This window comes from Halorussus caseinilyticus (assembly GCF_029338395.1).
Classification (GTDB): domain Archaea; phylum Halobacteriota; class Halobacteria; order Halobacteriales; family Haladaptataceae; genus Halorussus; species Halorussus caseinilyticus.
In genome coordinates this window covers 333622-390616 of the sequence record NZ_CP119809.1, presented here as the reverse complement: position 1 = coordinate 390616, position 56995 = coordinate 333622, and the positions used below count along the sequence as shown (strand labels likewise).

Sequence of the window (56995 nt, the reverse complement as noted above, 5' to 3'; positions counted from 1 at the left end):
CGAAGGCCCGCAAGCGATGGAAGGGCGAGGGCCAGAAGAAAGTCGTCGTGAAGGGCAACGGCGAGAGCCAACTGTTCGAACTCGCGGAGAAGGCCCGCACGGAGGGCATCCCCCACGCCATCGTCCGGGACGCGGGCCACACCCAACTCGACCCCGGCACCGTGACGGCGCTGGCGGTCGGTCCGGCCGACGACGACCTCGTGGACAAGGTGACGGGCGACCTCTCGCTGTACTGACTCGGCCGACGGTCCGGATGACCGTCGGAGACGGTCGCCGACTCGCTCCAGTACTTATCCGATGATTTGGGCATATCGTCGTCCCAGAGCAACCGAACGAACGAGTACGCGAGAGCGAACGCAACGGAAACGGCAACTGCCAACGGTATCGGGTTCATGTGATAGCAGTCTTAGTTCATCCTGAAACAACTATCGGTCGGGGAGAACGCCGGACTAGCAGTTCGGTAGCTTCGACTCCGACTCGACTCGCAACATCTCGATACCCTCCCGTCGCAGGAAGTCAGATACAAGCGCGCCGACGACCAAGCACCGACGAATGCGCGAGGCGTATCCAGTCGAGCGGGCGGTCGGCATCGAACACTTCGTCAGCGACAGCGACGGCACCGGTGGCCGACTCCGGGCCTCGCCCGAAGACTTCCGGGTCCGGGAGGTAGAGCGGTTCGACGCCGAACCAGCCGACGCCGACACCGGAGCCTACCCCCACCTCGTGGTCCGGGCGACCCTCCGGGAGTGGGACACCAACGACTTCGCCAAGCGACTGTCCGACGCGCTGGGAATCAGCCGCGAGCGAGTCTCGTGGGCCGGGACCAAGGACAAGTACGCGGTCACGACCCAGTTGTTCACCCTCCGGAAGATAGACGAGTCGGACCTCGCGGACGTGTCCATCTACGACGCCGACATCGAGGTGGTGGGTCGGGCCGGGCGCGGACTGGAGTTCGGCGATTTGGCTGGCAACGAGTTCGAGATTGGGGTCAGCGACCCCGAGCGACCCGAGAACGCCGGAGAGATTCGTGACGAACTCCGAGTGTGGGCCGGTGGGTCGGTCGGCGTGCCCAACTTCTTCGGCCAGCAACGGTTCGGGAGTCGGCGACCCGTCACCCACGAAGTCGGCCTCAGCGTCGTCCGCGGCGAGTGGGAGGAGGCGGTCCGGGCCTACGTCGCCAACCCCTACGAGACCGAACCCGAGGGGAGCCAGCAGGCCCGCCGCGAGGTGGCCGACGCCTTCGAAGCGCGCGACTGGCAGGCCGCGCTGGACGCCACGCCGCGGCGACTCGGGTTCGAGCGCGCGATGCTCAACTCGCTGGTCGAGTCGGGCGGCGACGGTCCCGAGGACTTCCGGACCGCGCTGGAAGCGGTCCCCTCGAACCTCCAGCGGTTGTTCGTCAACGCCGCCCAGTCGTACGCCTTCAACCGCATCCTGAGCGAGCGACTGGCGCGCGGCCTGCCGTTCGACCGACCGGTGGCGGGCGACGTGGCGTGTTTCGCCGACGCGGTGGACGGCGTGACCCTGCCGGACCCCGACCGCGAACAGCGCGTGACCGAGCGCCGGGTGGAGACCGTCGCGCGCCACTGCGAGCGCGGCCGGGCGTTCGTGACCGCGCCGCTCGTGGGGACCGAGACGGAGCTAGGAGAGGGCGAACCGGGCAAAATCGAGCGCGAGGTGCTGGAGGAGTTGGACCTCGAACCCGCGGACTTCGACTTGCCGGGCGAGTTCCACTCGACGGGCACCCGGCGGGCGATTCTGGTGCGGACGGACCTCGACATCGAACAGGACCCGCTGACGTTCGACTTCGCGCTCCCGAAGGGGTCGTACGCGACGGTCCTTCTCCGGGAGTTCCTGAAGACCGACCCCGCCGACGAGTGAGTCGGTGTCGGGGTGTCCGGGTTCGGCTATCGGTCGGGGCGTCGTCAGGTTGAAGCGGGCGAGCGACGGAATCGAGTCGAGGCAGGTGTGCGACGGAATCGAGTCGAGGCAGGTGTGCGACGGAATCGAGTCGAGGCAGGTGTGCGACGGAATCGAGTCGAGGCAGGTGTGCGACGGAATCGAGTCGAGGCAGGCGAGTGAACTATCGCCGATGGAACTGACCCGTGACACCGAGCGCGACCGTGTGGAAAGGATACCGGGCGCGACTGTGCGAATGATTCGTCTCCGGCGCGCGCGAGCAACGCGCGCGAGGGACGACCGAGCGAAGCGAGGGAGTCGGTTGGGGAGGGTGTGGCCCGCGGTAGCGGTTGCGGTTCTCATTGGTTCAAGCCTGAAGCTAGACGTTTCGAGTCGTCTTCTTCCGGTCGCAGTGGTGGTGCTGTGCGGTCGCGGTGTCGAACGACGAGCCGTCCGGAGGACACTTCTACAATTTTCTAGGAAACAAAAATATTTGCAAAGCAATCATCTACATTGCTAAACGGGTCTGTTTTCCCGCCGCGAACGGGCCTCAAACCATATCCCGGAAGCCGTCGTATCCCGTCGAGATGAGTTACGCCAACAGAAGCGAGAGCCTCCAGCGTCAAATTGACGACGCCATCGCCGACGGGTGGCGAATTGAGTCCGAGACGCCCGAGCGGGTCGTCCTCGTCAAGCGAAACGTCGGAAGCCTCGGCGTCCACCTGATTCTGGCGCTCCTGACCGGATGGTGGTCGTTCGGTCTCGTCAACCTCGTCTACGGCGGGTACAAGTACCTCAACGACTCCCAGCGGCGGGTCGTCCGCGAGGGCACCGCCTGTCCGGAGTGCGGCGCGTCGGTCGCCGCGGACGCGAGTTACTGCCAGCACTGCGGCACCGACCTCGGCGCGGCGGGGACCGAGACCACGACGACGAGCGAGTCGGCGGCCACGACCGACGCCGAGACCGAACGGTGAGCCGAACTCCGTCGTCGGTCGAAAGCGCGGGACCTAAATTCACACCCGAGTTACCTCCGGCCATGGACTGTCGGCAGTGTGCGTCCCCGCTCGAACGACCGGGCGACTACTGTCTGGTCTGTCGGACGCCCAACGCCGACGCCGTGGTGCTGGAACTCGACCGCGACCGGGCGACCCTGACGATGCTCGACGACGAGGAGGTCGTCGGCGAGACTCACGTCACCACGACGCCCGAGGACGGCGGCGAGGAGGGCGTGGTCGAACTCCGAAACTTCGCGGGGCGGGTCGCCGACGAGGTGCGGCGCAAGCGCCCCGAGGAGGTGTACGCCGCGGGCGACCGGGACGTGCTTCGGGCGACCCGCGACCAACTCCACTACTCGTTCTATCGAATCGGCGACGGAGGAGACGACGGTCCCGTCGAGGCCGTCCTCGCGCGCCGGGGCGACCGGGCGCTGGAGGTCGTAGAGACCGCGCCCGCCGAGAAACTCGGCGGAAGCCACTCGACGCTCATCGGCGACCGGGCGGGCAGGACGGCCATTCAGACCGTCGCGGGCCACCCGCACGTCAAGAAAATCATCCCCGGCCCTATCGACGCTGGTGGGTCGGGCAGTCGGACCGGCGTGCGGGCGAAGGCGACCCGCGCCGACGAGAACGGCAACGTCCGACTGCTCCTCCGGGACGGGTCCAGCGTGCAGGAGAATCGGGTGGTCACGACCGCGATGGACCGCGAACGCGGCGAGCGAGTCCGTGCGGACCTCAACGACGCGCTGGCCGAGGCCGGACTCCAGTAGCGGTACGACGGACGTACTCGCCGAAATCGGGCGACGACCGGTCGGACTCGAAGCCCCAAGCTTCTTGGGGATGGTAATTATATCTAATTACACGATGATTAGCCACTACGACGCGGTTCTCGCGCTCATCCCGCTACTCTCCGGGGGAGGGTATCTGGTCGGTCAACTCACCGGCTTGCCGGGCGCAATCGCGGGTATGATGGCCTCGCTCGCGGTCATCGGCCACGAGTTGTTCAACCCGCCGGTCGACGAGTCCTGAACGCAGTCGTTTCGACGGGGTTGTGGTCGTTGCGTCCGCTCGACGGGGGTACGACAGCCAACTTTCACGATTGGTCCGACGAACCACTCGCCGACGGGTCAACGGGCCGAGAGTAATCGAACTAAATCGGGGGTGTGGCGGATGGTTCCAGTTTCGAGCGTGCGAACGTTGGTCGCACGCGGTAGTCATCATTCTATTTATTGGTCGGCGAAACGGAACGATTCGACGGAAAACGGTCCTGAACCGACTCGCTCACTTTTCGTCTCGGGCGGCTTGCATCCGACGATACGCATGAGTTCCGAGAGGCCCGACCCGCGGAGAAAGCAAACAGTACTTGCCCTCGTGATGTGTCTGGTCGTCAGTACCGCACCTGCGCTTGCGGTCAGTGACGCCGGAGGCGGCGCTGTCGCCGCCTCCGGCGTGTCCGACGCGCGAGCGACGGCGACCCACGCGATGGACTCCATCGACGCCGAGTCCCTGCCGAGCGTCGAGAGCCTTCCCGACGTGACGGGCGAGGCGAACGTCACCGACGCACCGGCCGTCACCTTCGGTCCGGCGGCCCAACAGTTACCCGACGAGAAGCGAGAGGCGATTCGGCGCGGTCTTCGAGAGGCCGCCGCACTCGCCCGACAGCAGGGGGCAGAGACGACGCCTCGGCAGGTCGGGGCCGCGCGGAGCGGTGCGGTGTCGGGCGTCACGCAGAATCAGGACGCGTCGGTTGACCAGATACAGGCGGCGGTAAAGGGGTCCGCGCTGGGTGCGCTGATACAGAGTCAGGCCGCCGACGTGAACCAGCAACAAGTCGCGGCGGGCGTCTCCGGTGCCACCAAAGGGGCGCTCAACCAGCGCCAAGACGCCACCGTCGAGCAGTTGCAGGCCGCCGGATACGGCGCGAGTCACGGCGCAGTCGCCCAAGGGCAGAAGGCCGACGTGACCCAGATACAGAAGGCCGCCGAGGGCGCGGCGGCGGGTGCGGTCGGTGGGGCCAAGAAGAAGCGAATCGACCGCCCCGAGAAGATACGCGAGGCCGCCCAAGGCGGCGCGTACGGGTCGCTCGACGTTGGAAAACACGCTATCGGCGACAAGAAAAAGTACGCCGCGCTCGGGGCCGCCAAGGGAGCCATCGAGCAGAGTCAGGTGGCGAACGTCAAGCAGGTACAGGTGGCGGCGCTCGGGGGGAGCGTCGGCGCGATAGCCCAGAGCCAGAAAGCCAACGTCAAGCAGGTGCAGGCCGCCGGGTACGGGGCCGCCAAGGGCGCGGTGTCCCAGAGCCAGACGGCCAACGTGGACCAGCAACAGGTCGCCGCCCAAGCCGCCGCGAAAGGGTCGCTCTCCCAATCGCAGGTGGCGAACGTCAAGCAGATTCAGTACGCCGCGGAAGGCGCGTGCAAGGGCGCACTCACCTACTGTCCGGCCTGTGCGGGGACGACGATACAGATTAGCACTGTCAACATCGTCCAGATTCAGATTGCCGTCCAGTTGACCGCGGCCGTGACCGCGAAGGAAGCCGCGCGCAAGCGGACGACCAATCCCCACGAAATCCTCCAGCAGGGTCGCATCGGCGCGAAGAAGCGGGTCGCGGTCCTCGACCCGGACAACGACGCCTACCGGGACCGCGACGGCGACGGCGACGGACTCCTCGACGACCAAGAGGAACAACTCGGGACCGACCCGAACGACGCAGACACCGACGACGACGGCTTGACCGACGGCGACGAGGTGTTCGTCTACGATACCGACCCGCAGAACGCCGATACCGACGACGACGGACTCCGGGACGGCCCGGAAGTCGATACGTGGGAGACTGACCCGACTGACCCCGACACCGACGGCGACGGTCTCGCCGACGGCGAAGAAGTCGAACAGGGGAGCGACCCCCTCGACGCCAACGACCCAGAGGAGACCGATACCGACGGCGACGGCCTGACCGACGACCGCGAGCAGGAACTGGGAACGGACCCGCAAAACCCCGATACCGACGGCGACGGGTTGCAAGACGGCCCGGAAGCCGACGAGTTCGGCACGGACCCGACTGACCCCGACACCGACGACGACGGCCTGAGCGACTCCGAGGAGATAGACCAGTACAACACGGACCCGACTGACTCCGACACCGACGACGACGGCATCCCCGACGGCGAGGAGGTCCAACAGGGGAGCGACCCCCTCGACGCCAGCGACCCCGAGTCGGCCGACACCGACGGTGACGGTCTCGCCGACACCGAAGAGGAGCAACTCGGCACCGACCCCGAGAGCCCCGACACCGACGGCGACGAAGTGAACGACTTCGAAGAAGTGGACACCTACGGGACCGACCCGACCGCGGACGACACCGACGGCGACGGCATCCCCGACGGCGAAGAAATCGCACAGGCGACCGACCCCCTCGACGCCAACGACCCCGAGCAGACCGACACCGACGACGACGGACTCACCGACTCCCGAGAGGCGGACCTCGGAACCGACCCGAACGACCCCGACTCCGACGACGACGGCTACTTCGACGGCGAAGAGGTCGCACAGGGGAGCGACCCCTTGGACCCGGACGACCCCGGTCTCACGGCGGTGCAACCGGTGACGACGACCGAAGCGACGACTATCGCTGAAGCCACGACGACCGCGCCGGAACTGACGACGGTCACGACGACCGAGGGAACCGGCACGGCGACGACCACCGCGCCAGAAGTAACGGCGACGACCACCGCGCCAGAAGTAACGACCATCGAAGCGACGACCACGACGACCGAGGAGACGACTACGACGACCGAAGCGACGACTACAACGACCGAAGCGACGACTACGACGACCGCACGAGCAACTACGACGACCGAAGCGACGACTACGACGACCGAAGCGGCGACCACGACCGCAGAACCGACGACCACGACCGGCACGGCGGCCGACACCGATGGCGACGGCCTGACTGACGCACGCGAACAGCAACTGGGCACCGACCCGACCGACCCCGACACCGACGGCGACGGTCTCGCCGACGGGTTCGAGGTCGTAGAAATCACGGAGTTCGGGTTGACACCGACCGACCCGCTGAACCCAGACACCGACGGCGACGGCCTGTCGGACGGCGAGGAACTGCTCGAAGAACCGCTGAGCGACCCGTCGGACCCGGATAGCGACGACGACGGCGTACCGGACGACGAGGAAGTCGCGGGCGGAAGTGACCCCCTCGACCCACAGAGTACGCCGGGTGCGGACGAAGTGGAGACGGCGACCGAAGACGGCGAAACCGCCACGGCCGACAGCGACCGACTCGACGCCGACGGGGAGGCCGACACCGACGGCGACGGCCTGTCGGACGCCCGCGAGCGAGAACTCGGGACCGACCCGCAGAACGCCGATACCGACGGCGACGGTCTCACGGACTTCACCGAACTCGTCGAGTTGCCCGAACTGGGTCTCGACCCGACCGACCCGCTGAACCCCGACACCGACGGCGACGGTCGGTCCGATGGCGAGGAACTGCTCGAAGAGCCACTGAGCGACCCGACGAACCCGGATTCGGACGGTGACGGGTTCATCGACGGCGACGAGACCGCCGCGGGAACTGACCCCTTGGACCCCGAGAGTACGCCCGTCAGCGACGGTGTTGGGACCACGACCGAACGCCCGACGACGACCACCGACGCCACGACGGACTCGGACGGCGACGGACTCGTGGACGCCCGCGAGCGAGAACTCGGGACCGACCCGACCGTCGCCGACACCGACGGCGACGGACTCCGGGACGGCGACGAGGTGGACGCGCTCGGGACCGACCCACTGAACCCCGACACAGACGACGACGGCGTGACCGACGGACAGGAAGCGACGGAGTTCGGCACGGACCCGACCGAAGCAGACACCGACGGTGACGGTCTCACCGACGGCGAAGAGTTGCTGAGCGTCGGCACGGACCCGACCAGCGCCGACACCGACGGCGACGGTCTGGGTGACGGCGAGGAAGTCGCCGAGGTCGGAACCGACCCGTTCACCCTCGACACCGACGGCGACGGTCTAAGTGACGGCGAAGAAGTCCTCGACGTGGGGACCGACCCGACCGTCGCCGACACCGACGGCGACGGCATCCCCGACGGACAGGAACTTCAGTTGGGGACTGACCCGCTGAACCCGGACACGGACGGCGACGGTCTCGCCGACGGCGAAGACCCCGCTCCGACCGACCCGAGCGTCCCCGGTGGAACCGACGACGGACCGGACGGAGGTGAGACGACGACCGTGAACGGTTGACCCGCGAACGACGCTAACTCAAAGGCTTTATCAGCGACCCGGAGTAAATTCGCAGTACTATGGCCGAAGACACCCAAAGTCGAACCGGCAGTGCCGGTCGGTTCGGGGCACGGTACGGGCGAGTCGCCCGCAAGCGCGTCGCCGACATCGAGCGAGACATGAACGCAGACCACGCATGTCCCGAGTGCGGAACCGACGACGTGGACCGGCAGGGAACCGGAATTTGGCAGTGCGACAGTTGCGGCTACAAGTACGCTGGCGGCACCTACCGCCCCGAGACGCCCGCCGGTCGCACGGTCAAACGCTCCATCCGGGCCGCCCTCGGCGAAGACGAAGAATGAGCTACAAGTGTTCGCGGTGTAAGCGCGACGTGGAACTCGACGAGTACGGTGGCGTCCGGTGCCCCTACTGCGGGCACCGCGTCCTCCTGAAGGAGCGAAGCCGCGACGTGAAGGAAGTAGACGTACACTAACGACTCCCTCGTTTTCTCATGGGCGACTCTCACGACACAGTTCTCCAGTTCAGATATGAGTCGCCCGCGCGTGCCCGCGTGGTCGCCCGCGCAGTCGCCCAAGAGGTCGGCGAAATCGACGGCGACCGGTCGTCGGCCACCGTCGAACGCGACGGCGAATCGGTCGTCGTCCGCGTCGTCGCCGAGGACCTCGTTGCGCTCCGAGCGGGGTGCAACACGTGGGGGTCGCTGGTGGAAGTCGCGGAGCGAACGTCCGGGCTAGTCTGACCGATTCGGAGCGCTCGCTCCGCATCGTTCCACCGCCGTCGGCGCGACGGAAAACTGAAAGCGGGGGTTTTTCTGTCCGGGCCGCATCCCCGTAGGTATGCAGGGTAATCTGCCACCGGAAGCACAAGAGAAACTCGAAGAGCTACAGGACCTTCAGGAGACCGCCCAACAGGTCGCCATGCAGAAAAATCAGGCCGAGACCCAGCTCAACGAGGCCCAGACCGCCCTCGACGAACTCGAGGACATCGACGAGGACACCACGATGTACCGCGAAGTCGGCGAACTGCTCGTCAAGACCGGCTTCGACGAGGCCCAAGACGACCTCGACGAGAAGGTCGATAGCCTCGAAATCCGCGTCGAGACCCTCGAAAAGCAGGAAGAGCGCGTACAGGAGCAGTTCGAGAGCCTCCAGTCGGAACTTCAGAACATGCTCGGCGGCGGTGGCGGTCCCGGCGGTCCGCAGGGTCCGGGCATGGGCGGCGGTCCCGGCGGCGCATAGATGCCGAGCGACGACGAAGTCGTCCAGACGGCCGCGGAGGCCGCCGAAGGCCTGATACTGTCTCGCCTGTCGAACTCGGCGGTCAAGGACCTCGACGTGACCGTCTCGTTCGAGGACGGTATCCTCGAAGTGGACGTGTACCTCAACGCGCCCGAGGCCGACGACGAAGACCAAATCGCCGACGACGCCGCGCTCGCGGCGCGGTCGGCCGTAGACGAACTCTTCGCCGAAGTCGAGGACTGACTTCGTTCTCGCCGTTCGGTCTCCCATTTCTCGAAGCCTCGCCGGTACTACAGCATCAATATTATTGCTCTAACGTGGATTTGTGGTTGTCTAACAATTGTAGAGATTGCTTCGGCCGACGTTCCGCTCCGGTCGGCCCGACCGGCACAGTCGTCGGGGAAGTCGTCGTGACGCATGTCCAGCTTCGTACTGCAACTGCCACAACTACAACGACGAACGCCTCGAAAGCCCCCGCCCGCGGTCACGCGAGCGGTGCGCGGCGCGGAGCGCCGCGACTGCGAACGGTGCAACCGTGAGCAAAGCGAGTGTGACCTCGGAAGATGCGGTTTGTCTTCCGGCGGTCGTGGTTCGAGCGCGACGCGCTCGTCATCTCGAAAACCTCCGATTTTCGGTGACTCCGCGGGATATTCTCGCTCGCTCCGCTCGCTCGAATAGTGACCCGCGGAGACGACCACGGTAAACGCGAGCGGGCGGCCCCTTTATCCGCCCCTGTCGATTGGTCGGCCGGGCGCATCCTCGTGGTCCGTCCCACCGAGTGCATCCTCGTGGTTCGGTCTGCCGAGCGTTCGCTATCGGCCCGCCGTCTATCGAACTCAGCGGACACCACAAGACCTATCAGAGACCCCGAACTGCGATGAAACACCGCGGGTAGGGGTACCTTGCGGCGTTCTTTCGACGTTCCTCGACAGTCGAATCGCCGTTCGGCGAAAGCGAGAAATTAATGCGTTCCGCGACGGAGAACGTACCGATGAGCGTCTTGACTGGGTTCACCGTTCCGGGGGAGGACTTCTTACTGGGGTGGACGCTCGAAAGCACCCCCGAGATGCGCATCGAAATCGAACGGGTCGCCGTCGAGGACGAGAACGTGACGCCGTACTTCTGGGCCGCGGGCGGCGACTTCGAGCGGTTCGAGAACGCACTCTCGGACGACCCGACGGTCGAAGAGACCGTCACCATCGAAGACCACGACGACCAGCGACTGTATCAGGTCGCGTGGAAGCGCAACACCGAGGGCATCGTCTACGCCGTCTCCGAGGCCGACGCGACGATTCTTCAGGCCACCGGCGAGGGGACCGACTGGTCGGTCGAGTTGCTCTTCCCCGACGACGAGACCGTCTCGGAGTTTCAGGACTACGCCGCGGCCCACGACCTGTCGTTCGACCTCCGGTGGTTCCACCAGTCGGCCCACCCCGAGGCGTTCGGCAAGTTCGAGGTCACCGACGAACAGCGAGAAGCGCTCGTGACCGCCTACCGGGAGGGCTACTTCGAGGTGCCCGGCGAGGTGTCGCTCGGGGAGTTGGCCGACGAACTCGGTATCTCGAAGAACGCGGCGTCGGCCCGTCTCCACCGTGGCTACGCCAACCTCGTGGAGAACACCCTGATTCACGACGAGTGAGCGTCAGCGAGGACCGACGTTCTGATGGCCCCGGAAGACGTTCTCGGGGTCGTAGGTCTCTTTCACGTCGGCGAGTCGGCCGTAGCTCTCGCCGTAGGCGACTTCGGCGGCGTCCTCGCCCATGCCGGGGAAGTTGACGTACTGTCCTCGCACGGCGTCGAGTTCCCGCACGTCCTCGACGCACTCGCGCGCCCACCGGACGTTGGTCTCGGTCTCGCGCGGGTCGTCCCAGTTGGCCTCGTAGTTGAGGAGGTAGGCGGCGTCTCGGTTCGGAAACGCCGTCTCGTCCTCGCCGACTTCGGCTATCGCGCCGCCCAACTGCCAGAAGTCGATGGTCGTGAGTTTCGAGGGGCAGGTCTCGGCGTGGCCGAGAACGCGGTCCAGCACGTCGTCGGTGAGTTCGTCGAGGTAGACTGACTTCCAGTAGTAGTACCGGCCGTGAGGGTAGTCGGCGTCGAGCATCGTCTGGAGTTCCGCGTAGGCCATCCGCCCGCTGAAATCCGCCAGCGGGTCGGCCAACTCCCGGACGGGCCGAAGCGCGTCCTCGCCCTCCTCGGGGTCCCCGGCGTAGCACCCGAGAACCACGACCGTAGGGTCGCCCCACGACGACTCCGGAAAGTCCGCCTCGTCGGGCACCCACGCGTAGAACGGGAGCGCGCTGACCTCCCGCGGCGCGTCGGCGGCGTACTCCCGGAACGCGGCGAACACCTCGCGGGCCTCGTCGCCGCGGTACCAGACGAACGCAGTCTCGACTTCCGGACCCACCGGGTGGCAGTCGAACTCGAAGGAGGTGACGACGCCGAAGTTGCCGCCGCCGCCCCGGAGCGCCCAGAACAGGTCGGCGTTTCGCTCGGCGCTGGCGACCACGAGGTCCCCGTCGGCGGTCACCACGTCGGCCGACCGGAGACTGTCACAGGACGCGCCGTACGCCCGCCGCAAGTGGCCGAGACCGCCGCCCAACGTGAGTCCGGCGACTCCGGTGTCCGAGACCACGCCGCCGGGGACCGCGAGACCGAACTGCTGGGTCTCCCGGTCCACGTCGGCCCACTGTGCGCCGCCGCCGACCCTGACACGGCGTTCGTCTGGGTCCACCCGAACGTCGTCCATCGCCGAGAGGTCCACGACCAGACCCCCGTCTACGACCGCGTTTCCGGCCACGCCGTGGCCGCCGCCCCGGACCGTGACGGGAACGCCTCGCTCGCGGGCGAACGCGACGGCCGCGCGCACGTCCGCGGCCCCGGTGCAGTAGGCGACCAGCGCCGGTCGCGCGTTTATCATGCCGTTCCAGACTCGCCGGGCCTGTTCGTACTCGTCGTCGCCGGGCGCGACCAGTTCGCCCGCGAAGTCGGCCGCGAGCGCCGAGACTCCCTCTTCGGAAAGTGCGTGTACTGTCATCTCCCCCACCGAAGAGGAGTACGACTCAGGGGCGGATAAACTCGTATCGAGGGTGGGCTGACACCCCGAAACGCGGCGGCGACGAGGCGACGAGTCGCCGACGTATCGGCGACCCGACCGGTCGTCTGGCGGGAATCTCCGGCCTCCGAGCATTTACGCGCCGGTCCCGTAGACGCGGACATGGACGGCCGAAAGAGGGCCGACGACGCCGCGACGGACGCCGACGACCCGGAACTGCGCCGACTGATTTTGAACCCGACGAGCGGCGGCGGCACGCACGTCGAACGTACCCGGCGACTCGCCGACGAGTACGGATTCCCGGTCGTGGAGACCGAGCGCGCGGGCCACGGTGCCGACCTCGCGGAGCAGGCCGCCGACGACGGCGTGGACCTGCTCGCGGTCTGCGGCGGCGACGGGACCCTCCACGAGGCGGTGGTGGGACTGGTCCGGGCCGACGCCCTCGACGCGGTGACGCTGAGCGTCGTCCCCGCGGGCACCGAGAACGTCTTCGCCGAGGACCTCGGTGTCCGGTCGCTCGAAACCGGGTTCGCGGTGGCCGACCGGGGGGAGTCCCGGCGACTCGACCTCGGGGTGGCGGGCGACGAACCGTTCGTCCTCTCGGCCATCGCCGGTCTGCCCGCCGACGCGAGCGCCGCGGCGACCCACGAGCGAAAGAACAGTCTCGGCCCGGTGGCGTTCGTCGTCGCAGGCGTCGAAGAGGCGCTCTCGTTCGACGGTCTCCGGGTCGAAATCGACGCGGTAAGCGACGACGGGGCCGACTACGAGTGGTCAGGCGAGGCGGCGGCGATTCTGGTCGGGAACGTCCGGCAGTTCGCCGCGGAGGGCGGGCAGGCCGACGCCGAGGACGGCCTGCTGGAAGTCACCGTCGTCGAGCGACTCCCGGCCCGAGACGCTCTCGTGGAGTACGTCGAACAGCGCGCCTTCCAGTGGGAGACCGAACACGTCACGGAACTCCACGCCCGGCGACTCGACTTCGAGAGTCCGGTCGGGCAACCGGTCGCCTTCAGCCTCGACGGCGAGATTCGGGAGTTCGAGCGCGTGACCCTCGCCGCCCGGCCGGGCGCGCTCCGAGTCAGAGTCGGCGACGACTACGACCCGGACCCCTGAATCGGGCGAGGGCGTCGGGGGGCGAGAGCGTCCGGACGCTCTCGCCCCCGACGCTCGCGGAGTCACCGGGTCTCGCGGTGGAGACGCCGCAACTGGCGTTCGACCCGGCGGGCCTGCTCCTCGGCGTTGGGGTCGAGGTCCGCGAGTTCGGTCTCGTCGTCGGTCTCTTCGGTCTCCGAACCGTCCCCCGGTTCGTCGTCGTCCATGCTCCTCGTTGCTCGGAGAACTGATATAAATCCGTGCAAACCGGAGCGAAAGTGAAATCCAAACGCAAGCGACGGAAACGTCGGGAACGCGGCGCTACTCCACGGTCGGCACGGGCACGTTATCCAGCACCCGGTCCACGACGGCGGACTTCGAGACGTTGTTGACCTGCGCGTCGGGCGTGAGGACGACGCGGTGAGCGAGAACCGGGTGGGCAACGCGCTTCACGTCGTCGGGAGTGACGAACTCCCGGCCCTGCATGGCGGCGTAGGCGCGGGTTGCCTCGAAGAGACGTTGAGTCCCCCGCGGGGAGACGCCGACATCGACGCGGCGGTCCTCGCGGGTCTCGCGGGCCACGTTCGCCATGTACTCGAGCAGGTCGTCGTCCACCCGGACCGACTCGGGCACCTCGCGGAGTTCGGTCACGAGGCGTTCGTCCAGCACCGTCTCGACGGACGGACTCTGAGTCGAGCGACCCGCCCGCCTGCGGAGCAGTTCGTACTCGCCGTCGAGTTCCGGATAGCCGATGGAGGACTTGACGGCGAAGCGGTCCACCTGCGCCTCGGGCAGGAGGAAGGTCCCCTCCTGTTCGACGGGGTTCTGGGTGGCGATGACGAAGAAGGGCTTGGGGAGTTCGTGGGTGTCGCCGTCAACCGTGACCTGACCCTCCTCCATGGCTTCGAGGAGGGCGGCCTGTGTCTTGGGCGGCGCGCGGTTGATTTCGTCGGCCAGCACCACGTTGGCGAAGATGGGACCCTCGTTGAAGTCGAACTCGCGGCTCTGCTCGTTGAAGACGTGGGTGCCGGTCACGTCCGCGGGGAGGAGGTCCGGCGTGAACTGGACTCGGGAGAACGACAGGCCGAGCGCCGACGCGAACCCCCGCGCGGTCAGGGTCTTGCCGGTTCCCGGCACGTCTTCGAGGAGGACGTGCCCGCTGGCCATCACGCCCAACAGCACGGTTTCGAGAAACTCCCGGTCGGCGATGACCGAGTTCCCGACGGCATCGAGAACGGCGTCACTCTGCTCGTTCGCCTCGGTTACGTCCATACCCTACCCCGTGGCGGGGGACCCGCTTGAAGGTGACGGTCCCCTGAACTGTGCGACGGGAATCGAAATCCCTAATACGGAGAGGGCAGAACATTGGGGTGAGCCGAGGTAGCCTAGCCTGGCCAAGGCGGTTGCTTCGAGAGCAACTGTCCTTCACGGACACAGGCGTTCAAATCGCCTCCTCGGCGCTTTTCCAACTTACAACACTTCGTAGCCGTGCCTCCGTTGCGCTATCGACGCCTGACGACGACTTCCCCCGCGGCAGTCACGGTGACTTCGTACTCCGAGTAGGTGAACGTCACCGTGTTCGCTGTCTCGGGTTCGCCGTACACCGACCGAAAGAGGGCGTCGAGCGCGTCGAGGTCGACGCTCCGGAAAATCGGGTCGAGGAGTTTTCCCTGCTCGTCGCCGACCTGCCCCGGAGACGCCGCACGTCCGGTAGCCGTTCGCAACGCCGCGATTACCGCCTCGCTCGGGAGTTCGTCTTCGGCGGCGGTGTAACTGACTATCTCCTGTCCGGTCTCGTCGGCGTGTTTGGACTTCGCTGCCATCGATATGTGAGAACGAAGGTGGTCTCGATGGGAGTCCTTCCGGGTTCGCCACTCAACGTTTTAAGTATCGGTCTCGTCGGCGATGGTACTCCGCAGGAGCGCCTCCTGTCCGCGCCGGAGGAGCGCGGAGAGGGCTTGACTCGAAATCCCGAACTCATCGGCCAGTTCTGCCGTGGATGTCCCGCGGGGAACTTCGTAGTAGCCACGTTCCAACGCGCGAAGTAGCACTTCCCGCTGGCGGGGAGTCACACCGTAGGCCGCCACCTCGTCGTCCTCACCTCGGTAGAGTCGACGGAGTGTGAACGACAGTCCTCGGTCCTGACACCGCTTGCGGTAGTTCGCCAGCGCCTCGCGGTTGGGAAACTGGGCGCGGTACTCGACGCCTTCGCTGTACAGTTCGATACTGAGGAGCGTGATTCCGAACTCGATAGCGTCGATGTAGGTCAGACCGCGTTCGCCCTCAGACGAGAGGGAGACGCGCAGGAGACAGCGTTCGGGCACGTCCGAGAGAATCTCGAAGTCGGTGAGCGACGGGTCGTTCGGGAGTTCCCGGAAGACTCGTTCGAGGGAGTCTTCGCTCCCCCTCACCCAGAAGATGAGTCGTGAGCGGTCGCCGGGAACCGGTTGTTCGTCCTCGACTTCGAATTCGACTTCGGGGACTCGTCGCCGCGTCTCCTGTAGAATCGGATTCGACAGCGTGTACTCGGCGATGAAACCCATTGTCGTAGTAACTCGTCGGCGAAGTAAGGAGGTTTCGCCGCCGGGACCCGAGTCGCTCCCGACCCGCAGGTGCGTCGGTGCAGGCTATCAGAACAAGAACATGAAGTTGTGGACGCCGAGGAACGCGTACCAGAGACCCGCCGAGCAGTAGGTGACGACCCGGAACGCGGCGGGGTAGTCGTCGGGTGCCCACGCGTCCGGCGCGAGTCGGGCGACGAGTTCGCCGCTCTCGGCCAGCAAGACGACCCCGCCGACGGCGAGGACGACGGTGATGAGGACGCCCGTCACCATCCCGAACTCCGCCATCAGCGTTCGAGTGAGCCACATCGACTCGTAGACGTTCTCGCGGAGCGAGAGGACGGTCACGGTGCTAATCGCGTCGAGGGCTTTACCGACGAACACCACCACGAACAGCGCGTAGCGGTTCGCCCCGACACCGAACCGACCTCCATCGACCGCGTAGGAACCCGGAACCGAACTGTTCGACACGTCACCGACGACGCCGCTTCCGTCCTTTGTTATAGGCCCGCAAAGCGGGGTTAACGACCGTCGAACCCGACTTCAGGCGGTCGTTGTCCGGGACGACGGTCCGGTAACGGCCGAATACTTTCGGGCGTCCGGTCGCGCCGAGGACTCGGCGCGACCGGACCTCAGTTGAGTTGCCAAATCGCGGCGTTGAGCGCGGTTGCGAACCCGACCCAGAGCAGATACGGAACGAGCAGAGCGACCGCGCGTCGGTCGATGCGGGCGAACGCCGCCATCGTTGCGAGAATGGTGGCAAGCAGGGCGAGGATGACGACCAACCCGCCGAGGATGGCCTGCGCGCCGAAGAAGACCATCGTCCACGCGGCGTTGAGGACCAACTGGACGCCGAAGACCCCCAGCGCGACCCGCCGGAGTCGCCCCCGGTCGCTCTGCCAGACGAGGTACAGCGCCACGCCCATCAGGAGATAGAGGGTGGTCCAGACCGGCCCGAACACCCAACTCGGCGGCGTGAACGCGGGTTTGGCGAGCGTCGGGTACCACGTCGCCACCTCGTCGGCGGTCAGAATCGACGGGACGATTCCCGCGAGTTCACAGAGGAGAACGCTTCCGACGAGAACCGCCCAGTCGATACCGGTCTCGCCGCGGGAGCTACGGATGCTGTCGAGGACGGTCATACGGGGAGTAAGACGGCGACGGGCAAAGAGATGAAGGGTCGATGGGGTGAGTCACTCGTCGTCCATCGTCGGAGACCACAGAAACCACCCGGACTAACTCGACGCGCGACCACACCCCGACGAACTCGACGCGCAACCTCAGAAACTCTCCCGACGAACGCTTAAAAAGCCCCCGCGCGCTCGGCTCCCGCGGCTCGGTGCGGTCCTCGGTCGTCACTGCGTTCCTCCCTGCGGTCCTTCCGTCGCCGGGGTTCGCCGAGCGCGCGGCCCCTTTATCCACCCTGTCGGTTGGTCAGCCAAGCGCACTCCTGTCGGTTGGTGGGCCGGAGCTTTCGCTGTCGGTCGATGCGCCGAGCGTTCGCTGGCGGCTGGTCGGCCGGGCGCGACCGGAGATTCGGCGTCGTCGCTCGGCGTTCGAGACAACTAATCAATGCCGAAAGAAGTGATATTATTTCTTTCTCAAACCGATAGATTGCTTTTGGCTCAGTCGTTCGCGGTCGCGGGGTCGGGGTCGCTCTCGGCGGCCAGCAGGCGGTCGAGCGCGTCCACCATCGCGGTGACGCTCGCGCGGGTGATGTCGCCGTCGCTGGACGCGACGGTCACCGACCGGTCGTCGCGGCGCATCTCGACTTCGACCGTCACCACGGCGTCGGTGCCGCCGGTGATGGCGTCCACGTGGTAGGAGTCGAGTTGGGCGTCGGCCACGCCGTCCGGCCCGTTCGGGTCCGAGACCGCCTCGCGGACCGCGCTGACCGCGGCGTCCACCGGGCCGTCGCCGGTGCCGCTGGCGACCCGTTCGTCGCCGTCCACGTCGAGTCTGACGCTCGCGGTCGGAATGGCCCCGCCGCTGGTGGCGGTGAGTTCCCGGAGTTCGATGCGTCGGTCGCGCTCGCGGCCCTGCACGTCCTCGGCGATTGCGAGCAGGTCGGCGTCGGTCACGCGCTTGTTCCGCTCGGCGAGGTCCTGTACTCTGGCGACCACCTCCGCCAGTTCGTCGTCGGTCACGTCCACGCCGTGTTCGGCGAGCGCGGCCTTCGCGCCCGCCCGCCCGGTGTGCTTGCCGAGGACGAGGCGGCGCTCCCGGCCCACCTTCTCGGGCGGGTAGGGTTCGTACATCCGCTCGTCCTTCAGGGTGCCGTCGGTGTGGATGCCCGACTCGTGGGCGAAGGCGTTCTCGCCGACCACCGCTTTGTTCGGCGCGAGCGCCACGTCGGTCGCGTCGGCCACCGTCCGGGCGAGGTCGTAGAGTTCGGTCGTCTCGACCGTCTCGACGCCGTACCAGTGGTTGAGCGCGATGGCGACCTCTTCGAGCGCGACGTTGCCCGCGCGCTCGCCGACGCCGTTGACGGTGGCGTGAACGAGGTCCGCGCCCGCCGCGACGCTGGCGAGAGCGTTGGTCACGGCGAGTCCGAGGTCGTCGTGGGTGTGGGTGCTGGTCGGCCCGAGTTCCGAGAGCCGAGAGACCGCCTCGTACGCCCGGTCGGGTCCGGTGTGGCCCACCGTGTCGGCGAAGCAAAAGCGGTCGGCACCCGCGTCGTGGGCGGTCTCGGCGAGGCGTTCGAGGAAGTCCAAGTCGGCCCGAGAGCCGTCCTCGCCGATGACCTCGACCCAGAGACCGTGGTCGCGGGCGTGCGCCACGAGGTCGGCGGTCGTCTCGACGACCTCCTCGCGCGAGCTACCGACCTTCTGTTCGACGTGGCGGTCGCTGGCGGGGACGACGAGGTTCACGCCGTCCACGCCGCAGTCGAGCGCGAGGTCCACGTCGGCCCGGACCCCGCGGGCGAAACTCGTCACCGTGGCGTCGAGTCCGAGGTCGGTGACGCGCTCGATGGTCTCGCGCTCGCCGTCGCCGGTGCAGGCGCTCCCGGCCTCGACGACCGCGACTCCGGCGCGGTCTAGCGCCTCGGCTATCCCGGCCTTCTCGTCGGGCGTGAGTGAGACGCCCGGTGCCTGCTCGCCGTCGCGGAGCGTGGTGTCGAGAAGTTCTACGTCGCGTTCTGAGAGCTGTACGCCGCGGTTCGAGGGAGATGTGTTATCGGGGAAGCCCCCGAATAAATCGTTCACTGGCCATGCTTGACCACACCACACGTTTCCCGCCGACCCAGTTAAGCGGGCCTTTGTGACAGGTGGGCCTGTCGGACCACGAAATTCCCGCCAAGCATATTACGATGCATTGCGTTGCACGACGAATGGAGAACGTCACGACTCGGATGAGCGGCGAGGAGTTGGACCTCGTGGACCGACTCGCCGAGCAACACGACGGGAGTCGGAGCGACGCGATTCGGGCCGCGATTCGGGCCGGAGCGCGCGAGAAACTCGTCCGCGTCGCCCTCGAAAAGTACCAGCACGGCGAGGTCGGGATGCGCGGGACCGCCGAGTAGTCCGGAGTTTACTCGCCCACTTCGGCCGCCGACTCGCCCGCCGAGACCGGAACCTCCCACGCCAGCACCGCCAGCGACCCGGCTATCAGGACGCCACCGGCTATCGCCAGCGCGAGCAACGGCGAGGAAACGTCGGACACCGCGCCGCTCCCGAGTTGGAACGGAATCACGGTCAGGCCGCTGACCATCGCCATCGCGCTCAGAACGGTCGCCCGGCCGACCGACTCGATGCGGTCGTTGACGTACTGGCTGGCGAGCGCCCGCGTCACGTCCGCGGTCCCGCGCGCGAGCAGGAGGACCGGAAGCGCCAGCACCGGGACGAGGTACATCCCGACCAGCGCCGCGCCGACCCCGAACGGGAGGACGAGGAACCACGTCCGAAGCCCGATTCGGTCCTTGATGGCCCCGGCGTAGTAGCTGAATCCCGCCCCGACGAGGCTTATCGCGGCGTAGTACCACCCCAGAAGCGACTCCACGCGAGACGACGAGACCCCGAGGTCCACGACGACCGACTCGAAGACCGGTTGGACGAACATAAACACCAGATAGAGGACCGCGGCGAACAGGACGTAGTAGTAGACGACGAACGCACGAATCCGGCGGTTGGTCACTGCGTCCCGGACGATGCCGAGGCTTCGCCGAAGCGAGAGGTCGTCGGTGTCTGCCGACTCGTAGGTGTCGGGTTCCGACAACGAGAGCAGGGCGACGAGACCGAGCGCAGTGACGCCAGCGGCGACGAAGAAGGGATACGAGAGGTCGATGTTGCCGAGGTAGCCGCCGACGACGGCCGCGACGACGCCGGTCAGGAGCGAGACCGACTCGCCGCGCCCGCGCACGCGGGAGAACTGGTCTTCCGACAGGTCGTCGGTGAGGGTGTCGTAGAGCCACGCGTCTTCGCTCCCCGACCGGAAGTTGTAGCCCATCGACCAGCAGACGTAGAGGGCGACGAGCGCGAGGAACGACCCCGCGAGACCGATGCCCACCAGCGTCGCCGCGATGAGACCCGTGCCGACCAACAGACTGTTCCGGCGGCCGATTCGGTCGCCGACGTACCCGGTCGGCACCTCGCCCAGAACCGTGGTGACGTTGTACGCGGCTTCGAGGACCGCGATTTGGGTGAACGACAGGCCCTGCGAGAGGAAGTAGAGGTACATCACGGGCCGATAGAACTCGACCGCTTTCGTGGCCTTGTAGGTGTAGTACTTGAGAACCGGGGCGGTGGGAACGCCGCCGGAGTCTCCCTCGTTCATCACGCGAGACGATGTGCCCGACGCCTGAAACCTATTGTTAAGACGGAATCGGGTAAATCGTAATACGACAGGAAGTGAAAAAGAGAGGTCTCGGCACTCCGGTCAGGCCACCACTCGCACCTCGTCGCCGACCGCCACCGCGTCGGCGCTCCCCGCCGGGAGTTCGATTAGCCGGTCGGCCTCGGCCTTCGCGATGCCGGTCCACGGCGAGAGGCGTTCTTTCCGGACGACTTCGCCGTCCCGAAGCCACAGCACGTCGAGGGGAAAGGGGACGAACACCATGTGAACGTCCCGAGTCGCCACGCCGTCGAACCGGAAGACCAGCGCGTAGTCGTCGGGAATCGACCGCCGGAACATCAGGCCGCGGGCCTTCGAGAGGAACGAGTCGGCCGTCTCGACTTCGGTGGCGAGGGTCCGACGCTCGCGGTCGGACTCGTGTACCAGTCGCATGAGTTGACGTGTTCCCACCGCCGGGAAAAGCGTTTTCGTCCGCCGGAGGCAGGAACCAAACGACGCCGACTCGTCCCACGCCGTAGCCTTTTGTCCGACGACGACCAACGAGCGCCCGATGAAAGAGACGCCCGCCGGAACCCCGGTCGGCGTGGACGACCCCTACGACCACGCCGGAGTGTGCGACCACCTCACCGACGAGGGCAAGTGCCGGTTCGCCTTCGACAACCCCGAGCAAGACCCCGAGTTCGCCCGCCAGCGTCGGCGCGACGACCTGCGGTGTCCAGTCGCAAATCCGGAAGGAGATTGGGGCTGGAAGTCGTGTCCCCACTTCCGATGCCGGAATCGGGACCGCGAGTGCGTCCGGTGCGGACTCGAAGAGCGCCGGATGGCCCACTCCGACGAGCGACCTCTGCTCGAAGAGCATCACCTCTCGTACGCCGGGTCGGGTGAGAACCTGAGCCACGAGATAACGGTCTACCTCTGTCGGTGGTGCCACGCGAAGGTCCACAAGTCGTGGGCGCGAATCGACGACGACGCCGCTCCCGACCCCGAAGCCATCGCCGAGAAGGAGGGTCGACGGTCGCGCGAGCAGTCCGAAACCAGTTTCGAGTCGGCCGCCGAGCGGTTCGACTTGGACGACGAGTGAGAGTGAGAAAGAAATCCGTTCGTCTCCGTCCGCGCTACCGGCGACGGAGCAGGAGTAGCGCCGCGCTTACGAGAGCGGCGACGGTGGTGACCGGCGTGAATCCGGGGACGCTGGTCGAGTCGCCGTCGTCGCCGAGGTCACTTTTCACCTGCACGTCGGGGTCCTTGGGCGCGTAGTCCTCGCTGTCGGGGATGCCGTCGCCGTCGGTGTCCCGTTCGGTTTTCTTCTCCGAGGAGTCGCCCATCGCGGCGTCGGTAGTGGTCCCGCCCGAGTCGGGCCGAATCACGAACTGCAACGACCCGGTGTCCGCTTCCCGCGCGAGGTCCTTCCGTCCGACCGGGAAGTACGTAATCGAGGAGTGGACGACCTTCCGCCCGGCGCTCGACCCGTACACGTCCGCGTCGATGCTCTTTACCTCGCCGGGTTCGACAGTGAACGTCGAGGTGACGAGTCCGCCGCCGCCGCTCTGGATGTCGCTCCCGCCCTCGATTCGGACGCCGTTGGGGACTTTCAGCGTCAACTGCACCTTGATGGGGCAGTCGTTGGTGATGTCGGTCGCAATCGACCCCGAGATGCGTCCGGGGTCGCCCGTCTCGATGCGGGTGTCCTCGGTGTGCAACTGGACCGCCTGCATCTTTGGCGGTGCGGCCCGACATCCGCCCGAAGGCGGCGGAGTGGTAGTCGTCGTCGGTGCGCCGACGGACGTGGTGGTCGTGGCTGTGGTCGTCGTGGTCGTAATCGGCACGGTGGTCGTGACCGGCGGCGACACCGCGACGGACTTGGTGGTCGTGACCGTCGCACCGTCGTCGTCCACGACGGTCAACTCCACCGTGTGCGTCCCCGCCGCGGCGAACGCGTGCGAGACGCGTTCGCCGCGGGCGGTCGCGCCGCCGCCGAAGTCCCACCGGTACTCCGCGACGGTCCCGTCGGCGTCACTCGACCGAGAGGCGTCGAACGTCACCTGTTGGCCGACCGCGGGGGCCGTCGGCCCGTAGGCGACTGCGGCCGAGGGTGCCCGATTGGGTTCGTAGTCGAACGCGCTCAGGCCGTCGATGCCGCCGTCCCAGTGCTTGCCGCTCCACTCGCCCTGACTGATGTCGGTGTCGCCGCCGGGGGTGAACGCGCCGATGTAGTCGCGTGTCTCGGACCCCCACCAGTCCGTGGCCCGGACGTGGTAGGTGTAGACCGGAACCACGGGCGCGCTGGCGGACACCGTACTCGCTCGGGCGAACTCGAACTTCGTCACCTCACCGGCGTTCAGCGTCACCTGTCGGTCGGTGCCGTCACCGCCCACGTCAAGCGAAACCGCCGTCCCGTCGGTGGTCGCCGCGAGGTAGACGCCGCTCTTGCTCGTCGGATTGTTGGCGTTGTAGTCGGGTTCGCCCGGCAACTGGTAACTGGACTTCGCGTAGGCGACGGGCAACAGACTCACGAGGTAGGTGTAGTCCATGTTGTTCCAGCGTGCGCGTTTGGCGACGACGTGGACGGGACCGGTCGCTTCGACGTGAGCGCCCGCCGATACTTCCGAGACGCTCGTGACCTCGTTTTCGGCGAGCGACTTCGTGGCGTCGAACTGGCCGTCGCCGTCCCTGTCGATTCGGACGGTCACGTCGCTGGCGGCCCCAATCCACAGCGAACCGGCGTCCAGCGGCGCGTAGTACTCCTGTCCGAGTTTCCGCGCGGCCGGGAGTCGGTAGCGAAAGCGGCCGTCCTCGTACGCGCCGAAGTCGGCCGACCCGTAACTGTATCTGGCGTCGAGGGGCTTGTCGGCCTTCAGGACCGCTCCCTTCGCCGGTTTCGTCACCCCGAATCCCTCGCCCGCCGAGACGGTCTTGGTCTCCTCGAAGGTGCCGTCGGCGTTCGCGTCGATTTGGACCGTGGTCGCCTCCGCCGCGGTGACCCGAAGTTTCGAGTGCATCGCACCGGACAACTTCTGTTCGCTGAGCGAGAACGGTAGTCGGTACGTGTACGTCCCGGACGCCTGAAGCGCCGAAGCGTCCGTCGCCCGCGTCTGCCCGTCGTCGGGCGAGAGCGCAGACGACGGGCGCGCCGGGTCGTTCGAGGCGAGTGCGCCGGACGGGACACTGCCCGAGAGCAGTAGCAACCCGACGACCAACGCCACGACGAGCGTGTTCCCAGAACCCGCGGATGTCATACTCACGTTACTCATTCTTTAAAATACCACTTTTTAAACATTGCGTCTGGCGCGAGTTCGGGCGCGAGAGCGGTCCGGAGTGGGTCGAACGACCGGCGGTACCCCGTTCCCCTGCGGTCGCTCGCCGCGTCGGACAAGCACCCCGGAGGCGGCCACGGACCGCAGGTCCGTGGTCCGCCGACCCCGCGCGTATTTCCGCCTCGCGCCCGAACCCGCTGGCATGAACCACGCGACCGAACTCGGGCACGTCCACCTCAAGGTCCGCGACGTGGACCGAGCCGTCGAGTTCTACCGGGACGTTTTCGGTCTCGACGTGACCGAACGCGTCGGCGATTACGCCTTCCTCTCGTATGGCACACACCACCACGACGTGGCGCTACAGGGCGTCGGCCCCGACGCGCCGGGTCCCGGCCGTGGGGTCGGAATGTACCACGCCGCCTTCGAAGTCGAGGACGCCGAGGCCCTCCGGGGGACCTACCGGCGACTCCGAGACCGCGAGGTCGAGGTGTCGCCGGTGGACCACGGTATCAGCAAGGCCCTGTACTTCGCGGACCCGGACGGCAACGGACTGGAAGCGTACCTCGACACCCGCGCCGCGAACGACCGCGAGGAGTGGCGCGGGAAGAGCGAGCGGTTCGACCCGAGCGAGATTAATTCATAGACTATAATGTTATATCTATTACTTGAAAAATATTAAATTGTAGTAGTATGAAATGACTGGTAGAGAATGTCCGAAAACACGTGGCCAGACCTCTACGAGACAGCGTCGGAGTCCGACGACCTCGTGATGCCCGACCAACCGTTACCGTTCCTCGGGGACCTCGTTGAGTTCCTCGACGAAGAAGACTGCGAACGAGTGTTGGAAGTCGCCTGCGGCGAAGGGCGAAACAGCCAGCGGTTCGTAGAGGTCGTCCCGGACCTCGAAGGCTGTGACCTCAGCGAAGACGCCTTGGAGACCTGCGAGGAACGTTGCGGCGACGCGATGACGACCCGTCACGCCGACGTTCGGGACCTGCCTTACGACGACGGCGACTTCGAAACCACCGTGATGCTCGACGCCCTGACCCACCTCCGGGAAGTCGAACTCGTCCTTCGGGAACTCGCCCGTGTCACCGAACCCGGCGGATACGTCGTGTTCAACATGCCTATCGAGGGTGACGACGCCGCCGAAGTCGGACGCCTGACTCACGACCACGGCGTCATCGAGGAGTACCGATACGACGAGTTCGACGACGAAGTGGTCTACACGTTCGTCGGCGACGAGGACGACTTCGAGACACTCTTGGAGAGTTACGGTCTCGAAATCGTCGCTACCGACGAGTACGAGTGGCGTGACCCGCCACACCCGCCCTACCGGATGCAGGAACACGACCACGCTAACGTCCTCGTCTACGCCCGGAAGACTACGTGAGGACGACCGGAGATAAAAAGTGTTTGATACTCCGATGCGTTCGGAACGAACATGAGCGACGAGCGTATTCGATTCAGCGTCGCGGGCGTCACCTCGGGAGTAAAATCCAGTCTCCCCATCGCCGTCAGCGTCGCTACTTACGGGCTGGTCTTCGGGGTTCTAGCGCGCCAGACGACGCTTGGTCCTGCTGAGACCTTGTTGATGAGCGCGACTGTCTTCGCGGCGTCCGCACAGTTCGTCGCGCTCGATTTGTGGGGACGCAACCTTCCGTCGGTCACTATCGTCGTGACGACGTTCCTCGTGAACCTCCGCCACCTGTTGATGGGCGCGTCGTTACGTCCGTGGCTCTCTCGGCTCTCGTCGGGGAAAGTGTACGGGATGCTGTTTTTCCTCAACGACGAGAGTTGGGGTATCACGATGAGCGAACACGCCGACGGCGAGCGAGACGGCGCGTTCCTGCTCGGAAGCGGTCTCATCGTCTTCGTCGCGTGGGTCGGCGCGAGTCTGCTCGGCGTCACCGCAGGGTCGCTCATCAGGAATCCCGCGCGCTACGGACTCGACTTCGCGTTTATCGCGGTCTACATCGCCTTGCTCGTCGGGGTCTGGGACGACCGCGGGGACGCGCTCCCGGTCGGGACTGCGGCCGTAGTCGCGGTCGGGGCCGCGTATCTCCTCCCCGGAGAGTGGCACATCATCTTGGGCGGACTCGTCGGAAGCGTCGTCGGCGTCGTGAGGGATAGCTATGTTTGAGAACCCGCTAGTCGTAGCGACCATCGTCGGGATGGCGGCAGTCACCTACGTCACCCGAATCGGTGGGTTCTGGATGGTCGGTCAGTTCGACCTCTCGGACCGCTTTCACGCGTGGCTGGAGTACATCCCCGGCGCAGTATTAGTGTCGCTCGTCGCACCCAGCGTCGCCAAAGGCGGCCCGGCCGAAGCGGGTGCCGCACTCGCCGCGTTGGTCGTCTCGATTCGGACGGGGAACATCCTGTTCGCTATGTTGGCCGGAATCGGCGTCGTCGTCGCGCTTCGGCAAGTCTTCGGGTGAGACTCGGAAGTCGAAGAGTCCGTTCGACGCCTCCGTATCTTCGAACCCCTTTAGTAGGCCAACTCACTACGCTCGGGCAATGACTCGTATCGTCGTGGTTGACAACCACGGGCAGTTCACGCACCTCGAACACCGGGCGCTCCGCGACATGGGCGTCGATACCGAAATCGTAGACAACACGACGCCGCCGGAGGAAATCGACGCCGACGGACTCGTTCTCTCGGGCGGGCCGAGCATGGACGACATCGGCAACTGCGCCGACTACCTCGAACTCGACGTGCCCGTCCTCGGCATCTGTCTCGGCATGCAGGCCATCGCGCACGTCCTCGGCGGCGAAGTCGGCGAGGGAGAGTACGGCGGGTACGCCGACGTGACCGTCGATATTCTGGACGACGACGACCCGCTGGTCGGGTCGCTCGCGCCCGAGACCCGCGTCTGGGCGAGTCACGCCGACGAGGTGAAGGAGGTCCCCGAGGACTTCGCGCGCACCGCGACCAGCGACGTGTGCGGCGTCGAGGCGATGGCCGACCCCAACCGAGACCTCTACGGCGTCCAGTGGCACCCGGAGGTGGCCCACACCGAGGAAGGCGAAGAGGTGTTCGAGAACTTCCGGGCCATCTGCGAAGCGTAACTTCCGCTCTTTTCGGTGAACTCCTGTCGATGCAACTGCGAACAGCGGAAAAGGTGTAACTGTGTTGTCTGAAGCCCCCGGCCCCTCCATCCTACCCCACGGTTCATTGATTCACCGAGCGCGTCCTCGTGGTCTGTTCCACCGAGCGTACGCCGTCGGGATGCCACCGAACCCCACGCTCTCCGGCGGTTCCTGCCAGACAGCGACGAATTACGCCGGGCACGGACTACCACCTTTTATCCTTCCCGGACGAAACTCCCGAGTATGACAGCGACGCAGGGCGACCTCGCCAGTCTGTCGCGGTACATCTTCCGCGCGCCGCGGTGGTACGCCAGCGTGACGTTCGCGCTCCTCATCGCCGCAGTCGCTGGTGTCGGCGCGTTCGACGCCGGATTCGTGCTGGAGGACGCGTGGCAGGGCGTGTTCTTCATCGGCGTCCCGACGGTCGTCGCCAGTCTCCTGACGACGCCGGTGGACCGCCGGTTAGGGGGGCAGTTGACCTACAACCGGTCGTCGCTACTGGCGCTGACCTGCGAGGCCATCATCGTCGCCATCATGGCGGCGGCGGGTGCCGTGGCCGTCCTCTCGCGGCAACTGGGCCAGCAGTTCGTCTTCGACGCGCTCATCGTCGGTATGGCCTCGGTGTTCGCGCTCCGCCTACTGGTCGTGATGGCCGTCTCGGGCAAGTCGGTCCTCGTGGCCGCTATCCCGGCTAGCCTCCAGACCGGCACGGCCGCCGTGCTGTTTTTCATCTACAGCGGGACCATGAAGTACCTCTACGTCGGGGGCGGCCCGATAATCGACGTGTTCTTCAACCGGGTCGAGGAGGCCCCGCGCGCGCTCAACGTCGTCGAAGCGCAAGACTTCGCCCTGCTCGGACTCATCTGTCTGGTCTACGGTCTCGCAGTGTGGGCGTTCGTGAAGTTCATCGACCGGCCGTGGAAGCGGAGTCTCGGCGTGAGCGTGCTGGACTTCCTCCGGGGGTTCATCGGACACATCGCCGAGGGGACCAACGAACTCGAAGACTTCTTCGAGGACATCGGCGAGGAAGCCGTCGTTCCCGTGACGGTGCTGGCGTTCCGCCGCGAGGACGGCACCGAGAAGGCCCGGTTCGTCCTGCCGATGATTCACCCCGGTCCGATGGGCGAAATCGGCGGCGGCAACCTCCCCAAGCGCGTGGCGCAGTCGGCCGAGGGCGTCGCGTTCCCGCCCCACGCCACCGCGGGCCACGACTTCAACCTCGTCACCGAGCGCGAGGTGGAGACGCTGGTCGAAACCGCCGCCAGCGCCTTCGAGGACATCGAGTACCACGACACCGGGACTCCGGCGGTCCGGGTCCAAGAGGGCGAGGCCAAGATGGTCGGGCAGGCGTTCGGCGACGACGCCCTGCTGGTGGCGACCTACTCGCCGGAGTTCGCCGACGACGTGGAGTACGCGGTGGGTCTCTCCGCGGCGGCGGAAGCCCGGTCCGCGGGCGTCGAGGACGTGATGCTCGTGGACGCCCACAACTGCAACAACGGACTCGAAGGCCCGGACCTCGGCCACGTCTACCCCGGAAGCGAACGCTCGTTCGACATGATGCAGGCCGCAGGCGAGGCGGGCGACCGCCTCGCCGAGTCCGACCAAGCCCCCATCCGGATGGGAGTCGCGTGGGACGAGACCGACTGGGAACCCCTCGACGGCATCGGTCCGCTGGGGGTCCGGGTCTCGGTGCTGGAGGTCGGCGACCACCGCACGGTCTACGTCCTCGTGGACGGCAACAACATGGAACCGGGCCTGCGCGACCGCATCGTCGCTCGACTGACGGGCAAGAGCGCGAGCGAGGAGTCCGGCGGCGCGACCACAGGGTCGAACGCGGTGGCCGCCGACGGCGCGCCGACGCTGACCGCCGACGAAGCGGAGGTCATGACCACCGACACACACGTCGTCAATCAGGTCGAGGCGTCGAATCAGGTCGGCGAGGCCATCGACCGGGACGAACTCGTCGCAGTCGTGGACCGCCTCGTCGCGGAGGCGGTCGGGGACCTCGAACCCGTCGAGGCGGGCATGGCCAGCGAGCGCGCCGAGGTGACGGTGTTCGGTAACGACCGGACCGAGACGCTCGCCAGCCACGCCAACGCGGTCATCTCGATGGGCGCGGCGCTGGCCGCGACGGTGGTGCTAGCGGCGATGGCGGTGAGTCTGCTCATCTTCTTCCTCGCGTCGTCGTAAGGGGATTTTGGGGGTGTCGTTCTTCGGGTTTCGAGTTTCGGATTTCGCGTTGTCGGGAGTGTCGTGAGAACTCGCGGAAGTCGGTGAGACGAGAACTCGCGGAAGTCGGTGAGACGAGAACTCGCGGAAGTCGGTGAGACGAGAACTCGCGGAAGTCGGTGAGACGAGAACTCGCGGAAGTCGGTGAGACGAGAACTCGCGGAAGTCGGTGAGACGAGAAGGAGCTAGCTTCAGGCTTGAGCCAATCAAACCGCACAGCACCGCCACCGCACCGCAACCGCGTGCCTCACACCTCCCCAACCTCCTGCGTTTCTCGGTCGTCGCTCCCTCCGGTCGCTTCTCCCTGCGATACTCGTCCCTCGCGCGGATGGGCGCGACACGCTCCGCGGTCGCGCCCGCGCGCGCCGGGGATTCAAGTAGAGTCGAGCGCACGCCGGAAAGGTCGGTTCGGGAAGAAGTCGGCTGTTCGGAAAGAAGTCAGTTCCGGAGCGCCGAGGTGAGGACCACCGCGGCCAACAGCAGGAACACCAGCGCGGTCACTGGCTGACCCCCCGACGAGACCAGAAAGATGCCGTAGCCCAGACCGCCAGCGCCCACCGCGACCACCGTACTCCCGGCGGCGTGGGTCGCCTCCAGTTGGGTCGTCTCTGCCTCCCGGCCCAACTGCTCGCCGACGTTGATGGCCTGCTCGCCGAGGTCCCACGCCAGCACCGTGGCGATGACACCCGGCAGGAGCAGGAGGGGCGCGCCAGACAGCAGACCGCCGACCAGCGCGCCGACCAGCAGGGCCGCCGCGCCGAGCGTAACCGCGCGCCGGGACCCGCGGACGACCCCGAGCGTGACCGCAAGCAGGCCCGCCGCGCCGCCCGCGAGCGCGAGCGTGGAGGCGAGTGCGCTCGTTCCCGCCGATAGCGCGGCGGCAGTCACCGCGAGCGCAGACGAGAGGCGTGCGGGCGAGCGGTCGATTTCGCGGGTCACGCGAACCCACCTCCGACGCGGGCCATCCGAGCGAGCGCGACCCCGAGCATCTCGTCGGTGTCCCAGTCCACGACGTGAACCCCGGCCTCGCGGAGTTCCGAGACGCGGTGCTTGCGCTGGGTGCGGGCGAACCGCTGGCCCGCGGTGGCCGTCGCCGTGGGGTCGGGGCTGACGACGGTCACGAGGTGGTCCTCGGCGTCGAGTCTCCGGGCGACTTCCGGCCCGAAGTCGTCGCAAAGCGGCGTGACGAACACGACCTGCGAGGAGGCGGGGAGTCGCTTGCGGAGTTGCTTGAGTCGGGTCGTCGGGTAGAACATCTCCTCGGAGGGCGTCGGCGAGAACGCCTCGTGAGTCGCCAGCAGGTCCCGAGCGCGGGCCTGATGGTCGTGTCCCGCGCCGGGCGCGAGCCAGCAGGTCTCGGGACCGAGCGAGGCCAGTCCCACCCGGTCGCCGCCGTCGAGCAGTTTCGTGACGATTTTGCCCGCGGCGTCCACGCCGTACTGGACCGCGTTGCGCTCGCCGTCGCCCCGCGAGAGGTAGGCCTTCTCGCGGGTGTCCACGAGGACGACCACGCTGGCCGCTCGTTCCTCGCGGAACTCGATGGTGGTGAGTTCGCCCGTGCGAGCGAGGCGGTTCCAGTCCACCCGCGAGAGGGGGTCGCCCGGCCGGTACTCGCGGGTCGCGTGGAACTCGACGCCCGACCCGCCCACGTCGGTCGTGACCCGGCCGGTGTACTGGGTGGTCTGGGCGCGGAGGGGCACGTCCACGGTGGTCCCGAGTTTGGGCACGCACCGGAGTATGGTCTCGCACTCGATTTCGCTCTCGACCTCTATCGCGCCGCTGAAGTCCCGGACGATGGCGGTCACGGGGTCGAACTCGTGGTCGCCGCGCTCTGCCTCGACGGTGTAGGAGAGCGTGGCGGACTTGCCGGGTCGGAGCGAGGTCCCGAGACGCGCCGACCCGTCGGTCACGGGCAGGGCGTCGGGCACGCCGTCCACGACTCGGAGGTCCGCAAGCGTCGAGTCGCCGACGTTCTCGACGGTGAGGCGGACCCGAACTTCGTCGCCCGGCAGGGGTTCGTCGTCGCTGACGCTCCGGGTCACGTCGAGTTCGACTTCGGGCGTGCCCGCGGTCCGGGCGTAGGCCGCGAACGCGACCCCGACGACGCCCGACAGCAGGACCAGCGGGCGACTGAACAGCACGCCGAGCGACCCCGCGAGCAGGGCGACGGCGCTGACGCCGCGCCATCGGTTCGTCCGGCGAATCGACTTCACGCTTCGGCCTCCCGGTGGTCGTTCTCGGAGTCGTTCCGGGCGCTCTCGGAGTCGTTCCGGGCGTCCGAGTCGCCGATGGCGTCCGGTTCGTCCCCGGCGTCGTCACTCGGGTCGACCCCGGCCGTCCGCGCCACCGCGTCGGCGGTCCGGCGAATCCGGTACTGGAAGGGCGACTCGGTGCTGACCGCGAGTCTGAGTCGGTCGAACACCGGCGGCGAGGGCGCGTCGGTCCCGCCGAGGAACGACGCGGCGTGAACGTCGTCGGTCCACGTCCCGGCGTCGATGCGCTCGCGGGCCTGCTGGCGCGAGCAGTTCTCTCGGTCGGCGACGGCAGTGAGCGCGGCCGCTTCGAGCGTTTCTCGGAGGTCGGCCCGCTCGCGGATGAGGACCCGGCGCGGTCCGGACCGGAGTTCGGCGACGGTCCGGTCGAACTCGTCGCCGGGGGTCGGCACCGTCTCGACCGTCTCCACGTCGGGGGTCGTCGTGGCCTGCAAGTCGGTGGCCTGCCGGGACCGGGCGACCCGGATTCCTTGGACCAGCGCGAGCAGGCCCACGACCGTCACCGCGGCGTATCCGGTGCCGACGGCCGACGCGAGTCGAGGTTGGACTGCCATCAGGAGACCGAGTGCGACCGCGACGACGCCGACAGCGGTCAGAATCGGGTGGTCGCCGCGGTCGGTCATCGCTTCCCTCCCGCGTACTCGCGCTCGATGCGCCGGAGCGCCTCAACCGCCTGCTGTTCGCGCTCTTCGGTCGGCGACTCGCCGCCGTACCGGACTTCCTCGAACAGCGAAGTGAGTTCGGCCACGTCGTCGCGGTCGATGCCCGCATCGACCGCGGCCGCGGTGAACTCCGCGGGCGTGCTGGACGCGGGGTTGGCAACGTCGAGGTGGTCGGTCATCTCGCTCCACGCGCGGTACACTTCGTTGTCCACGTCGGTCGTCCCCTCGATGCGGTCGGCGGCCTCGCCCGCGGCCCGACCCACCGCGCGCACGTCCTCGGTGTCGTCGGGTTCCGCGACGGTCTCCTCGTCTTCGGGGTCGTCGCCGCTGGAGGAGACGAACAGGAGGGCGACGGCCGCCAGCAACGCGACGCCGAGTCCGGCCATCAGGAGGAAGGACGGGTCGGTGAAACTCGTCCCGGCACCGCCGCCGGGCGCGCCGCTCCCGCCCTCGGGCACGATGGAGACGTTACCCTGCTCGAACAGCGAGGACTGCGTTTTGGGGAGCGGTTCGGTGCAAATCGTGAGCATGGCGTGGGCGAACAGAAGCGGGATTCCCACCGGCCCGGCGTACGCGATGACGCCGAGTCCGCCGAGGCGACGGTAGGCGACGTACCCGCCGAGCGCGAATCCGGCGAGGATGGCCGCGATGGCCCACCACTCGTCGAGGAACGGGTAGCAGGGCAGGTCCACCGCGCCGGAGGCGGGACCCGACGACTGGTTGCCGAGTTCCAGACTGGGCTGGCTGCCGTTCTGCGCGCCCACGTCCGAACTCGGCGACCCGATGCCGAACCCGCCGGACGAGTCGGTCGTGACGGCCGAGTCTAACGTCGCGGCGGCGAACCCGATGGCGACGACTGCCAACAGCGCGAGCGCGACAGGGCGTACGGTATCACGGTCCACGGACGTAGGTAGCGGGATTGATAACTTAGAGGTTCTGCCTCGTCCGCGAAGCACGGCGTTTCTTGCTTGCGTTTTTGCGGTGGAAGAACGATTTTCTCGGTTTTGCCGGTGGGGACGCGAGGGACGCTTCGAGCGCGAGGGCGGTGGACGTGAGAGGAAACAGAGAGCTAGCTTCAGACTCGAGCAAATCAGGACCGCAACCGCACCGCGCCCGACGACGCCAGCGCGCCGACTCGGAACGGTATACAATTCTATGAACAATCTAAATAAGTCTGCACTAATGATATATAAATACGAAAGAATTTTAGAGATTGCTCAGCTCACTCCCCGTCGCTCACCTTTCCGTCCGCTCTGTCGCGCTCCCGCGCGTCGGCGTCCCGGTCGGTCGGGTCGCCGTGGCCCCCGCCACCGGGCGTCAGCACCGTCACGGTCGTTCCGGCCGACACGTCTCGGGTCGTCTTCGCGCCGACCCGCTCGCCGTCGATGCGGTTCTCGCCGAGCGTACCCGACTCGCCGCCGTCGAGACCCTTCGGCGCGTGGCGTCGGCGCTCGGTCAACAGCGAGACCGTCGCGTCCCGTTCGACCGTGACGCTTCGCTCCAGTCCGAGACCGCCGCGGTAGCGCCCGTCGCCGCCGCTGTCCGGGCGGAGCGCGTAGCGTTCGACCCGGAGCGGGTACTCCGCTTCCAGCGCTTCGACCGGCGTGTTCAGCGTGTTGGTCATCCCGACCTGCACGCCGTCCATGCCGTCCTTGGTCGGGCGCGCGCCGAACCCGCCGCCGATGGTCTCGTAGTAGGTGAACCCGCCGTCTCTGCTCCCGATTATCAGGTTGTTCATCGTGCCCTGCCCCTCGGCGGGCACCCGGTCTGGCACCGCGTCGGCCAGCGCCCGAAACACCGCGTCCGTCACGCGCTGACTCGTCTCGACGTTCCCCCCGACCACCGCGGCCGGCGGGTTCGGGTTCAGCAGACTCCCCTCGGGCGCGCTGACCGAGACCGGCGCGTAACACCCGTGGTTCGGTGGAATCTCGGGGTCGGTCACGCACCGAACGACGAAGTAGACCGCGCTCTTGGCGACCGAGAGCGGCGCGTTGAGGTTGCCCGCCACCTGCTCGGCGGTGCCCGCGAAGTCCACCGCGAGCGACGACCCGTCGATGGTCACGGTGGTCTCTATCGGCACGTCGTCGTCGGAAATTCCGTCGCCCTCCAAGAAGTCCCGCGCGCCGTACTCGCCGTCGGGCAGGTCGGCCAGTTCCGACTCGACTCGCTCGCGGGAGTACTCTATCACGGCGTCGAACGCCGCCAGCAGTCGGTCGCCGTGGTCGGCTAGCAGTTCGCCGAGGCGCTCTTCGGCCCGGTCGTTGGCCGCCATCTGCGCCCGGAGGTCGGCCCGTCGCTCGTCGGGCGTCCGGACGTTGGCGAGCAACAGGTCGCGCACGTCCTCGCGTACCTCCCCGCCCGCGACGAGTCTGACCGGCGGCAGGCGCAGGCCCTCCTGATAAATCTCTCGCGCACCCGCGGGCATGCTCCCGGGACTCATCCCCCCTACGTCGGCGTGGTGGGCGCGAGAGACCGCGTAGCCCAGAATCTCGCCCTCTCCGCCCGCGTCGGCGGACGCCGACGCGGGCGGGGAGGGCGCGAGCGCCGAGACGAGCGTCACGTCCGGTAGGTGAGTCCCGCCAGCGAAGGGGTCGTTGACGACGAAGGTGTCGCCCGGTTCGGGGTCGCGTTCCAGCACCGCTCGGACCGCCTCGGGCATCGCGCCGAGGTGGACCGGGATGTGTTCGGCCTGCGCGACCATCCGGCCCTCGGCGTCGAACAGCGCCGTCGAGCAGTCCCGGCGCTCCTTTATGTTCGGCGAGTACGCCCCGCGAATCAGGACCTGCCCCATCTCCTCGGCCACGCTCTCCAGTTGGTTCCGGAGGATTTCGAGTTCCACCGGGTCGATGTCGTCGTCGCTCATCGTCGCCCTCCCTCGTCGCCTTCCAGCACCAGCGTCCCGTCGGGTTCGACCCCGGCCGACCACCCCGGCGGGACGACCAGCGTGCTGTCGGCCTGTTCGCAGACGGCGGGACCGTCGAACGACTCGCCCGCCGGGAGCGACTCCCTGCGGTAGACCGGCGTCTCGCGGACCTCCCCGCCGAAGGTGGCCTCGCGCGCACCGACGCGGGCGTCGTCCGCGCTCTCGCCTGCGCCCTCGTATGCGACCGCGGGCGTCTCGCGCGCGACGGTCGCCTGCGCGCGCAGGCCGACGAGTTCGACCGCCTCGTCCATCCGGTAGCCCGATGCCGTCTCGTGGGTCTCGTGGAAGCGCGCTTCGACCGCCTCGGGGTCGAACGACGCGCCGACTTCGACCGACAACTCGTAGCTCTGGCCCGCGTATCGAAGGTCCGCCTGCCGGGAAATCGCGGCGGACCCCGGGTCGCGCAGGTCGGCGCGCGCTTCGTCGGCGAGGTCCGAGAGAACCGCCTCGACCTCCTCCGCGTCCGCTTCTGCGAGCGTCCTGCGGTAGGTCCGAACCGCGTCCCTCGTCTCGTCGGCCGCGAGCAGGCCGAACGCCGAGAGGACCCCGCAGGCCCGCGGGACGACGACCCGGCCCACGCCGAGGCGGTCGGCCAGCGCCGCGGCGTGCATCGGTCCCGCGCCGCCGAACGCCGCCAGCGCGAACTCCCGGGGGTCGTGGCCGCGCTCGACCGTGACCGCCCGGACCGCGCGAGTCATGTTAGCGTTCGCCACGCGGTAGACGCCGCGGGCGGCCTCGACGGGACCCGACAGGTCCGCTTCGTCGGCGAGGTCGGCGAGGACATCGCGCGCGGCCCCCACGTCCAACGAGAGTTCGCCGCCCAAGGCCGTGTCGCCGCCGAGATAGCCGAGGACGACGTTCGCGTCGGTGACGGTGGGTCGCTTCCCACCGCGCCCGTAGCACGCTGGGCCGGGGTCCGCGCCCGCCGACTCCGGACCCACGCGGAGCGCACCCCCGGCGTCCACCCACGCGACGCTCCCGCCGCCAGCGCCGACGGTCGTCACGTCCACCATCGGAACGCCGACGGGCCGACCCCCGATTTCTGCCTCGGTGGTGCGTTCGACCTCGCCGTCCCGGACGAGGCTCACGTCGCTGGAGGTCCCGCCCATGTCGAAGGTGACGAGACCCGCGGCGTCGGTCGCGGACTCGGCGGTCGCGCTCGCGCCGACCACCCCCGCCGCGGGACCGGACAGGCAGGTCGTCACGGCGTGGTCCCGGACCGTCTCCGCGTCGGCGATGCCGCCGTTCGACTGCATCACCAGCGGTGCCGGGACTCCGGCGTCCTCCGCGCGCTCCACGAGTCGGCCGAGGTAGGCGTCGATTTTCGGGGTCACGTAGGCGTCCACGACCGTCGTCGCGGTGCGCTCGTACTCCCGGAACGCCGCCAGCACCTCGTGGGACGCCGAGACGGGCGCGTCCAACTCCTCGCGCAGAACCTCGGCGACGGTCCGCTCGTTTCCGGGGTCGGCGTAGGCGTGAAGCAGGCAGACCGCCACGCTCTCGGCGTCGGAGTCCCGGATTCGGTCCGCGAGTTCGCGGACCGAATCCGGGTCGGGTTCGCGTTCGACGCCCGAGGGCGTCGAACGCTCCGCAATCTCGAAGCGCCTGTGCCGAGGGACGAGAGGGTCGGGTTTCTCGGCGTCCAAATCGTAGAGCGCGGGCCGGTCCTGTCGGCCGATTTCCAGCACGTCGCGGAATCCCTCGGTGGTGACGAGCGCGGTCCTCGCGCCCGTCCCTTCGAGCAGGGCGTTCGTGGAAACCGTCATCGCGTGCGAGAAGGCGTCGATTTCTCGGGGGTCGAGGTCGGCCTTCTCGCAGGCCTTCTCGACGCCCGCCAGCACGCCCTCGCTCTGGTCGTCGGTCGAGGGAACTTTCGCGGTGACGAGTTCGCCGTCGGGCGTCGAGAGAGCGACATCGGTGAAGGTGCCGCCCACGTCCGCGCCGACGCGGATTTCGTCGGTCATGCGGTTCGAGTGTCGCCGAACGTCCGAATAGTTGGCGCTTGCGGAAGGCGGCGACGACCGGACCGACTCACCCGATGTCCGCGCGCTCGAACCGCCAGTAGCCCAGCGCGACCGGCACGACCAGCCAGACCACCAGAATCACGAGTCCGAACCAGTTCTGGACGTAGAAGGGCACCGACGACCCCGCCAACGCCTCGGCGGGGACGATTGGCCCGGCCCCCGAGAACACGATGTCCGAGGCCTGCGTGTAGGCGTTGCGCGGGTTGAGAACCTGCACGAGGTAGAACCACGACGGGAGCAGGGTCCCCGGACCCGGTAGGGTACCCTCCACGAGGTAGTAGACTCCGAGCGGAACGAAGTCCCAGAGGACCTGAAACAGGAAGAACGCGCCGATAGCCAGCGCCATCGCCCGCGAGCGGGTTGCCGCGAACGCCGACGCGCCGATGGCGATGCCGACGAACGTGAGACCGAACAGGACCGTCAGGAGCGTCAACAGCAGGAAATCGACCACCGCGAGTCCGCCGAACAGGGCGAAGAGGGTGAGGGCCGCGCCCGCGAACGCGACGAGGATGCCCGCGGTCACGACCAGCGTTCGACCGACCAACTTGCCCAACACCACGTCCCCGCGGGTGTGGGGCAGGCCGAGCAGAATCTTGATGCTCCCCGACTCTCGCTCGCCCGCGATGGCGAGGTACGCGACCACGAGCGCCGTGAGGGGGATGATGAGACCCGAGGGCGCGGTCAGAAACTGGGTGGCGTCGGGCAGGCCGGGGGCGTCGGCGAGGACGGCCTTCCGGATGTACACCGCCCCGGCGGTGAACAGCAGGAAGACCGCGGTGATGGCCCACAGCATCCGCGAGCGCACCGCGTCCTCGAAGTCCTTCCGGGCGACCACCAGCCAACTCATGCCGTCACCTCCTCGGCGGTGTAGGCCGCGAACAGGTCTTCGAGCGACGCCTGTCGGGTCGTGATGTCGGTGACGGTCGCGCCCTGCGCCTCGACCCGGTTTATCACCTCGGACTTGACGCCGGGGTCGCTGACCGCGACCCGGAGGACGTTGCCGTCCACCGTCGCCTCCGTGACCCCGGGCAGGTCGTCGAGTCCGAACTCGTCGGGCATCCGGTCCACCGTGAGTTCGAGCGTCGAACTCGTTCCGACCGACTCCCGGAGGCCCTCGATGGTGTCCTCGGCGACGAGTCGGCCGTCGTTCATGATGCCCACGCGGTCGCACACCGCCTCGACCTGCCCGAGGATGTGACTGGAGAAGAAGACGGTGGTGCCCCGACTCGCCTCCTCGCGGACCAACTCGCGCATCTGGCGCGCGCCGTTGGGGTCGAGTCCCGACGACGGTTCGTCCAGAATCAGCAGGTCCGGGTCGCCGACCAGCGCCATCCCCAACGCGAGGCGCTGGGCCATCCCGGTGGAGTAGCCCCCGGCCTTCCGGTCCGCGGCCTCCGGCGAGAGACCCACCCGCTCCAGAATCTCGGCGGGGTCGTCGTTGGTCCCCTTCGAGTCCACCGCGAACTCGACGTGCTTGCGCCCGGTGAGTCGGTCGTAGAGGTCGAAGCCCTCGGGCAGGATGCCGATTCGCCGGTGAATCGCTTGGGTCTCGTCTTGGGCGTCGTGTCCGAGGACGGTGGCGGTCCCCTCGGTCGGTCGGAGGTAATCGAGCAGGACGTTGATGGTCGTGGACTTGCCCGCGCCGTTCGGCCCGAGGTAGCCGAACACCTCCCCCTCCTCGACCACGAGATTCAGGTCCTCAACGGCGACCACGCCGTCGCCGAAGCGCTTGGTCAGGTCGTCCGTTCGTATCGCTGGCATGCTTCGATAGTCGATGCGGCGGCGCTTTAGTGTTGGCGAGGTGGTGACTCTCATGATACGCACGCGGCCAGTGACTTCCTCCGAAACCAATCAATAATTTTAGCGACTGTCGAACTCCTCGCGTCGTCCGACCCGCTCTCCACCTCCATCTCAAAATTTAAACCCGATGGCGGGACGAATAGTCCCCATGAGCGATACCGCGGCCGCGAGCGGAGGCCCGACGACGGGCGAGGACCCTTCGGTCGTCCCACCGCCCAAGCCACCCGACGACCCCGAGGCGTGGTACGCGCCCGAGGTCCGAACCCAGTACGAACTCCACCCCGGCGTCGTCGCCACCATCGCCGAGTCCGACGAGGGGTTCGACTACCGGGTCCGGGAACCCGGCCTCTCGCCCGCGGGCGAGGACGCTCTCGAACGCGTGGCCGACCACTTCGCCGACGCCAACCTCGCGCGTCCGCTGACCCGCGAGGGCGCGAGCGAGCGCATGGCCGCCGGGTTCGAACCGAAGTACCGGCGCATCGTGGACCGCCTGACCGACCTGCCGCCCGACGCCCGGCGGCGCGTCGAGTACTTCGCGCTCCGCGACCTGCGGTGTCTCGGCGCGCTGACGCCGCTGGCGTTGGACGACGGCATCGACGTGGCCGACACCGCGGGCGAGCGGTTGGTGGTCCACACCGACGACTACGCGCCCGCCGACACCGCGTTCCCGGCCGACGCCGAGTATCTGGAGCGGTTCGCCAGCGAGCGAGTCGAGACCCACACCGTCGATTTCCGCGAGTTTCGGGTGCCGGTCGTGGTCTATCGGGAGCATCTGCTCGCCAACGACTCCTTTACGACCAAGTACGCCGTGCTGGAACCCGACCTCCTGCCGGGCGACGAGGAGTTGATTCAGGAGTGTAAGGATAGGATTTGGGAGACCAACGTCGATGGCGTGGTCGAAGACCGGGCGGGGTTCGTCCGCGAGCGCGCCCGGACCTTCCTCTCGCGGCGATTGACGGCGCGAAACACCAGAGCATGGTTCGACGCCGCGAAGTATCGGGTCCGGACCGCCCTCGCGGAGTACGACTTGGCCGTGCCGCCGGTGAACCACCGGTTCTCGACCGACAGGCTCTCTGACTTGGTGTACTACGTGATGCGCGATTTCGTCGGGCACGGAAAGCTGACGGTCCCGATTCGGGACGACCTGTTGGAGGACATCGAGGCCAACCGGGTCGGCGAGCGCATCAAGGTGGTGCCGCGGGGCCGGGAAATCGGTCACGGCGAGCGCGCGCCGACGAACCTCACGTTCGAGGACGAAGAGACGTTCGCCAACGTCGTCACGCAGATGGCCGCCAGCGACGGCACGGAGTTGAACGCCTCGAACCCGAGCGCGAAGGTCAACCTCCGACCCGAAGGCGTGCCCGAATCGGTCACGATTCGGGCCGCCGTCGCCCTCGGCGTCATCAGCGAGGACGGTCCCCACATCTCCATCCGCAAGCAAGCGCCCGAGGCGATGACGCCCGTGGACTTGCTGGAGTCGGGCAGTCTCTCGACCGAAATCGTGACCCTGCTCTGGCAGGCCTACGAGCATCACGGGGTCGTGCTGTTCTCCGGGCCGACCGGCACGGGAAAGACGACCTTGATGAATTCGCACATGCCGTTCATCCCGTACCGCGACCGGCCGATTTCGATAGACGAAGGCTCGCGGGAGGTCCGTCTGCCCCACGAGACGGGCGTCTCGCTCACGACGCGCGACCACGAGAGCGACTACAAGCGCGTGACGATGGCCGACCTGATGACCGAGTGCAACTACCTGAATCCGGACGTGGAGGTCATCGCGGAAATCAACACGCCCGCGAGTTTCCGTACGTTCGCCGAGAGTTTGAACACCGGTCACGGCATCATCGGCACCACACACGCCGAGGACGTGGAGAAACTGGTGAATCGGGTCGTCGAGCAGGGCCTGCCACCCTATCTCCTGCGGGAGTTGGACCTCGTGGTGTTCCCCCGGAAGGTGGACGGCGACCGGTACGTCGGCGAGGTGGTCGAACTGCTCTCGCAGTCGGCGTTCGAGGAACTCGACTCGCGGGCGCGGTGCGGCGCAATCGAGAAAGACGACGCGACGGTCTACTGGAACACGGTCGCCCGCCGGGACACTGACGGCAACTTTTCTATTGCTTACGACCACCCACAGTTAGGTGATAGCAACGAAGAGCGTCGTCTGCGGTTCTTCGACCGCCTCGCCGACCGGACCGACCGCCCCGTCGCAAAAGTCGAAGCGGAGTTCCACCGCAAGCACCGGTACGTCCAGTATCTCGAACAGGAGGGAATGGACGACTTCGAAGAACTGTTCGCGTTCCTCGCCGACTTGCGCAACGACGAGGCGGCGACGGTCGAACGGGTCAAGCGGGAGGGGGCGTAGTTCGTCCACCGAGAGTAGTCAATAATCACGACGTCGTTCGACCGGTGACGAGTGCGCACCGCCGCTACCGTTGTGACCACGCCACTAAAAATACGAATGGGGCGTTCAGCACATCGCCGCGCACTCGCAACCGTCGTAACAGTCGTACGGACAGTTACAGCAATAGTAGACGGTACAATCGCCTTCGGAGTCGAGTGACTCGTCTGAGTCGATTTCTTCGACGCCAGCCTTGGTGACGCGGTACTGGGGTGTGACGTCGTCTAGGTTCTCTGGTTCGGGGTACGATTCGGCAGTTGCAGTGCTGACCAGCGCGAAGGTCGAGCCCGCGCCAGCGGCGAGTCGCTTGAGTGCGGTGCGTCGTTTCATGAACGACCGCCTCAAAATAGTCGCCCAACACACATTAATTTAATCATTGTTCTGATTTTATATGTTTGCGTCCGCAGCCGGGTACCCGGAAAATCGCCACAAATCGGACGACCGACCCCGTTCGGTCGTCTCACGTCCCTCGACCGACCTACAACCCAACTGCCATCATCACCTCGTCCACGAACTCACCGTCGATGCGGTAGTGGTCCCGACGAACCGCCTCGACTGTCCACCCGTGATTCCCGAGGAAGTCGATGGCCGCCCGGTTCGTACCGGGGAGGCTCTGGTACACCTTGTGGTAGCCGTTGGCGGCGGCCCAAGCGAGCGCGGTCCGTGAGAGTTGGCTTCCGATACCCCGCCGACGCAAGTCCGACCGCACGCCAACGGTCAGTTCGGCGGTGTGGTCGAGGTACTCGATGCCGGGGAGGGTGAGATGCGCCCACCCGACGAGTTGCGAGTCGCCCGTCGTCGCGTCGTCCACCGTGGCGACGAAGAACAGACGCGAGCGGGTGTCCGTGTGGCGGATGACGGTCCCCTGGGAGGCGAGTTGCGCGGCGATGCTCTCGGCGACGACGTACGTCCGCCCGTCGGTCACGTCGCGGATGAGCGTCACGAGGTCCGCGAGGTCCTCCTGTCCGGCCGGGCGAATGGTCACGTCGAGGCCCCCCATCGCGTACGTCATCTCGACATCCGTACCGCGGACGGCGCGGAGTATCCCGTCGTCCGCTTCGAGGTAGTTCTGCTTGACGAGCCACTGGATTGCGATGGCGAGGTCCTCGGTGGGCAAGTCGATTTGCTCGTGGACTTCTTCGTCGGACGCGACGCCTTGCCGTTCGACGTAGCGGTAGACGCGCTTCTGGGCGTCGGTCTCGAAGTCGAGTGCCGCGAACGCTTCGAGGAGGTCGTTGGGAACCGGCGAATCGGGGGGCGACGGCCGTTCGCGCTGGCCCACCTCCGAACCGGGGGCGGCGCTGGCGGATTGACCGTCGGGGGCGTCCCCGAGAGACCGGAACGCACTACCGTATCGACGGCCGTCCGGCGCGTGGTTCGGGTCCGACCGGGTGCCGATTCGAACTCCGGCGCGCTCGTCGGAGGGGTCTCTCGGTCCGCCGTACTTGGGCGGTCGGTTCGGGTCGTCGGACTGGTGAGTCATGGAACGGGGTTCGGCGTCCCCACGTAGAAAGGTTGCTTATTGATAACGTTGCACATAATTCTGACGTGTCTCCCGTAATTTCCGTGCGGAAGCCGACAGCGGGGGAGGGCCGGACGCGGACGACACCCTCACCGGAGACACATCCCACCGCGAGGCCTGAAATATCAGCACGAATCGAATGGTTCGTATCCCATGTCGCCGGGGTACTTACCGGTGGCGCGACTCTCGGGACAGTTGCGCGTCGGCGTCGGGTGCCGTCGGTATCGACGTACTTCGAGACGCGTCAGGTCAGCAGATGCACTCGTCGCAGTACTCCTCCCACGAGCAGTTGTCCTGCCCGCACAGACAGCAGACGTTGCATCGCTCGTAGCACGCCGCGCTACACACCGTGTGAGTGCAGTAGCAGTCGGTCTTACAGCAGTTGTCGGTGCCAACGTCGAATCGCTCGCCGTCGGTCCGGTAGAGGTACCGGGTGTCCTCGTCGTCCGGGTAGTAGAACGCGTAGGCCCGGCCGTCGTCGCGTTCGACGGCCACGTCGAGGAACCCGCCGTCCACGTCGAGTTTCACCCGGAGTTCCTCGGAGTAGTCGCCGTCGAACGTGCGAAGCGAGGCGTCACCGGCGCTGGCGAGTCGGGTCGCGTCGGCGGCGTCGAAGACGCCGTCGTCTTCGAGCGTCGCGAGAACGTCGCCAGCGTGGGCGTCGAGCGCGCTTCGAGCTTCGCGCACGCTCGCGGTGCGCTCTCCGGCCGGAACCGCCCCCGCCGCGGCCGTTCCCGACGCCGCAGTCGCCGCGAATCCCGCCGCCGTCGCAGTCGCGCTTTTGAGGAACCGTCTCCGATTCAGTCGCTCGCCGTCTGTTTGCTTTCCTGTCATCTTTCACACTGCCACAAACACCAATGAGCTAACAATTAAAATCTGTAACGGCCAAGACGGTATCCGACCGGCGACCGAACGCGGCGCGGGTTTATTCCAATGAAAACTTTTATTTATTTTTTCTTCCCACTAAAAGCCATGCCGAATCGAGACATGAGAGATGTGAACACGTCAGCAGACGAAGGCTACGACAGGCGGGAGTTCCTTGGGCAACTCGTCGGAGCGGGCGCGGCGATTTCCGTCCCGGCGGGCGCGGCGACGGAGCGGGTACTCGCCGGTTCGACGGACGCGACTCAATCGGTCGTCTCTCCGAACGGGGACGCGCAAGTGACGTTCAAACTCGTCGATGGGACGCCCTACTACAATATCTCCTACAAGGGGACCCAACCCCTGAACGACTCGACGCTGGGCTTCGAGTTCGCCAATCAGGAGAACCTCGACGATGGCTTCGAGGTGACCGGCACCACCACCGACTCCGCGGACACGACGTGGCAACCGGTGTGGGGCGAGCAGTCGTCGGTTCGGGACAACTACGAGGAGTTGACGGTCGGACTGCGCCACGCCGCGACCGGCCGAAACCTCAATCTCACCTTCCGCGCGTACGACGACGGGGTTGCGTTCCGGTACACCATCCCCGAGAACTCGGGCGTCGGCGACTTCGCCGTCACGCAGGAGAACACCGGGTTCGACTTCGCGGGCGACTACACCAGCTGGTGGATTGCCAACAATTGGAACAACTACGAGTACCTCTACAACGAGGACCCCCTCTCTCAAATCAGCGGCGAGGGCGACGGGAACGGCAATCACGACCGGAAATCGACCGTGGACGGCGTGAACACGCCGTTCACGATGCGGGTAGCGAGCGACTGCTACATGAGTATCCACGAGGCCAACCTCACCGACTGGGCCGGGATGACCGTCACGCGGTGGAACGGCCGGGCGACCCGCTTCGAGTCGGACTTGGTTCCCCTGCCCGACGGCACGCGGGTCAAGGGGTCGGCACCCCACGCCTCGCCGTGGCGGGTGTTCATGCTCGGCGAGACGCCCGGCGACTTGCTCGAATCCGACATCGTGCTGAACCTCAACGACCCCTGCGCGTACAGCGACACCTCGTGGATAGAACCCCAGAAGTACTGCGGCGTCTGGTGGGAGTTGCACATCGGCAAATCGACGTGGGCACCCGGTCCCGACGTGGGGGCTAACACCGAGAACGTCAAAGACTACATCGACTTCGCCAGCGAACACGGGATTCCGAACGTGATGGCCGAGGGGTGGAACACCGGGTGGGGCGACGGCGACAACGCGCCCGCCGACGAGGACGGCCCGTTCAACTGGGAGGATATGAACTTCACCGAGACCCACTCCCAGTTCGACTGGCAGGAGGTCACGGACTACGCGACGAACAACGGCGTCCACTTCATGGCCCACAACGAGACCGGTTCGAACGTCAAAGACCATGACCAGTACTCCTACGAGGGGCAACTCCACGACGCGTTCTCGATGTACCAGTCGGCGGGCGTCGAGGCCATCAAGTCGGGGTACGTCAACGAGAACGGCGTCCTGATGGACGCCTCCGAGACCCGGTACAACCACCACTGTCAGGCGATGGTCAACCACTACCAGAAGGTGGTCGAAACCGCCGCCGAGTACGGGATTATGGTCAACGCCCACGAACCAATCAAGCCGACGGGCAAGCGCCGGACCTACCCCAACTTCATGTCCCGTGAGGGCGTCTCGGGCATGGAGTACCAGAACTTCCGCGGGCAGGGCAACCCGCCGGAACACACGCCCGAGTTGGCGTTCACCCGGATGCTGGCGGGGCCGACCGACTACAACACCGGTCTGTTCGACCTGACCTACCGCGCGTACAAGGACACCCGCGTCCACAACACCAGAGCGCGCGAACTCGCCCAACTGGTCGTCTTCCACAGCGGCGTCCAGATGGTGACGGACCGGCCCGTCAACTACGACTACGACCTCGAAGCCTTCCAGTTCGTCAAAGACGTGCCTGTCGATTGGGACGAGACGAAGGTGCTGGCGGGCGACATCGGCCAGCACGTCTCCATCGCCAGACGCGACGGCGACGACTGGTGGGTCGGCTCCGCCGTCGCCGACCCCGACCGACTTCGCCTTCCGCTGGACTTCCTCGACTCGGGCACCTACGACGCCCACGTCTATCAGGACGGCTACAAAGCGAGGACCTACGGCTACGAGTCGGCCGTCGAGGTCCGCCACTTCGAAATCGAGGACACCGACTCGCTGGTCGCCGACCTGCCCGAGGGCGGCGGGCAGGCGGTCCACCTGACGCCCGCGACGGGGAACGAAGACCCGGTTCCGGGCCACTACGAAACCTACTCGTCGGCCTCCTACGGCGAACCCGGCCACGACGCGACCGAGTTCAACATCGTCTCGACCGGACAGGACGTGTGGACCGGTGCCGACGACTACACCGCCGTCTACGAGGCCGACGCCGTCGGCACCGACGGCCGCGTCCGAGTCGAGGTCCCGTATCAGGAGGACACCGACGGGTGGGCGAAATCCGGCATCGTCGTCCGCAACGACGTGACGGCCGCGGGAAGTTCGACAGGCTACGTCGGCCTGTTCGTCACGCCGAACAACGGCGTTCAGTTGGCGTGGGACAGCGACGACGACGGCTACCTCGACACCGGGACCCAAGCGAGCGGCGTCTCTGCTGGCGTCCGCCTGCGACTCGACCGGTCGGGAAGCGACTTCACCGGCTACTACAGCACCGACGGCGGTTCGACGTGGACGCAGGTCGGCACCTGTACGGTCGGGTCGGCCGCGAGCGCGCAGGACGCCGCGATGGTCCACTGCTCGCACAGCGACGCTCGCGGCGTCGCCACGTTCGCCGACTTCCGCGTGGACGACCGCATCCCGATGACGCGCCCCGTCCCGAGCCAGTACGAGACGTTCGCCACGAACGCCGCCGAGTTCGGTCTCGACCAGAACGGCACCGACCTCCACGTCAACGCCGCTGGCGAGGACATGTGGACCGGCGCTGACGCCTACGGCGCGCTCGTGGACCGCGACGCCGTGGGGACCGACGACTGGGTGGAGGTCCAGCTCAAGGGCCAAGAGGACACCGACGGCTGGGCCAAGTCCGGCATCATGATTCGCAACGACGCGACGGACCCGGGGAGCGCCACCGGTTACGTCGCGCTCCACGCCACGCCCCAGAACGGCGTCCAGTTCGCGTGGGACGCCGACGGCGACGGCCACCTCGACACCGACGCCCGCGCGTCGAACACCTACCAACCGGTCTGGCTCGCCATCGAGAAGTCGGGCACGACGTTCACGGCCTACTACACGAAGGACAAGTCCGACGGCGACTGGACCCAAATCGGGAGCGTGGACCTCGGGTCGGCCGCGAGTACGCAGGACGCCGCGATGTTCACCTGCTCGCACGCCTCGGGCGAAGGCATCGCCGAGTTCGCCAACTTCGGGGTGTACTGACCGACTCCGAGTCGTGGGTACTTCGCTCGCTCACGTCTTTCGGTCCCGTGTTCGCCGGAACCGTTGGCGAACAGTTCTCTCTGCTCCGTCAGCTCATGCGTTCCCTCGGTTTCATCAGGTGAGACTGGCCATAGCCAATAAAAATCATTTAGTAACAACATAAAACTAAATTAATTCTAAATAATTTATATATTTCTACATCTCGAATCGTAGTTCCGGTCGAACACGATGGACGAACACACCGACGAAACGGAATCCGACTGGCGGAGTCAGTCGAACGAACGAGACGAATCGAACGACACGCCGTCGCTGTCGCGGCGAACCTACTGCAAGGCGCTCGGTGCCGTCGGGTTAGCCGGGTCGGCGTCGATACCGGAACCGGTCACGGCCGCGAGCGGAATTCACAGCGTCGGCAACGGAAGCTACACCCACGCGAAGCCATCGGGCGAGGACGAACCGCCGACGACGCTGTACACGACCGGAAACGTCGGGGGACCGATGCCGTCCAACGACTGGTGGTCGTCTGCGCTCGTCACCGGGTACTCGGAGAACCTCTTCTTCCATCCGGGGTTCGCACTGGCCGACGGGACCGGTTTGCAGGTCGGCCATCCGACGACGTGGAACTACCCCGGAGCGGACGCGAAGATGAACGTCGAGCGCGACTTCACGCTGGGCCACACCGCGACCACGTTCGCCGATACGCGAGTCGATGGGTACAGCGACTGGTCGGTGACGCTGAAGTGGGACACCGGCACCGGGACGACCCTCACCGCCTCGTTGACGAAGGGTTCACCGTACATCTTCTGTGAGTACGACGGCGGCGGTGCCGAACTCGAATTCCGGACGGCTCCCACCGTCTGGGACGACCGGGGGAACGTCCTCGGACTGACCCACGACGGCAAACACTACGGACTGTTCGCGCCCTCGGGCGACGACTGGTCTGGCGTCGGGTCGGCCACGCTGACCAACGACCTCACGGGTGGATACGTGACGATTGCCGTCCTCCCCGACGGCACGTCTTCGACCCTCGACACCTTCGAGCAGTACGCGTACAACTTCATCACCGACACTGGCGCGGGCGATGCGACCCGTGTCAGTCCGACCTACGACCAAGCCGCTGGCGAGGTCCGGACGACCTACTCGTTCAACACGACGACCAAGCCCGAGAGTCAGGCCAGCGGAACGATTACGGGACTGTATCCCCACCAACACAAGTATCTCGACGACTCGACGCTGGCCTACACCTACGAGTGCCCGCGCGGTACGATGAAGACGACCAGCGGGTCGTCGTTCACGACGACCCACCCCTTCCGCGGCATCCTCCCGTTCCTGCCCGACGAAGGGTCTTACGACAGTTCGGAGCTATCGAGCTACGTCAACGAGGTGTCGGCGAGCTACGACGACAGTCAAGGAAGCGGAACCTACTGGACCGGGAAGGACTACGGTCGGATGGCCGAGGCGGCACCAATCGCCGACCAAGTCGGCAACACGAGCAAGCGAGACGCCCTGCACGACGCCATCCGGACGGAACTGGAGGACTGGCTCACCGCCAGCAACGGCGAGAGCGAGAACCTCTTCTATTACAACGACCAGTGGGGCACGCTACTGGGCTACCCGGACTCGTTCGGCGCGGCCAGCAGTCTCAACGACCACCACTTCCACTACGGCTACTTCGTTCGGGGCGCGGCCGAACTCGCCCGCAACGACGAGTCGTGGAGCGCGGACAGCAACTGGGGCGGGATGGTCGACCTGCTCGTCCGCGACTACGCGAACTGGGAACGACCGAACGGCGCGAATACCCAAGAACCGGCGGACAACCCCGCCGACTCGTTCCCGTTCCTGCGGAACTTCAGTCCGTTCGGCGGCCACTCGTGGGCCGCGGGCACCGCGGAGTTCGCGGATGGCAACAACCAAGAGTCGTCCTCGGAAGCCATCCACGCTTACGGCGCGATGGTCCAGTGGGCCGTCTTCACGGGCAACGACGAGATGCTGAACTGGGCGGCGTATCTCTACACTCACGAGATGCTCGCCTCGATGGAATACTGGTTCGACGTGGACAACCAGAACCAACCCGACGGCTGGGACCACGACACCGCGGGCATCGTGTGGGGTGACAAGTACGCCTACGGGACGTGGTTCTCCAGCGATTCCGAGGCGATTCACGGCATCAACTACCTGCCGTTCGGCGGTCACTCGCTGTACCTCGGGTGGGACGCCGACTTGGCCGAACGCAACTACAGCGAAGCGGTTGCCAACGACGACAACGGCGGCGCGTGGGACTACTGGCCGGACATCATGTGGAACTACCGGGCGTTCTCGAACGTGAGCGACGCCAAGGACATGTTCCAGTCGGCGAAAAACTACACGCCGGAGGCTGGCGAGACGAAGGCCCACACCTACCACTGGATTTACAACATCGACGCGATGGGGAACCCGGACCCGTCGGTGACCGCGGACTATCCGCTCGCCTACGCGTTCGACGACGGAACCGAGACGACCTACGTGGCCTACAACGGCGAAGACGCGTCCATCACGGTGACCTTCTCGGACGGCACGTCGCTCTCGGTTCCGGCCAACTCGATGGCGACGAGTACGGGCGACAGCAGCGACCCATCCGACACGACGGCCCCGACCACGCCGTCGAACCTCAGTTCGACCGGTCACACCAGTTCGTCGGTCAGTCTCGCGTGGGACGCCGCGAGCGACAGCGGTTCGGGCGTTGACCACTACAACGTCTACGTCGACGGGACACGGAGCCAGCAGGTCTCGGCGGGGACGACCATGACGACCGTCTCCGGTCTCGCCAGCGGTACGACGTACGACTTCTACGTCACCGCCGTGGACGGCGCGGGCAACGAATCCGGCGCGTCCAACACCGTCAGCGTCACCACCGACTCGTCGGGGAACAGTGACTACAGCCAGAGTGCCACCCGAATCGACGGCTCCGACGGCGATACCGCCATCGACGAACTGCTGTTCGAGTTCGTCTCGAACGTCGGTTCGGACTGGGTGGACGTTCACTACACCGTCAACGGAGGCACGCAGTACAACTACCGGATGAACAACCCGAGCGGCGACACGCACACGCTCGACACGAGTCCGGACTACGTGGTCGGCGACTTCAGTTCGGGCGACAACGTCGAGTACTACTTCACGTACGAGAAGAACGGCGGGGCGAACGACACGGAGTGGTTTAGCCTCACGTACTGAAACTCGCGGTTCGGCGGATGCTCTCCGGCGGGAGACCGACGACGGAGGCGCTCGCGGCGTCGGTCTCGAACGTCGCAATTATCTCTCACCGTTTACCAAATTTTTTCATTGCTTTAGACATTATACGCATGTCCGAATCGGTCCGGGTTCCGAGGCGATTTTCCCGAGTCTCAGGCCGAATAACCCATATTTTGTACAAATTTTTCCGTCAGTTTGCGCAACAGTCTTTGAGTATTGGCACCGAGTGACGTGCATCGCATGGTAGTAATCGACCTCGAAACGGAGGACGGCCAGAGAGAAGCGATGCGCCGGATGCTGACCATCCGCGCGTTCGACAGCAAAGCGGGGGAACTGTTCGGCGACGGGGAACTTCCCGGATTCGTCCACCTCTACATCGGCGAGGAGGCCGTCGGCGTCGGGGCCTGTGCCGCGCTGGAAGACGACGACTACATCACGAGTACCCACCGCGGTCACGGCCACTGCATCGCGAAGGGACTCGACCCCGAGGAGATGATGGCGGAACTGTACGGCAAAGCCGACGGCTACTGCAACGGGAAGGGCGGGTCGATGCACATCGCGGACGTGGACGCCGGAATGTTGGGCGCGAACGGCATCGTCGGCGCGGGACCGCCGCTGGCGACGGGTGCCGCCCTCACGTCCCAATACAACGACGAGGGGACCGTCGCGCTCGCGTTCTTCGGCGACGGGGCCGTCGCACAGGGCCAGATTCACGAGGCTATCAACATCGCCGCGACGTGGGACCTCCCGGCGGTGTTCTTGGTCGAGAACAACCAGTTCGGCGAGGGGACGCCCGTCGAGAAGCAACACAACGTCCAGAATCTCAGCGAGACGGCCGAGGCGTACAACATCCCCGGCTTCACGGTCGATGGGATGGACGTGACGGCCGTCTACGAGGCGGTACGCGAGGCCCGCAAGCGCGCCGCCGACGGCGAGGGACCGACGTTTATCGAAGCGGAGACGTACCGCTACCGCGGCCACTTCGAGGGCGACCAGCAACCCTACCGGACCGACGAGGATGTCGCAATCTGGCAGGACCGCGACGCCATCGAGTCGTTCAAAGGGCGACTGGTCGAGGCCGGGACGCTCACCGAATCGGAGTTCGACGAGATGGAAGCGACGGCCCGAGACGAAATCGAAGCGGCGGCCGCGAAAGCGAAAGAAGCCGACTACCCCGACCCGAGCGAGGCGTACGACGACATGTTCAACCAGACCGTCCCGGAGATTAGTGCGTTTGCCGACCGAATGCGGACCGACGGGGGTGAGGACCGATGAGTACCGACACCGCGGCCGGGTCCGGACCGGCGGACACCGAGGAGATGACGGTCCGCGAGGCGATTCGCCTCGCCATGCGAGAGGAACTGGAACAGGACGACGACGTGTTCGTCGTCGGCGAGGACGTGGGCGAGTTCGGCGGCGTCTTCGAGGTGACGAGCGGACTGGTCGACGATTTCGGCGAAGACCGCATCCGCGACACCCCCATCAGCGAGGCCGGGTTCATGGGGGCGGCGGTCGGCGCGGCGGCGACCGGAACGCGGCCGGTCGTCGAAATCATGTTCGCCGACTTCCTCGGCGTCTGCGCCGAGCAGATAATCAACCAGATGGCGAAAAACCGGTACATGTTCGGCGGGAAGACGGAGATGCCCGTCACCGTCAGAACGACCGAGGGCGGCGGGATGGGTGCCGCCAGCCAACACTCGGGCACGCTCCACACGTGGTTCGCCCACTTCCCCGGCGTGATGGCGGTCGCACCGGGGTCGCCAGCCTCGGCGAAGGGACTGCTCAAGACCGCGATTCGGTCCGACGACCCGGTGTTCGTGTTCGAGAACAAGATGATGTACGAGCAGACGGGCGAGGTGCCGCTGGACGAGAACTTCACGATTCCGCTCGGCGAGGCGAGCGTCGAGCGCGAGGGCGAGGACGTGACCGTCGTGGCGACCCAGCGGATGGTCGGCGAGTCGCTCGAACTCGCCGAGGAACTCGCCGGGGAGACGAGCGTCGAAGTCATCGACCTCCAGTCGCTCTACCCGCTGGACACCGACACGCTGGTCGAGAGCGTGAACAAGACGGGACGCCTCGTGGTCGCCGACGAGAGTCCCCTGTCGTACGGGACCCACGCCGAAGTAGCCTCTCGCGTCATGGAGAACGCATTCTACAGCCTCGACGCGCCGATTCAGCGCGTCGGGGTCGCCGACGTTCACATCCCCTTCAGTCCGGCGCTCGAAGACGAAGTGTTGCCCCACGGCGACGACGTGAAGGCGGCAATCGACCGCATCGTATAAGTGACGACGACAATCGGTCTCGTCGTGAACCCGGCCGCCGGGCGCGACATCAGACGCCTCACCGGCGGTGCCAGCGTCAGTAACAACTACGCGAAGCGCCGCACCGCCGAGTGCGTCCTCGAAGGACTCACGCTACTGGACGACGCCGAGGTGCTGGTCATGCCCGACGCGACGGGTCTCGCCGAGGGCATCGTCGCCGACGCTCCCGACGCGCTCTCGGTCGGCAGTCTCGACATGACGGTGACGGCGTCCGGGGAAGACACGCGCACTGCGGCGAAGCACTTCGCCGCCGAGACGGACATCGCGGTCGTTCTCGGCGGTGACGGGACGAACCGCGATGTCGCTCACGCAATCGGCGACGTACCGGTCGTCAGCGTCTCGACCGGGACGAACAACGTCGTTCCGACGACGGTTGACGGCACCGTCGCCGGGATGGCCGCGGCACTCGTCGGGAGCGGCGCAGTTCCGGCCGACGAGGTGACGACGCGCCACGGCACCGTCGAAGCGGTCGTGGAAGGCGACGCCACCGACGACCGCGAATCCGGCACTCGCCGGATTCGCGGACTCGCAACCCTCGGGATACTGGACCGGTCGTTCGTCGGGACGCGGGCGATTCTCGACCCGTCGAACGTCGTCGGCGGCGTGGTCTCGCGGGCCGCGTCCGACGAAATCGGTCTCTCCGGTATCGCGGGCGGTCTCGTCACCCACCGGCCCGACGACCCCGGCGGCGTCGGGTTCCGCCTCGGTCCCGGCGACTCCGCCCGGACCGTGCGGGCCGTCACCGTGCCCGGCGTCCTCTCGCGGGTCGCGGTCGGCGAACACCGCGTCCTCGACGACGGCGAGGCGTTCGCGTTCGAGGTCTCCTCGGGCGTGGTCAGCGCCGACGGGGAACGCGACCTCGAAGTGCGAGACGCCGTCGTCTCCGTGCGTCCGGTCGCCGACGGTCCCCGAATCGTCCGCGTCGAGGACGCGTTCGAACGCGCCGCGGCCGACGGGTATTTTCGCGGAGAAGAGCCGTTTCGGACGAACTAATCGAGGGGCGTCCCCCGACCGTCTCAACGCTCACCGGCCGCGACGACGAGCGGCCACGGATTTTCGACGTGTTCGACCAGCGACCCGAGGAAGCGCGCGGCGTCCGCCCCGTCCACGACCCGGTGGTCGAACGACAGCGAGAACGAGATTCGCTTGCGGACGGCGACCTCACCGCCCTCGGTGGGCACCACCTCGGGTCGAATGGCGTTGACGCCGAGGATGGCCACTTGCGGCGGGTTGATAACTGGGTCGAACGACTCGACGCCCAGCACGCCGAGATTCGAGACGGTTATCGTCCCGCCCGAGAGGTCTTCCATCGAGTACTCCCCCGAGAGCGCGCGCTGAGTCACCCGCGCGCGCTCCGCGGCGATTTCCGAGAGCGACAGCGAGTCGATGCCGCGGACGACCGGGGCTATCAACCCCGCGTCGATGTCCACGGCGACGCAAACGTCGTGTGCCTCCCGGAGACGGTGAACGTCGTCCTCGAAGGTCGCGTTGAACTCCGGGTTCTCGTCGAGGGCCGCCGAGAGCGCGACCAACAAGATGTCCGTCACCGACACGTCCGGGTCCAGTGCCTCGTCGGACGCCGACGCCGCCGCGAGCAACTCCTCGGCGTCCGCCCCGCGGTGTTCGGTGACGTGGACGGCCTCCCGGTAGCTCTGCCCGAGTCGCTCGGCGATGGTGCGCCGCATCTCCGAGAGCGGGCGGTCCTCCGTTCGGGTCCCCGGAACCTCGGCGGTCCCGGCCTCCGAGTCGGTCGCGGCCCGCACGTCAGTCTCGGTGATTCGACCGCCCGGCCCGCTACCGGAGATTCGGCCGACGTTCACGCCGAGTTCGCGCGCGAGTCGGCGCGCGCTCGGCGCGGCGAAGACGCGCTCGGTCGGCGTCTCGGGGTCGGCGGCCGACTCCGCGTCCGAGGGTGACGCTGGCGACTCCGACTCGGAACCCGCCGACGCTGACTCGGAAACCGACTCGGCGGCACTCTCCACGTCCGTTTCAGTGACTGCCCCCTGCGGTCCCGTCCCGTCCACCGTCGAGAGCGCAACGTCGAGTTCGTCGGCGCGCTTTTCGGCGCGCGGCGAGGCCTTGACCGGTTCGGACGAGTCGTCGCGTTCGTCCGCCGCCGCTTCCACGTCTCCCTCGGTGACTGCACCCTGCGGCCCGGTCCCCTCGGCGACGGCGAGGTCGATGCCCAACTCCTCGGCGCGTCTCCTCGCTCGGGGAGACGCCGTGACCTCCTCGGTCCCGGAGGATTCCGTCGCCGTCTGGCTTCCCGCGCTCGCGGTGGCTGTCGCGGCTTCGGCGGTCTCCGGTTCGGACTCTTCCGCGTCGGATGCGGCGGACTCACCGCCAGCCTCGGCCACGAGGTCGGCGATGTCGGCGTCGGCCGGTGCGACGATAGCCATCGGTCCGCCGGGTTCGGTCTCCTCGCCCACGTCGAGTAACACGCGTCGTAGTACGCCGTCCTCGCGCGCCTCGACCTCGGCGGTCGTCTTCGCCGACTCGATTTCGGCGATGACGCTCCCCTCCGAAACCGCCTCTCCCTCCGTCACGAACCACTCGTTGACGGTCCCGGTGTCCATCTCCAACCCCAGCTTTGGCATCTTGACAATGTACGCCACGGTACTGTGATACACGGAGTACCCCGATATAGCCGCTCCGGTGTGAGCACCGGAAGAGAACCGTGAAGCGGACGAACAATCCGAAATCGGCGTCGGGGCGTCGAGAGGGCCACCGGTCGCGCGATAGTACTAGCCCTTAAATACCAGAAAGAATAGAAGAACGGCCATGAACTCGATTCGAGGAGGACGACCGAGTGGACCGGTCCGCTAACGCCACCCAAGCGACGCCGACCCTCTCGGTCTTGGACCGCGCGCTCTACGCGCTGTTCTCCCGGCACGCCGACGCCTCGCGCCACGACGCCGACCGCAAGCACTACCGCGCGACCGACGTGACCACGAGTTTCGACGTGTACCTCTCGCGGGCCTACGGCCTGTCGTGGCTCGCGTTCGCGGTCGTCTCTGGGTGGACGTTCGTCGTGGTGGTCGCGCTCCCCGACGCCACCCTCGCGGCGGCGGCCGACTTCCTCCGGCGCGGGATTCCGGGTCTCGAAACCGTCGGCGTCCCGGCCGTCTCCCGCGGCGGCGTGGCCGCCGCCGCGGGACTCGCGGTCGGTCTCGCGGCCAAGCGCGCGACGGTGGCGCTCGGCGGCCAGTACCTGAAGTGGACCGCGAGCGCCCGCCGGTCGAACATCGAGGCGACCCTGCCCGGTGCGGTCCGGTATCTCCACGCCCTCTCGTCGGGAAGCGAGGACGGCGCGGCCATGCTCCGGAAGGTCGCCGACCGCGAGGAAGCCTACGGCGAGACGGCCGTGGCGTTCCGAAAGGCGCTGAACAAGGCGACCCTGACCGGAAGTTTGGCCGAGGGCCTGCGAATCGTAGCCCGCGACACGCCCTCGCGGAACGCGCTCGCGCCTTTCCTCGTGAAGTTCCGCGAACACGCCGAGCAGGGACCCGACGCGCTGGCCCAGTACCTCCGGATGGAGAGTCGGATGCTCTCGAACCGCCAGTCCAGAAGCCGCGACCAAGCGAGCGACTTCCTCGAACTGCTCGCCGAGACGTTCGTCGTCCTGCTCGTCCTCCCGGCCCTGCTGGTCATCGTCGTGACCGTGATGAGCGTCCTCGCGCCCGGTCTGAGCGCCGAGACTGCGACGCCGGTCGGGCCGATTTCGGCCCGCGCGATGCTGGTCTACGGGAGCGCCGGGTTCATCCTCGTCGTCGGCGCGGGCGCGGCCCTCGTCGTCGCCGCGCTCCGCCCGCCAGACCAGTCGGGACGGACCTATCGGCGTCCGGGCGACCCGCTCGCCACGCTCGCCAGCACGCTCCGGAACCCGGCGAGCGCGCTGGTCGTCTTCGCGCCGGTCGGTCTCCTCGTCGGCGGCGCGCTCCGAGCGCTCGGCTATCACCCCGCGAACGTCGTCCTCCTCGGGTACGTCGCGTTCGCGCTCCCGGTCGGACTGGTCGCGCTCCGGCGGGCCAACATCGACGACGCGAAGGACCGCGAAATCA

General features: G+C 66.9%; 51 protein-coding genes and 1 tRNA gene (2 of these 52 running past the window's edge). 29 read left to right on the top strand and 23 right to left on the bottom strand.

All coding sequences use genetic code 11. The annotated features are described in order from the left end of the window. The 12 genes from pth2 to P2T60_RS01905 all read left to right on the top strand — a co-directional run. Positions 1-236: the 3' portion of a peptidyl-tRNA hydrolase Pth2 gene (gene pth2 / locus P2T60_RS01960; RefSeq protein WP_276280878.1), read on the top strand. 103 nt of this gene lie to the left of the window's left edge; the window shows 236 of its 339 coding nt (coding positions 104-339); its start codon lies off the left edge, out of view; the stop codon is at positions 234-236. A gap of 316 nt (positions 237-552) precedes the next feature. Beyond that, entirely contained in the window at positions 553-1881 is a 1329-nt protein-coding gene (truD, locus tag P2T60_RS01955; RefSeq protein WP_276280877.1) for a tRNA pseudouridine(13) synthase TruD, read from the top strand. Positions 1882-2486: 605 nt separating this feature from the next. Next, the gene (locus P2T60_RS01950) at positions 2487-2873 is read left to right on the top strand and encodes a zinc ribbon domain-containing protein (RefSeq protein WP_276280876.1); all 387 of its coding nucleotides are present in this window, start codon (positions 2487-2489) and stop codon (positions 2871-2873) included. A gap of 62 nt (positions 2874-2935) precedes the next feature. After that, entirely contained in the window at positions 2936-3664 is a 729-nt protein-coding gene (locus tag P2T60_RS01945; protein ID WP_276280875.1) for a DUF2103 domain-containing protein, read from the top strand. A gap of 94 nt (positions 3665-3758) precedes the next feature. Further along, positions 3759-3923, top strand: coding sequence for a DUF8015 family protein (locus tag P2T60_RS01940; RefSeq protein ID WP_276280874.1), 165 nt, complete (start codon positions 3759-3761; stop codon positions 3921-3923). 291 nt (positions 3924-4214) lie between these two features. Next, a complete protein-coding gene (locus P2T60_RS01935) occupies positions 4215-8168 on the top strand; it encodes a hypothetical protein (protein WP_276280873.1) in 3954 nt (1317 codons plus the stop codon). Positions 8169-8227: 59 nt separating this feature from the next. Then, a complete protein-coding gene (locus P2T60_RS01930) occupies positions 8228-8509 on the top strand; it encodes a 50S ribosomal protein L37ae (RefSeq protein WP_276280872.1) in 282 nt (93 codons plus the stop codon). Next, a complete protein-coding gene (locus P2T60_RS01925) occupies positions 8506-8640 on the top strand; it encodes a DNA-directed RNA polymerase subunit P (RefSeq protein ID WP_276280871.1) in 135 nt (44 codons plus the stop codon). Before P2T60_RS01930 ends, P2T60_RS01925 begins: the two co-directional genes overlap by 4 nt. A gap of 18 nt (positions 8641-8658) precedes the next feature. Beyond that, positions 8659-8907 carry a KEOPS complex subunit Pcc1 gene (locus P2T60_RS01920; protein ID WP_276280870.1) on the top strand — a complete coding sequence of 83 codons (249 nt, stop codon included), beginning with the start codon at positions 8659-8661 and terminating at the stop codon, positions 8905-8907. Between the two features lie 97 nt (positions 8908-9004). Then, positions 9005-9406 carry a prefoldin subunit beta gene (locus tag P2T60_RS01915; RefSeq protein ID WP_276280869.1) on the top strand — a complete coding sequence of 134 codons (402 nt, stop codon included), beginning with the start codon at positions 9005-9007 and terminating at the stop codon, positions 9404-9406. Next, entirely contained in the window at positions 9407-9649 is a 243-nt protein-coding gene (locus P2T60_RS01910) for a DUF3194 domain-containing protein (protein WP_276280868.1), read from the top strand. A gap of 748 nt (positions 9650-10397) precedes the next feature. Continuing rightward, positions 10398-11045, top strand: coding sequence for a helix-turn-helix domain-containing protein (locus P2T60_RS01905; protein WP_276280867.1), 648 nt, complete (start codon positions 10398-10400; stop codon positions 11043-11045). Positions 11046-11048: 3 nt separating this feature from the next. On the opposite strand, the gene P2T60_RS01900 is transcribed toward P2T60_RS01905, so the two are convergent. After that, entirely contained in the window at positions 11049-12440 is a 1392-nt protein-coding gene (locus tag P2T60_RS01900) for an FAD-binding oxidoreductase (RefSeq protein ID WP_276280866.1), read from the bottom strand. A 180-nt stretch (positions 12441-12620) separates the two neighbouring features. Between P2T60_RS01900 and P2T60_RS01895 the strand changes: the two genes are divergently transcribed. Next, a complete protein-coding gene (locus P2T60_RS01895) occupies positions 12621-13568 on the top strand; it encodes a diacylglycerol/lipid kinase family protein (protein ID WP_276280865.1) in 948 nt (315 codons plus the stop codon). A gap of 62 nt (positions 13569-13630) precedes the next feature. On the opposite strand, the gene P2T60_RS01890 is transcribed toward P2T60_RS01895, so the two are convergent. Together P2T60_RS01890 and P2T60_RS01885 are read right to left on the bottom strand one after the other, a co-directional pair. Further along, the gene (locus P2T60_RS01890; protein WP_276280864.1) at positions 13631-13774 is read right to left on the bottom strand and encodes a hypothetical protein; all 144 of its coding nucleotides are present in this window, start codon (positions 13772-13774) and stop codon (positions 13631-13633) included. Between the two features lie 94 nt (positions 13775-13868). After that, on the bottom strand, positions 13869-14819 hold the full coding sequence (locus P2T60_RS01885) for an AAA family ATPase (RefSeq protein WP_276280863.1): 951 nt from the start codon (positions 14817-14819) through the stop codon (positions 13869-13871). A 102-nt stretch (positions 14820-14921) separates the two neighbouring features. Between P2T60_RS01885 and P2T60_RS01880 the strand changes: the two genes are divergently transcribed. Next, positions 14922-15007, top strand: a tRNA-Ser gene (locus P2T60_RS01880). A gap of 42 nt (positions 15008-15049) precedes the next feature. Here P2T60_RS01880 and P2T60_RS01875 read toward each other — a convergent pair. From P2T60_RS01875 to P2T60_RS01855, 5 genes are all read right to left on the bottom strand, one after another. Then, positions 15050-15370: a HalOD1 output domain-containing protein gene (locus P2T60_RS01875; protein WP_276280862.1), complete on the bottom strand. Its 321-nt coding sequence runs from the start codon at positions 15368-15370 to the stop codon at positions 15050-15052. 60 nt (positions 15371-15430) lie between these two features. Further along, positions 15431-16090 carry a helix-turn-helix domain-containing protein gene (locus P2T60_RS01870; protein WP_276280861.1) on the bottom strand — a complete coding sequence of 220 codons (660 nt, stop codon included), beginning with the start codon at positions 16088-16090 and terminating at the stop codon, positions 15431-15433. Positions 16091-16177: 87 nt separating this feature from the next. After that, positions 16178-16579, bottom strand: coding sequence for a hypothetical protein (locus P2T60_RS01865; protein ID WP_276280860.1), 402 nt, complete (start codon positions 16577-16579; stop codon positions 16178-16180). Between the two features lie 161 nt (positions 16580-16740). Beyond that, a complete protein-coding gene (locus P2T60_RS01860) occupies positions 16741-17250 on the bottom strand; it encodes a TspO/MBR family protein (RefSeq protein WP_276280859.1) in 510 nt (169 codons plus the stop codon). Between the two features lie 483 nt (positions 17251-17733). Continuing rightward, on the bottom strand, positions 17734-19314 hold the full coding sequence (locus tag P2T60_RS01855; RefSeq protein ID WP_276280858.1) for a (R)-citramalate synthase: 1581 nt from the start codon (positions 19312-19314) through the stop codon (positions 17734-17736). A gap of 125 nt (positions 19315-19439) precedes the next feature. Between P2T60_RS01855 and P2T60_RS01850 the strand changes: the two genes are divergently transcribed. After that, positions 19440-19631 (top strand): ribbon-helix-helix protein, CopG family, encoded by a 192-nt coding sequence (locus P2T60_RS01850; protein ID WP_276280857.1) that lies wholly within the window; start codon positions 19440-19442, stop codon positions 19629-19631. Between the two features lie 8 nt (positions 19632-19639). On the opposite strand, the gene P2T60_RS01845 is transcribed toward P2T60_RS01850, so the two are convergent. Together P2T60_RS01845 and P2T60_RS01840 are read right to left on the bottom strand one after the other, a co-directional pair. After that, positions 19640-20881 carry an MFS transporter gene (locus P2T60_RS01845; RefSeq protein ID WP_276280856.1) on the bottom strand — a complete coding sequence of 414 codons (1242 nt, stop codon included), beginning with the start codon at positions 20879-20881 and terminating at the stop codon, positions 19640-19642. Between the two features lie 102 nt (positions 20882-20983). Then, on the bottom strand, positions 20984-21331 hold the full coding sequence (locus P2T60_RS01840) for a DUF192 domain-containing protein (RefSeq protein WP_276280855.1): 348 nt from the start codon (positions 21329-21331) through the stop codon (positions 20984-20986). 118 nt (positions 21332-21449) lie between these two features. Between P2T60_RS01840 and P2T60_RS01835 the strand changes: the two genes are divergently transcribed. Further along, positions 21450-21980 (top strand): DUF7097 family protein, encoded by a 531-nt coding sequence (locus P2T60_RS01835; RefSeq protein ID WP_276280854.1) that lies wholly within the window; start codon positions 21450-21452, stop codon positions 21978-21980. A 34-nt stretch (positions 21981-22014) separates the two neighbouring features. Here P2T60_RS01835 and P2T60_RS01830 read toward each other — a convergent pair whose 3' ends face one another. Then, on the bottom strand, positions 22015-24135 hold the full coding sequence (locus P2T60_RS01830; protein WP_276282238.1) for a PKD domain-containing protein: 2121 nt from the start codon (positions 24133-24135) through the stop codon (positions 22015-22017). 220 nt (positions 24136-24355) lie between these two features. Here P2T60_RS01830 and P2T60_RS01825 point away from each other — a divergent pair, with 220 nt between their 5' ends. From P2T60_RS01825 to P2T60_RS01800, 6 genes are all read left to right on the top strand, one after another. Continuing rightward, entirely contained in the window at positions 24356-24796 is a 441-nt protein-coding gene (locus P2T60_RS01825) for a VOC family protein (RefSeq protein WP_276280853.1), read from the top strand. Positions 24797-24862: 66 nt separating this feature from the next. Continuing rightward, positions 24863-25546 carry a class I SAM-dependent methyltransferase gene (locus P2T60_RS01820; protein ID WP_276280852.1) on the top strand — a complete coding sequence of 228 codons (684 nt, stop codon included), beginning with the start codon at positions 24863-24865 and terminating at the stop codon, positions 25544-25546. A gap of 51 nt (positions 25547-25597) precedes the next feature. Beyond that, positions 25598-26296, top strand: a complete 699-nt coding sequence (locus tag P2T60_RS01815; protein WP_276280851.1) for an AzlC family ABC transporter permease — start codon at positions 25598-25600, stop codon at positions 26294-26296. After that, entirely contained in the window at positions 26289-26594 is a 306-nt protein-coding gene (locus tag P2T60_RS01810; RefSeq protein ID WP_276280850.1) for an AzlD family protein, read from the top strand. The genes P2T60_RS01815 and P2T60_RS01810 overlap by 8 nt, the downstream gene beginning before the upstream one ends. A 79-nt stretch (positions 26595-26673) precedes the next feature. Further along, on the top strand, positions 26674-27225 hold the full coding sequence (locus tag P2T60_RS01805; RefSeq protein ID WP_276280849.1) for a GMP synthase subunit A: 552 nt from the start codon (positions 26674-26676) through the stop codon (positions 27223-27225). A 264-nt stretch (positions 27226-27489) separates the two neighbouring features. After that, on the top strand, positions 27490-29436 hold the full coding sequence (locus P2T60_RS01800) for a DUF2070 family protein (protein WP_276280848.1): 1947 nt from the start codon (positions 27490-27492) through the stop codon (positions 29434-29436). Between the two features lie 477 nt (positions 29437-29913). On the opposite strand, the gene P2T60_RS01795 is transcribed toward P2T60_RS01800, so the two are convergent. From P2T60_RS01795 to P2T60_RS01760, 8 genes are all read right to left on the bottom strand, one after another. Beyond that, positions 29914-30414 (bottom strand): DUF7519 family protein, encoded by a 501-nt coding sequence (locus P2T60_RS01795; protein ID WP_276280847.1) that lies wholly within the window; start codon positions 30412-30414, stop codon positions 29914-29916. Beyond that, positions 30411-31688, bottom strand: a complete 1278-nt coding sequence (locus P2T60_RS01790; RefSeq protein ID WP_276280846.1) for a DUF58 domain-containing protein — start codon at positions 31686-31688, stop codon at positions 30411-30413. Before P2T60_RS01790 ends, P2T60_RS01795 begins: the two co-directional genes overlap by 4 nt. After that, positions 31685-32371, bottom strand: a complete 687-nt coding sequence (locus P2T60_RS01785; protein ID WP_276280845.1) for a DUF308 domain-containing protein — start codon at positions 32369-32371, stop codon at positions 31685-31687. Before P2T60_RS01785 ends, P2T60_RS01790 begins: the two co-directional genes overlap by 4 nt. Continuing rightward, the gene (locus tag P2T60_RS01780; RefSeq protein WP_276280844.1) at positions 32368-33312 is read right to left on the bottom strand and encodes a DUF4129 domain-containing protein; all 945 of its coding nucleotides are present in this window, start codon (positions 33310-33312) and stop codon (positions 32368-32370) included. The genes P2T60_RS01785 and P2T60_RS01780 overlap by 4 nt, the downstream gene beginning before the upstream one ends. 320 nt (positions 33313-33632) lie before the next feature. Beyond that, the gene (locus P2T60_RS01775; protein WP_276280843.1) at positions 33633-35273 is read right to left on the bottom strand and encodes a hydantoinase B/oxoprolinase family protein; all 1641 of its coding nucleotides are present in this window, start codon (positions 35271-35273) and stop codon (positions 33633-33635) included. Further along, entirely contained in the window at positions 35270-37297 is a 2028-nt protein-coding gene (locus P2T60_RS01770; RefSeq protein ID WP_276280842.1) for a hydantoinase/oxoprolinase family protein, read from the bottom strand. The genes P2T60_RS01775 and P2T60_RS01770 overlap by 4 nt, the downstream gene beginning before the upstream one ends. Positions 37298-37364: 67 nt before the next feature. Further along, a complete protein-coding gene (locus P2T60_RS01765; RefSeq protein WP_276280841.1) occupies positions 37365-38204 on the bottom strand; it encodes an ABC transporter permease in 840 nt (279 codons plus the stop codon). Further along, positions 38201-39118: an ABC transporter ATP-binding protein gene (locus P2T60_RS01760; RefSeq protein WP_276280840.1), complete on the bottom strand. Its 918-nt coding sequence runs from the start codon at positions 39116-39118 to the stop codon at positions 38201-38203. The genes P2T60_RS01765 and P2T60_RS01760 overlap by 4 nt, the downstream gene beginning before the upstream one ends. 187 nt (positions 39119-39305) lie before the next feature. Here P2T60_RS01760 and P2T60_RS01755 point away from each other — a divergent pair, with 187 nt between their 5' ends. Further along, positions 39306-41519 (top strand): type II/IV secretion system ATPase subunit, encoded by a 2214-nt coding sequence (locus P2T60_RS01755; RefSeq protein WP_276280839.1) that lies wholly within the window; start codon positions 39306-39308, stop codon positions 41517-41519. Positions 41520-41624: 105 nt separating this feature from the next. Here P2T60_RS01755 and P2T60_RS01750 read toward each other — a convergent pair whose 3' ends face one another. The 3 genes from P2T60_RS01750 to P2T60_RS01740 all read right to left on the bottom strand — a co-directional run bounded on the left by P2T60_RS01750 (position 41625) and on the right by P2T60_RS01740 (position 43911). Next, positions 41625-41885, bottom strand: a complete 261-nt coding sequence (locus P2T60_RS01750; protein ID WP_276280838.1) for a hypothetical protein — start codon at positions 41883-41885, stop codon at positions 41625-41627. Positions 41886-42033: 148 nt separating this feature from the next. Then, a complete protein-coding gene (locus P2T60_RS01745; protein WP_276280837.1) occupies positions 42034-43038 on the bottom strand; it encodes a GNAT family N-acetyltransferase in 1005 nt (334 codons plus the stop codon). A gap of 288 nt (positions 43039-43326) precedes the next feature. Then, positions 43327-43911, bottom strand: a complete 585-nt coding sequence (locus P2T60_RS01740) for a hypothetical protein (RefSeq protein WP_276280836.1) — start codon at positions 43909-43911, stop codon at positions 43327-43329. A gap of 138 nt (positions 43912-44049) precedes the next feature. Between P2T60_RS01740 and P2T60_RS01735 the strand changes: the two genes are divergently transcribed. The 5 genes from P2T60_RS01735 to P2T60_RS01715 all read left to right on the top strand — a co-directional run bounded on the left by P2T60_RS01735 (position 44050) and on the right by P2T60_RS01715 (position 53927). Then, positions 44050-47385 (top strand): glycoside hydrolase family 97 N-terminal domain-containing protein, encoded by a 3336-nt coding sequence (locus tag P2T60_RS01735; RefSeq protein WP_276280835.1) that lies wholly within the window; start codon positions 44050-44052, stop codon positions 47383-47385. A gap of 228 nt (positions 47386-47613) precedes the next feature. Then, complete coding sequence (locus P2T60_RS01730) at positions 47614-50595, top strand: glycosyl hydrolase (RefSeq protein WP_276280834.1); 2982 nt, start codon at positions 47614-47616, stop codon at positions 50593-50595. A gap of 258 nt (positions 50596-50853) precedes the next feature. Then, positions 50854-51888: a thiamine pyrophosphate-dependent dehydrogenase E1 component subunit alpha gene (locus P2T60_RS01725; RefSeq protein ID WP_276280833.1), complete on the top strand. Its 1035-nt coding sequence runs from the start codon at positions 50854-50856 to the stop codon at positions 51886-51888. Continuing rightward, a complete protein-coding gene (locus tag P2T60_RS01720) occupies positions 51885-52895 on the top strand; it encodes an alpha-ketoacid dehydrogenase subunit beta (protein WP_276280832.1) in 1011 nt (336 codons plus the stop codon). The genes P2T60_RS01725 and P2T60_RS01720 overlap by 4 nt, the downstream gene beginning before the upstream one ends. Further along, positions 52896-53927: an NAD(+)/NADH kinase gene (locus tag P2T60_RS01715; protein WP_276280831.1), complete on the top strand. Its 1032-nt coding sequence runs from the start codon at positions 52896-52898 to the stop codon at positions 53925-53927. A gap of 23 nt (positions 53928-53950) precedes the next feature. Here P2T60_RS01715 and P2T60_RS01710 read toward each other — a convergent pair whose 3' ends face one another. Further along, on the bottom strand, positions 53951-55531 hold the full coding sequence (locus P2T60_RS01710) for a 2-oxo acid dehydrogenase subunit E2 (protein ID WP_420028718.1): 1581 nt from the start codon (positions 55529-55531) through the stop codon (positions 53951-53953). A 212-nt stretch (positions 55532-55743) separates the two neighbouring features. Between P2T60_RS01710 and P2T60_RS01705 the strand changes: the two genes are divergently transcribed. Beyond that, positions 55744-56995, top strand: the 5' portion of a protein-coding gene (locus P2T60_RS01705; RefSeq protein ID WP_276280829.1) for a type II secretion system F family protein. Its footprint extends 650 nt past the window's final position; only the first 1252 of its 1902 coding nucleotides appear in the window; its start codon is at positions 55744-55746; its stop codon lies beyond the right edge, outside the window.

Excerpts from the sequence above, each read along its gene's own strand:
- truD (WP_276280877.1), top strand. The coding sequence starts at position 553 with ATGCGCGAGGCGTATCCAGTCGAGCGGGCGGTCGGCATCGAACACTTC.
- P2T60_RS01950 (WP_276280876.1), top strand. The coding sequence starts at position 2,487 with ATGAGTTACGCCAACAGAAGCGAGAGCCTCCAGCGTCAAATTGACGAC.
- P2T60_RS01945 (WP_276280875.1), top strand. The coding sequence starts at position 2,936 with ATGGACTGTCGGCAGTGTGCGTCCCCGCTCGAACGACCGGGCGACTAC.
- P2T60_RS01940 (WP_276280874.1), top strand. The coding sequence starts at position 3,759 with ATGATTAGCCACTACGACGCGGTTCTCGCGCTCATCCCGCTACTCTCC.
- P2T60_RS01935 (WP_276280873.1), top strand. The coding sequence starts at position 4,215 with ATGAGTTCCGAGAGGCCCGACCCGCGGAGAAAGCAAACAGTACTTGCC.
- P2T60_RS01930 (WP_276280872.1), top strand. The coding sequence starts at position 8,228 with ATGGCCGAAGACACCCAAAGTCGAACCGGCAGTGCCGGTCGGTTCGGG.
- P2T60_RS01925 (WP_276280871.1), top strand. The coding sequence starts at position 8,506 with ATGAGCTACAAGTGTTCGCGGTGTAAGCGCGACGTGGAACTCGACGAG.
- P2T60_RS01920 (WP_276280870.1), top strand. The coding sequence starts at position 8,659 with ATGGGCGACTCTCACGACACAGTTCTCCAGTTCAGATATGAGTCGCCC.
- P2T60_RS01915 (WP_276280869.1), top strand. The coding sequence starts at position 9,005 with ATGCAGGGTAATCTGCCACCGGAAGCACAAGAGAAACTCGAAGAGCTA.
- P2T60_RS01910 (WP_276280868.1), top strand. The coding sequence starts at position 9,407 with ATGCCGAGCGACGACGAAGTCGTCCAGACGGCCGCGGAGGCCGCCGAA.
- P2T60_RS01905 (WP_276280867.1), top strand. The coding sequence starts at position 10,398 with ATGAGCGTCTTGACTGGGTTCACCGTTCCGGGGGAGGACTTCTTACTG.
- P2T60_RS01900 (WP_276280866.1), bottom strand. The coding sequence starts at position 12,440 with ATGACAGTACACGCACTTTCCGAAGAGGGAGTCTCGGCGCTCGCGGCC.
- P2T60_RS01895 (WP_276280865.1), top strand. The coding sequence starts at position 12,621 with ATGGACGGCCGAAAGAGGGCCGACGACGCCGCGACGGACGCCGACGAC.
- P2T60_RS01890 (WP_276280864.1), bottom strand. The coding sequence starts at position 13,774 with ATGGACGACGACGAACCGGGGGACGGTTCGGAGACCGAAGAGACCGAC.
- P2T60_RS01885 (WP_276280863.1), bottom strand. The coding sequence starts at position 14,819 with ATGGACGTAACCGAGGCGAACGAGCAGAGTGACGCCGTTCTCGATGCC.
- P2T60_RS01875 (WP_276280862.1), bottom strand. The coding sequence starts at position 15,370 with ATGGCAGCGAAGTCCAAACACGCCGACGAGACCGGACAGGAGATAGTC.
- P2T60_RS01870 (WP_276280861.1), bottom strand. The coding sequence starts at position 16,090 with ATGGGTTTCATCGCCGAGTACACGCTGTCGAATCCGATTCTACAGGAG.
- P2T60_RS01860 (WP_276280859.1), bottom strand. The coding sequence starts at position 17,250 with ATGACCGTCCTCGACAGCATCCGTAGCTCCCGCGGCGAGACCGGTATC.
- P2T60_RS01850 (WP_276280857.1), top strand. The coding sequence starts at position 19,440 with ATGGAGAACGTCACGACTCGGATGAGCGGCGAGGAGTTGGACCTCGTG.
- P2T60_RS01845 (WP_276280856.1), bottom strand. The coding sequence starts at position 20,881 with ATGAACGAGGGAGACTCCGGCGGCGTTCCCACCGCCCCGGTTCTCAAG.
- P2T60_RS01840 (WP_276280855.1), bottom strand. The coding sequence starts at position 21,331 with ATGCGACTGGTACACGAGTCCGACCGCGAGCGTCGGACCCTCGCCACC.
- P2T60_RS01835 (WP_276280854.1), top strand. The coding sequence starts at position 21,450 with ATGAAAGAGACGCCCGCCGGAACCCCGGTCGGCGTGGACGACCCCTAC.
- P2T60_RS01830 (WP_276282238.1), bottom strand. The coding sequence starts at position 24,135 with ATGACATCCGCGGGTTCTGGGAACACGCTCGTCGTGGCGTTGGTCGTC.
- P2T60_RS01825 (WP_276280853.1), top strand. The coding sequence starts at position 24,356 with ATGAACCACGCGACCGAACTCGGGCACGTCCACCTCAAGGTCCGCGAC.
- P2T60_RS01820 (WP_276280852.1), top strand. The coding sequence starts at position 24,863 with ATGTCCGAAAACACGTGGCCAGACCTCTACGAGACAGCGTCGGAGTCC.
- P2T60_RS01815 (WP_276280851.1), top strand. The coding sequence starts at position 25,598 with ATGAGCGACGAGCGTATTCGATTCAGCGTCGCGGGCGTCACCTCGGGA.
- P2T60_RS01810 (WP_276280850.1), top strand. The coding sequence starts at position 26,289 with ATGTTTGAGAACCCGCTAGTCGTAGCGACCATCGTCGGGATGGCGGCA.
- P2T60_RS01805 (WP_276280849.1), top strand. The coding sequence starts at position 26,674 with ATGACTCGTATCGTCGTGGTTGACAACCACGGGCAGTTCACGCACCTC.
- P2T60_RS01800 (WP_276280848.1), top strand. The coding sequence starts at position 27,490 with ATGACAGCGACGCAGGGCGACCTCGCCAGTCTGTCGCGGTACATCTTC.
- P2T60_RS01785 (WP_276280845.1), bottom strand. The coding sequence starts at position 32,371 with ATGACCGACCGCGGCGACCACCCGATTCTGACCGCTGTCGGCGTCGTC.
- P2T60_RS01775 (WP_276280843.1), bottom strand. The coding sequence starts at position 35,273 with ATGAGCGACGACGACATCGACCCGGTGGAACTCGAAATCCTCCGGAAC.
- P2T60_RS01770 (WP_276280842.1), bottom strand. The coding sequence starts at position 37,297 with ATGACCGACGAAATCCGCGTCGGCGCGGACGTGGGCGGCACCTTCACC.
- P2T60_RS01765 (WP_276280841.1), bottom strand. The coding sequence starts at position 38,204 with ATGAGTTGGCTGGTGGTCGCCCGGAAGGACTTCGAGGACGCGGTGCGC.
- P2T60_RS01760 (WP_276280840.1), bottom strand. The coding sequence starts at position 39,118 with ATGCCAGCGATACGAACGGACGACCTGACCAAGCGCTTCGGCGACGGC.
- P2T60_RS01755 (WP_276280839.1), top strand. The coding sequence starts at position 39,306 with ATGAGCGATACCGCGGCCGCGAGCGGAGGCCCGACGACGGGCGAGGAC.
- P2T60_RS01750 (WP_276280838.1), bottom strand. The coding sequence starts at position 41,885 with ATGAAACGACGCACCGCACTCAAGCGACTCGCCGCTGGCGCGGGCTCG.
- P2T60_RS01745 (WP_276280837.1), bottom strand. The coding sequence starts at position 43,038 with ATGACTCACCAGTCCGACGACCCGAACCGACCGCCCAAGTACGGCGGA.
- P2T60_RS01740 (WP_276280836.1), bottom strand. The coding sequence starts at position 43,911 with ATGACAGGAAAGCAAACAGACGGCGAGCGACTGAATCGGAGACGGTTC.
- P2T60_RS01735 (WP_276280835.1), top strand. The coding sequence starts at position 44,050 with ATGCCGAATCGAGACATGAGAGATGTGAACACGTCAGCAGACGAAGGC.
- P2T60_RS01730 (WP_276280834.1), top strand. The coding sequence starts at position 47,614 with ATGGACGAACACACCGACGAAACGGAATCCGACTGGCGGAGTCAGTCG.
- P2T60_RS01725 (WP_276280833.1), top strand. The coding sequence starts at position 50,854 with ATGGTAGTAATCGACCTCGAAACGGAGGACGGCCAGAGAGAAGCGATG.
- P2T60_RS01720 (WP_276280832.1), top strand. The coding sequence starts at position 51,885 with ATGAGTACCGACACCGCGGCCGGGTCCGGACCGGCGGACACCGAGGAG.
- P2T60_RS01710 (WP_420028718.1), bottom strand. The coding sequence starts at position 55,531 with ATGCCAAAGCTGGGGTTGGAGATGGACACCGGGACCGTCAACGAGTGG.